We start from the raw sequence: 57671 nt of genomic DNA, 5'->3' as shown, positions 1-57671 counted from the left end.
CAAACGGGACCAATTAAAATTGACATCGCTGGAATCTTTACGATGATTCTCGGTGTTGTAAGTTTATTACTTGCGTTAACGTTTGGCGGAAAAGATTACGCGTGGGATTCTTGGCAAATTATCGGGTTATTTGCACTATCTGTAATTGGTATCGTTAGCTTTATTATTGTGGAAAAGAAAGCGGAAGAGCCAATCTTACCGATGCATTTCTTTAAAAATCGCACATTTACATTATTAAATGCGATTGGATTCTTTATGAGTATCGGAATGTTCGGTGCGATTATGTTCGTACCATTCTTCATGCAAGGTATTGTAGGAGTAAGTGCTGCTGAATCAGGGACGATTATGACGCCGATGATGATTACAATGATTGTGATGAGTATTCTTGGTGGTCAACTTGTATTAAAAGTTGGTGTGAAACCACAAATTATTACAGGTATGCTTATTATGGCTGGTGGATTCTGGTTATTAACAACGATGGATATGCACACAACGAAGCTAACTGCTACTTCTTACATGATGGTTATCGGTTTAGGAATGGGTCTTGTAATGCCGACATTAACATTAGCGCTACAAGAAAGCTTCCCGAAAAAAGATCTTGGTGTCGTAACATCATCAAGTCAATTTTTCCGTCAAATCGGTGGAACATTTGGTATTACAATTTTAGGATCAATTATGAATAACACTTCAGGTACAACATTAACAAATAAATTAGTGCCTGTATTAGATACGTTCCCGAAAGAAGCGGGAGAAATGGTAACAAAATTGAAAGATATGATTCATACAGATCCACAAGGTTTATATTCGATGCTATTTAATCCGGAGGCATTAAAGCAAATGCCAGAAGCATTCTCTAATAGCATCGTGCCAATTTTAAAAAATTCTTTAGTAGACTCACTTCATACTGTATTCTTAACAGGATTAGTATTTATCATAGTAGGTGCCATCTTTACGATTTTCTTACAAAAGATTAAACTGTCTGATCGTAAAAAAGGTGCTGAAGAGCCTGTTATAGAAGAGAAAGAACGAACTGCATCATCTTCATAATGAAAAAGCATCGCCATATGGCGATGCTTTTTTGAGTATAACCTTAAAAGCTTTTTAGTGAGAAATGATTGACGTATTTTTAGAAATACGTTATATTATTTTCTGTAAACGGTTACATGAAATGGAGAGGGAAGAAAATGAGTACGATTAAAGACGTTGCAAAATTAGCGGGAGTATCTGTTGCGACCGTTTCCAGGGTGTTAAATAAAAATGGATATGTTCACGAAGATACGTTAAAAAAAGTAGAGCGTGCAATTGAGATGTTAGATTATAAGCCCAGTACAGTAGCGCGTTCACTGTATAATAAAAAATCTCGTTTAATAGGTTTAGTTGTTCCGAATATCGTGAATCCATTCTTTCCAGAAGTTGCACGTGCCGTAGAAGATGTAGCACATAAGCAAGGATACACAGTTGTACTTTGTAACTCTGATGAGAGTTTAGAAAAAGAAAAGCAATATATTGATGTACTTAGGCAAAATAATGTGGATGGATTTATTGTAGCAACGAATCCACAAAACAGTATTAATTACATGAATTTGCCAGTTCCAGTTGTTGCGATTGACCGTATGTTTAATGAACGTATACCTACTGTGTATGCAGATAACTATGCGGGAAGTCAGGCCGCTACAAAGTTATTGTTAGATAAGGGGTGCAAACATATTGCACATATTCGTGGACCTCGTGATGTAAGTACAGCGAATGAACGTTTTGAAGGTTTTGTAGATGTTATTACGCAAAATAATCTTTCATATATGATCGCAGAAAGTACATTTGATCCAGCTAATAGTGAGCGTGTAGCGATGGAATTATTAGAAGAATACCCGCATATTGATGGAATTGTTGCTGGGAACGACTTAATTGCAATTGGTATCGTCAAAGCAGCAATGCAAAAAAGAATTTCTATCCCAGATGATTTACAAATTATCGGATTTGATGGAATTTCTTTAACAGAAATGATGTATCCATCTATTACAACGGTTGCACAACCCATTTATGAGATGGGGAAAATTGCGACAGAATTACTGTTAAAGCAGATGGAAGGTAGTCCGCTAGAAGAGAAACACTATCGTTTACCGATTGAAATTATAGAACGAAATACAACGAAGTAGGGAGATGAAACAGATGCCAAATATTGCAGTAGTAGGCAGCATTTCAATGGATTTAGTGGCTGTTTCAAAAAAACGGCCGAAAGCAGGAGAAACAGTAATTGGTGAAGCGTTTCATACAATTCCAGGGGGAAAAGGAGCGAATCAAGCAGTTGCAGCAGCAAGATTAGGAGCCAATGTAGCGATGGTTGGTGCGGTAGGAAATGATGATTACGGAACAGTTGTTAGAAGAAATTTAGAAAACGAACGCGTTTTTATCGACTATGTGGTACCGGTTACAGATGGAACGACAGGAATCGCTCATATCGTTTTAGCAGAAGAGGATAATAGTATTGTTGTCGTACAAGGGGCAAATGCTCTTGTAAATGAGTCGGTTGTAGATCGTTCAAAAGATCTTCTTGTAAAAGCAGATATGGTTGTTCTCCAACTAGAGATCCCGCTGGAAACAGTAAAATATGTATTGGCTATTTGTGAGGAGCATAATATTCCAGTTATGTTAAATCCAGCGCCAGCACAAGTGTTATCAGAAGATATTTTAGAAAAGGCAACTTATATTACGCCAAATGAACATGAGTGCCGCATCGTATTAGATGATTTCACATCACCAATTGAAGATTTACTGGCGAAATATCCAAATAAACTATTGATGACAGAAGGTTCTAACGGTGTTTGTTTCCATAATGGAACGGAGATTGTACATGTTCCTAGCATTGCTGTCGATGTAGTAGATACGACTGGAGCTGGTGATACATTTAATGGTGCGCTAGCAGTTGCACTTTCTGAAGGAGAAGCACTTCAAAAAGCAATTCATTTTGCGAACATTGCTGGAGGTCTTTCTGTAACAAAGCTTGGGGCACAAGGCGGTATGCCAACGAGAGACAGGGTACGTGAAGTGCAGGTGATTGTTGGATGAAGAAGCACGGTGTATTAAACAGTGAGATTGCAGCAGTCCTTGCTTCACTCGGGCATACAGATACGCTTGTAATTGCAGACTGCGGGTTACCTATTCCTGATGGAGTAAAACGAATTGATTTAGCGGTTGAAATCGGAAAACCAAGTTTTTTAGACGTATTACAAGTTGTAGCTGATGATATGGCAATTGAAAAAGTGACGTTAGCTGAAGAAATTATTATAAATAATGCGGAAGTAAATAAAGGAATCGAAATGAAATTAATGGATCCAGCATTTGAATATGTATCCCATGAACAATTTAAAGAGTATACGAAGAATGCGAAGGCAATTATTCGTACAGGTGAGGCTACACCTTATGCCAATGTAATTTTACATGCAGGCGTGATTTTTTAATAAAGGGAAGTGATGAGAATGCGTATTGAAATGAAAAACATTTCAAAGGCGTTCAATGGCAATCCTGTTTTAAAGAATGCACAGTTTATGATTGAAACAGGAGAAGTCCATGCATTGATGGGGGAAAATGGAGCGGGTAAATCAACGCTTATGAAGATTTTGACAGGTGTATATACAAAAGATGGTGGAACAGTCACAATTGATGGACAAGAACGTACTTTTAAAAATGCGAAAGAAGCAGAAGCCTATGGTATTGCATTTATACATCAAGAACTGAACATATTGCCGAATTTAACAGTAGCTGAAAATATGTTTCTTGGTAAAGAGTTAATGTACGGTAAAACAGGTATTTTACGCACACGCCAAATGAATGCAATGGCCCAGCAACAATTGGCGGAGCTAGGGTTGAATGTAAAAGGCGCTATGTTAGCGGGAGAGTTATCGGTTGGACAACAGCAAATTATCGAAATTGCGAAAGCCTTAATGACAAACGCGAGCGTTATTATTATGGATGAACCTACTGCGGCACTGACGGATCGTGAAATCGAAACGCTCTTTACAGTTATAAATAAGTTGCGTAAAGAAGGTGTTTCATTCGTTTATATTTCACACCGTATGGAAGAGATTTTTTCAATATGTGATGCCATTACGATTTTACGTGATGGAGAATACGTAGGAAAGAGGTTAATTTCAGAAACGTCATTTGATGAAGTGGTGAGTATGATGGTGGGGCGCAGCATTGGTGAACGTTACCCAGAGCGTAATAGTCAAATTGGCGAAGTGATTTTTGAAATGCGTAATGGAACGAAAAAGGGGAAATTTGAAAATGTTTCGTTTCAAGTGAGAAAAGGTGAAATCCTTGGTGTAGCTGGTTTGATGGGAGCTGGTCGTACAGATATTATGAAAGCGATATTTGGATATGAACCGTTAGATTCTGGAAAAATATTTATAAATGGGCAAGAAGTAAAGATTGATAGTCCGATAGATGCAATTAGGCAAAGAATTGCTTTCATTACAGAAGATAGAAAATCTGAAGGGTTAGTGTTAGATTTCTCAATTCGTGAAAATTTAGCTTTACCAAATTTAGAAAGTCTTTCAAAGGGAAGTGTCCTTAGTAACGAACTAGAACAACAATTTACAGGGGACATGATGAAACTGCTTAATGTGAAAGCATCTAGTGGAGAGCAAGCAGTGAAATCTCTTTCTGGTGGAAACCAGCAAAAGGTTGTAATCGCAAAATGGCTAGGTATTCATCCGCAACTACTCATTTTAGATGAGCCAACGAGAGGTGTCGATGTTGGAGCGAAAAAAGAAATTTACTCTATTATGAATAAGCTTACCGAGCAAGGAGATGCCGTTATTATGGTATCATCTGAGCTTCCAGAAGTTTTAGGAATGAGTGATCGCGTTCTCGTTATTCATGAAGGGAAAATCGGCGGTATTTTAGAGAAAGATGAGGCATCACAAGAGTCTATTATGGCACTAGCTACAGGGGGAGAGTAAGGATGGCTAAGAAGGGGAATGTATTACAACAACTTGGTTCTTTAATTGGACTAGTACTAATTATTGTAGTAATTACAGCTTTAAATCCAGCATTTATTGAAATTCCAAATTTATTTAATATACTGCGTCAAGTATCGATTAATGCGCTTATTGCATTCGGAATGACCTTCGTAATTTTAACAGGGGGTATTGACTTATCGGTAGGTTCTATTTTAGCATTATCAAGTGCACTTGTTGCTGGAATGATGGCAAGTGGCATGGATCCGTTCCTTGCAATGGCAGTTGGATTGTTAGCAGGTCTTGTAATGGGAATTATAAACGGTATCATCATAGCAAAGGGAAAAGTAGCTCCATTTATTGCAACTTTAGCAACAATGACTATTTTTCGTGGGTTGACGCTTGTTTATATGGACGGACGTCCGATCACTGGTCTTGGTGATCATTTAATGTTCCAAATGTTTGGCCGCGGTTATTTTCTTGGTATTCCGGTACCAGCTGTTACTATGATGATCGCTTTCGCAGTACTGTACTTCATTTTGAAGAAAACGACATTTGGTCGTCGTACATTTGCAATTGGTGGAAATGAAGAAGCAGCAGCATTATCAGGTATTAATGTTACGAGAATTAAAGTAATGATTTACGGTCTTTCCGGAATTTTGGCAGCGCTTGCAGGTATTGTCTTAACATCACGACTAGATTCTGCACAGCCGACTGCAGGTACTTCTTACGAATTAGATGCAATTGCAGCAGTTGTATTAGGTGGAACAAGCCTTTCAGGAGGAAGAGGATGGATTGTTGGTACATTCATCGGTGTACTTATTATCGGTGTACTAAATAACGGTTTAAATTTATTAGGTGTATCTTCTTTCTTCCAGCAAGTTGTAAAAGGGCTTGTAATCTTACTAGCTGTATTAATTGATCGCCGAAAAGAAGCGTAATGGAGGGACAGTTCATGAAGAAATGGTTACTTATACTCGTTGCATGTATTATGGTCATTACTGCTGGTTGTTCAATGGAACCACCAGAATGGGCAAAGGATTCTAGCGAGAAAGGTCGAAATAAAACTATTAAAGTTGGATTCTCTGTTTCAACTTTAAATAATCCCTTCTTCGTAACTTTGAAAAAGGGTGCAGAAAAGAAAGCGAAAGAAAGCGGCATCGAATTGATTGCTGTTGATGCGCAAAATGATGCAGCAAAGCAAACAAATGATGTTGAAGATTTAATTCAAAAAGGTGTCGATGTAGTTGTTATTAATCCGACCGATTCAGATGCTGTTGCTTCAGCAGTTAGTGCGGCAAATGCAGCGAATGTTCCTGTTATTACAGTAGACCGCGTTGCAAATGCAGGTAAAGTTGTTTCTCACATTGCATCTAATAATATCGAAGGTGGTCAAATGGCTAGTGATTACATTCGTGAATTAGTCGGCGAGGGAGCAAACGTTGCTGAGTTAGAAGGAATCCCTGGCTCTTCTGCTGCTCGTGAGCGTGGGAAAGGATTCCATAACGTAGCTGATAAGTCTTTAAAAGTAGTTGCCAAACAAGCAGCTGATTTTGATAGAGCAAAAGGATTATCTGTTATGGAAAACATTTTGCAAGCAAATGGTGATATTAAAGCCGTGTTTGCGCATAACGATGAGATGGCACTAGGCGCGCTTGAAGCATTGAAGTCTGCTGGAAAAACAGATGTAGTCGTTGTTGGATTTGATGCAACAGAAGATGCTGTAAAAGCGGTTAAAGACGGGCGTATGGCTGCAACAGTTGCTCAAAAACCGGAATTAATCGGAGAGAAGGCGATGCAAACAGCAAAAGAGATAACGCAAGGTAAAAAAGTGGACAAATCTATTCCGATTGAATTAGAGCTTATTAAGAAAAATAAATAAATATAAAATGGAAATTAGGAAGGACGAATAACAAATGAAATTCTTTATTGATACAGCAAACATTAACGAAATTAAAGAGGCAAATGCATTAGGTGTATTAGCTGGAGTAACGACAAATCCATCACTTGTAGCAAAAGAAGGCGTAGATTTCCATGCGCGTATTCGTGAAATTTGCAGCGTTGTAGAAGGCCCTGTAAGTGCAGAAGTAATTAGCTTAGAAGCTGATAAAATGATCGAAGAAGGAAAAGAACTAGCGAAAATCGCTCCAAACGTTGTTGTAAAAGTTCCAATGACAACAGAAGGTTTAAAAGCAGTAAAAGCATTCTCTGATTTAGGAATTCGTACAAACGTTACACTAGTATTCTCAGCGGTTCAAGCATTACTTGCAGCTCGCGCTGGTGCGACATATGTTTCACCATTCTTAGGTCGCCTAGATGATATCGGTCATAACGGTATGGACTTAATTCGCCAAATCGCAGAAATCTTTGCAATTCACGGCATTGAAACAGAAATCATTGCAGCATCTGTACGTCACAGCGTTCACGTAACTGACGCAGCATTAAACGGTGCACATATTGCAACAATCCCGGCAAACGTAATTGCTTCATTAGTGAAGCACCCATTAACAGATCAAGGAATTGAGAAGTTCTTAGCTGATTGGGAAAAAACACAAGAGAAATAATATGAAATCGAGAATCCTAGTTTAATTGACTAGGGTTCTTTTTTTTATTTAAAAGAATTTTCATGCAATTTTGCATATTGTCTTTTAAATTTGTTATATAAGCTATTTAATATATATCAAATCACTTTTTATTTTTCATATTTCGACATAAAAAGGTAGGAGTCTGACCAGAAAACTGGAGGGCATGATTCTAGAACAGAAAGCTTAACGTTTATAGAATTATGCCTTTTTATATAGGGAGGATAGTAAATAGAGATTTCGACTAAAATGCACTTATTTATCTGAATTTTAAGTTTTATAAAAGGAGAGACAGAGGATGAAAAGAAAAGCTCCATTTAAAGTATTATCAACGTTAGCAATTACGGCAATTATCGGATGTACATCTGTAATGAGTGCTCCGTTCGTATATGCGGAAACGCCGGCGAAAGAGAAAGACAATGTATCCACAACACCAATTGATTACAATTTAATTCAAGAAGATCGTTTAGCGGAAGCGTTGAAAGAAAGAGGAACAATTAATCCAGCATCTTCTAAAGAAGAGACGAAAAAAGCTGTAGAAAAATATATTGAAAGGAAACAAGGGGATCAGGCAAATAAAGAAATTCTTCCAGCGGATACTGCTAAAGAAGCATCTGATTTCGTGAAAAAAGTAAAAGAGAAAAAAATGGAAGAAAAGGAGAAAGTAAAGAAAACTGAAAAAAATATTAGCCCCGAGCAAAGGCCGGAGCCAAATACAAAAAAATTGAATGGGCAAGTTCCAACTTCTAGGGCAAAGCAAGCTCCATATAAGGGATCTGTTCGAACTGATAAAGTACTAGTGTTACTCGTTGAATTTAGTGATTATAAACATAATAATATTGATCAAACACCAGGTTATATGTATTCGAAAGACTTTAGTAGAGAGCATTATCAAAAGATGTTATTTGGTAATGAACCATACACATTATTTGATGGTTCGAAAGTAAAAACGTTTAAACAATATTACGAAGAGCAGTCTGGCGGTAGTTATACAACAGACGGATATGTAACGGAGTGGCTAACTGTTCCGGGAAAAGCATCTGATTATGGAGCTGATGGTAGCAGTGGTCATGATAATAAAGGTCCAAAAGGTGCACGTGATTTAGTGAAAGAAGCTTTACATGCAGCTGCTGAGAAAGGGTTAGATTTATCTCAATTTGATCAATTCGATAGATATGACACAAACGGAGATGGAAATCAAAATGAACCTGACGGTGTAGTTGATCATTTAATGGTAATCCATGCTGGTGTTGGTCAAGAAGCTGGTGGCGGTAAATTAGGTGATGATGCAATTTGGTCACATCGTTCAAAATTAGCAATAGATCCAGTAGCGATTGAAGGGACAAAATCAAAGGTAGATTACTTTGGTGGAAAAGTAGCAGCACATGACTATACAATTGAACCAGAAGATGGAGCTGTAGGTGTGTTTGCACATGAATTTGGACATGATCTTGGTTTACCGGATGAATATGACACGAAATATACTGGAGCTGGATCACCTGTTGAAGCTTGGTCGTTAATGAGTGGAGGTAGTTGGACCGGAAAAATTGCAGGAACAGAGCCGACTAGCTTTTCACCACAAAATAAAGACTTCTTACAAAAGAATATGGGTGGCAACTGGGCAAAGATTTTAGAAGTAGATTACGATAAAATTAAGCGTGGTGTAGGAGTTCCTACATATATTGATCAAAGTGTTACGAAATCAAATCGTCCAGGTGTTGTACGTGTTAACTTACCAAGTAAGAGTGTTGAAACGATTAAACCGGAATTTGGAAAGCATGCATATTATAGTACAAGAGGCGATGATATGCATACAACATTAGAGACACCGTACTTTGATTTAACAAAAGGAACAAATGCAAAATTTGATTATAAAGCAAATTATGAATTGGAAGCAGAGTGCGATTTCATCGAGGTACATGCTATAACAGAAGATGGAACGAAAACATTGATTGATAGATTAGGAGAACAGATAGTACAAGATGATAAAGATACAACAGATGGAAAATGGATTGATAAGTCATATGATTTAAGTCAATTTAAAGGGAAGAAAGTGAAATTGCAATTCGATTATATTACAGATCCAGCTTTAACATATAAAGGTTTCGCAATGGATAATGTAAATGTAACGGTTGATGGACAAGTAGTATTTTCTGATGATGTAGAAGGGCAAGCTAAAATGAAGGTAAATGGATTCGTTGTTTCTGATGGGACAGAGAAGAAACCTCATTATTATTATTTAGAATGGAGAAACTATGCTGGGTCGGATAATGGATTAAAAGCAGGAAAAGGTCCAGTGTATAATACAGGTCTTGTTGTTTGGTATGCAGATGATAGTTTCAAAGATAACTGGGTTGGAGTGCATCCAGGTGAAGGGTTCCTTGGTGTTGTGGACTCTCATCCAGAAGCGTTTGTTGGTAATTTGAACGGAAAACCAACGTACGGTAATACAGGCATGCAAATTGCGGATGCTGCATTTTCATTTGATCAAACGCCAGCATGGAGTGTAAATTCGTTAACACGCGGGCAGTTTAATTATTCTGGATTACAAGGTGTGACAACTTTTGATGATTCAAAAGTATACAGCAATAAACAAATTGCGGATGCAGGACGAAAAGTTCCAAACCTTGGACTTAAATTCCAAGTTGTTGGACAAGCAGAGGATAAGTCAGCTGGAGCTGTTTGGATTAAGCGTTAATAATATAAAAGCACATTCTTCATATGAAGAATGTGCTTTTTAAATTTGTACAGTAAGTTATGATTTTAGCACATGTACTACAACTATTAGTTCATGTGTAATGTATCAAATTATGTGGGGAAAGGAAATATTTCCGAGGAAATTGTCGAAGTATCGTCGGTATTTATTCAGTTGCTTTTTTAAAGGAAGAAGGTAGTATTGCTTTTATACATAAGCTTATTTACAGGTATTACTTGGTTATATACGGAAAATTAGTGAAAAAAGACAATGATGGAATTATCCCATCATTGTCTTTTTTACTTTGCTTCTTACATAAATCATCCCAGCAAATGTTACTAAGAAGGCAGTTCCGATAACGAAGCTGATGCTAGGCGATGCTCCGATTGCTCCGACTGTAAAGGATCCAGCCACAACTCCTAACGAGAAGAATGCATAAAACAATCCGAATGCTTTCCCGCGGTTACTGTCTGTCGTATTTTCAACAAGTAAAGCATTGATTGACGGGAAGAGGATAGCGAATCCAATTCCATAAATCATCATAACGATAAAGAGCATGCCTTTTGTTGTAAATAATCCGAGTAAAGATAACGCTAATGCCATAACTGCAATGCCAACCAACATTAGTTTTGAACGATTAAATCGATCGTAAATACGATTTGTTGGTAGCAAGAAGAAGAGGATAGCGGTAATGCCGAATACACTTAACATCATACCAGTTGTAGATGCTTTCAGTGCCAACGCTTCAACTTTTACTGGTAACATATATGTGACAATTCCTTGTGAAAACATTAATGTGAAAGCGCCGATGTATGCTTGTAATAACGGTTCTGACTTTAACAGTTCAATCATATCTTCTTTGTTCATCATTTGCGTTCTTGATGTATCTTTTCTTGATACGTTATTTGGTAAGAAGAATAGAGATACGATTGTACCAAGAACCATTAATATAGAGATGGTAATGAAAACCCACTCTATGCCAGCGGTTGCTTTCATAATACCACTGAAAGCCGGTCCTACAATTGCCGCTGTTCCAACAGCAGCACCAGATAGAGCCATTGCTTTACCTTGCCTTGCTGAATGTGTTTGTTTTGATAAAAACGTAAAGGCAGCTGGAATTAAAAATCCGTCACTAAAACCGTGCATAAAGCGCACAACTAATAGTTGTTCACCACTTTGAACAACGGTGTATAACAAGACTATGAAACTCGTAAATCCCATGCTTATATAAAGTATTTTTTTTGCACCAAATTTATCGACGGCAGCGCCAGCAATAATATTACCAATCATATTAGCAAATGAGTACATACCGACAACTAGACCAATAATAAGAGGGGTTCCTCCAAGACTTTGGGCGAACGTACTCATAATAGGTAATTGTGAAAATGTATCTAAAAACGCTACGATAACAATAAAGTAAATAAAATATTTCAAGTGATACTCACCTCTCCTATGCTATTATGGCATAATGCCAATTTCAACTGCAATGAAATTGAATTAACAGATGTGGAAAAAAGTACAAAGTGACAAAATATTGAACATTATTTGTTAAATATTAGCAGAATTGAGATTGTTTTTTTGAAATATATGGATGGAGGTATTATAATAGAATTGTAAACTTCACCAGGTTAAGTATATACATAGAGAGGGATGTTTAAAATGAAAGCATTACTTTGGCATAATCAACGTGATGTACGAGTAGAAGAAGTACCAGAACCAACTGTAAGACCAGGAGCAGTTAAGATTAAAGTTAAATGGTGTGGTATTTGCGGAACAGACTTGCATGAATATTTAGCAGGACCAATTTTTATTCCGACAGAAGAGCATCCATTAACACATGTAAAAGCACCAGTTATTTTAGGTCATGAGTTTAGTGGTGAGGTAGTTGAAATCGGTGAAGGCGTTACATCTCATAAAGTGGGAGACCGCGTCGTTGTAGAACCAATTTATTCTTGTGGTAAATGTGAAGCTTGTAAACATGGACATTACAATGTATGTGAACAACTTGTTTTCCATGGTCTTGGTGGAGATGGCGGTGGTTTCTCTGAATATACAGTAGTACCAGAAAATATGGTTCATCATATTCCAGATGAAATGACGTATGAACAAGGCGCTCTTGTAGAACCAGCAGCAGTAGCAGTCCATGCAGTACGTCAAAGTAAATTAAAAGAAGGGGAAGCAGTAGCAGTATTTGGTTGTGGCCCAATTGGACTTCTTGTCATTCAAGCAGCTAAAGCAGCGGGCGCAACTCCTGTTATTGCAGTTGAACTTTCTAAAGAACGTCAAGAATTAGCGAAATTAGCAGGTGCGGATTACGTATTAAATCCAGCTACTCAAGATGTATTAGCAGAAATTCGTAACTTAACAAATGGTTTAGGTGTAAATGTTAGCTTTGAAGTAACAGGTGTTGAAGTTGTGCTACGTCAAGCAATTGAAAGCACAAGCTTTGAAGGACAAACTGTAATTGTTAGTGTATGGGAAAAAGATGCAACAATTACTCCGAATAACCTTGTATTAAAAGAAAAAGAGGTTATCGGTATTCTTGGATACCGTCACATCTTCCCAGCTGTTATTAAATTAATTAGCTCTGGTCAAATTCAAGCAGAGAAATTAATTACGAAAAAAATTACAGTGGATCAAGTTGTTGAAGAAGGATTTGAAGCACTTGTAAAAGATAAAACACAAGTGAAAATTCTTGTTTCACCTAAATAAAATAGAATAATAGAAAGTAGCCCTTTTCTTGAAATAGAAGAGGGTTACTTTTTTTCTATACTGAAAGATGATAGACTTTCCCTTAACTAAAGGTATTTTGTTTGGAAGGGGAAGTCTAATGCTTTCATTTATGTTGACATTGAAACGGATGCTAAAAGCTTGTTTACGAGCGTGGAAAGATAAAGAATTTCAAGTTTTATTCGTATTAACAATTTTGACTTTACTATCTGGTACGATCTTTTATAGCACAGTGGAGGGATTACGTCCTCTTGATGCTTTATATTTTAGCGTCGTGACGCTAACTACTGTTGGTGATGGGGATTTCAGTCCTCAAACTGATTTTGGGAAGATATTTACGATACTATACATATTTATCGGAATCGGATTAGTTTTTGGGTTTATACATAAGTTGGCAGTTAACGTGCAATTGCCGAGTATACTATCGAAGAGAAAAAAAGAGTAAAGCATTAATTGCTTTACTCTTTTTTTACATTATTTTAGACGGGCATTTGCAGTAGCTTAATAATACTTTATTACAATGTAAGTGCATTCATTACATTCACTATGTATAAAGTTAAAGTGATATGAACATTTTCATATTTTGATTAAATGATAGAAATTCGATGAAAGGTGGGATATTCTAGTCATAAGTTAACTGAAAGACATCGTAGGATCCTAACGAAATATTTACCATAACTTAATTATAAAATGGAGGATTTCAGATGAAAAAGAAAGTTCTTGCTTTAGCAGCAGCAATTACGTTAGTAGCTCCGTTACAAAGTGTGGCATTTGCACATGAAAATGATGGAGGAAATAGAGCGGAAATTATTCAGTATTGGTCTGCTGAAGATAAGCATTCAGAAGGTGTAAACTCTCATTTATGGATTGTAAATCGTGCAATTGATATTATGTCTCGTAATACGACACTTGTAAGACAAGATGAAGTTGCGTTATTAAATGAATGGCGTACAGATTTAGAAAACGGTATTTATTCTGCTGACTATGAAAATCCATATTATGATAATAGTACATTTGCATCGCATTTCTATGATCCAGATGATGGAAGTACATATATTCCATTTGCAAAACAAGCAAAGGAAACGGGAGCAAAGTATTTCAAACTAGCTGGTGAGTCTTACAAAAATAAAGATATGAAACAAGCATTCTTCTATTTAGGACTATCTCTTCATTATTTAGGAGATGTAAATCAGCCGATGCATGCGGCAAACTTTACGAATCTTTCGTATCCGCAAGGGTTCCACTCTAAATATGAAAACTTTGTAGATACAATTAAAGATAATTATAAAGTAACGGACGGAAATGGATATTGGAATTGGAAAGGTATGAATTCAGAAGATTGGATTCATGGAGCAGCAGCTGCTGCGAAGCAAGATTACTCTGGTATCGTAAATAGTAATACAAAGAGTTGGTTTGTGAAAGCGGCTGTATCACAAAGTTATGCGGACAAATGGCGTGCTGAAGTTACACCAACGACTGGTAAGCGATTAATGGAAGCGCAACGTGTAACAGCTGGATATATTCAGCTTTGGTTTGATACGTACGGAAATCGTTAAATCTTTGAAGTAGTCCTAAAAAAGTTTCTTCTTAATTATGAAGAAACTTTTTTATTTTGTAAGAGGAAATTTAAACTTTCTTTCCAATATGTATAAGACATATATAGAAGAGGAGAGAAAAATGTGGATAGAGGAATTTTTAAGGAGGTTCCATTACCGTGTGCATTTTTAGATGAAGTGGCTTTAGAGAGGAATATTCAATCGATTATAGAGTTAAGTGGAAATAAGAAGATTCGTATAGCGAGTAAATCGTTACGCTCTGTTCCAATTATGAAAAAGATTTTAGCTGCAAATCATCGGTTTCAAGGTATTATGTGCTTTTCACCTAGAGAAGCCTTGTTCTTAATAGAACAAGGGTTTAATGATTTGTTGTTAGGGTACCCTGCGTATGATGAACAAGCTTTATATGAAATTAGTTTACTAACAAAGCAAGGGCTCTCTATAACTTGTATGGTGGATTGTGAAGAACATATTGTTTATTTAGAAAAAATTGCTGAGAAGTCTAAAGGGTGTTTTCGTGTTTGTTTGGATATTGATATGAGTAGTCGTTTTTTACAATTTCATTTTGGTGTAAAAAGATCCCCGGTAAAAGATGTGCAAGGTGCTTTGAAAATAGCTAGGAGGGTGAGGGATTCATCCTATTTACTACTAGATGGTGCAATGGGGTACGAAGCGCAAATTGCTGGGGTGGGAGATCGTATACCGAATCAATGGATGAAAAGTAAAGTGATTTCGTATTTAAAGAAGAAATCAGTGATAGAAGTTACAGAAAAAAGAGGACGTATCGTAAACGAAATACAAAACCTTGGTATTGAACTAAGGTTTGTAAATGGGGGAGGAACAGGAAGTATAAAAACAACTGAGCAAGATAGCTCAGTTACAGAGATTACGGTAGGTTCTGCTTTTTATTCACCGAAACTGTTTGATTACTATAAAGAAGTGAGATTTCGGCCAGCTGTCGGATTTGCTTTACCAGTTGTGCGTAAACCAGCCACGTCTATTTATACTTGCCTCGGTGGTGGATATATTGCTTCAGGGGCGGTTGGAAAAGATAAAGAACCTGAGGTTTGGAGACCGGGTGGTGCAAAACTATTACCTTTAGAAGGTGCTGGTGAGGTACAAACACCAATTTTTTATAACGGTGAGGAACGGGTAGATGTAGGTGATTCCATCTTGTTTCGCCATAGTAAAGCTGGAGAGTTATGTGAGCGGTTTCCTTTTTTATATCGTGTCAAAAAAGGAGAGATTGTTGGGGAGTATTTAACATATCGGGGGGATGGCCGATGCTTTCTATAAAGGGACAAAAATGGAGAAATTGGACAGGGAATGTAGAAGGAACGCCGCATTATACGATGTACCCAGAAAGTATACAAGATGTAGTAGAAGTTGTGGGGCTTGCACGAAAAAAAGGAAAGAAAATTCGTGTCGTTGGTTCAGGGCATTCGTTTACACCTCTTGTGCAAACGGAAGAGATTTTAGTTTCTTTAGATGAATTGAAAGGGATTATGGATGTTGATATAGAGAATATGACTGTCGAAGTATGGGCAGGAACAAAACTACATGATTTAGGGAAATTACTTGAAGAGAAAGGTTATGCACAAGAAAACTTAGGAGATATTGATTCTCAATCTATTGCGGGAGCGATTAGTACGGGAACCCATGGGACAGGTGTTACCTTTGGGAGTTTATCAACACAAGTTATAGAGATTACGGCAGTTTTATCTACAGGCGAGAGTATAGTGTGTTCGGAAACCGAAAACATCGAATATTGGAAAGCATTTCAGTTGTCGCTTGGAATGCTAGGTATAATTGTGAAGATAAAATTGAAGGTTATTCCCGCGTATTCGCTCGTTTATGAAAGTGAAAAACAGTCATTATCTACTGTAATGAACAGGTTAGAAGAATATAAGAAGAATCGCCACTTCGAATTTTTTGTTTTTCCTTATTCAGAGGAGGTACAAGTAAAGTTTATAAATGAAACGATGAGTAAAGAAAGTGATTTGAAATGGCATAAACTAAAGGTGGAGTTACTAGAAAATAGGATGTTCTCTTTGTTATCTAAAGGGTGTAGATGGTTTCCTTCTATAAGTAAGGGAGTAAGTCGATTATCAGCTAGGGCTGTACCAAACACAAAAATAATAGGGCAAAGCTATGAAGTATTTGCTACATCACGTACGGTTCCATTTTATGAAATGGAGTATAGTGTCCCATCGAATTATATGAGGGATGCTGTAGAGGAGATTTCAAATCTTATTGAAAAGAAAAAGTATAAGGTACATTTTCCAATCGAATGTCGCTATGTGAAAGGTGATGATATATGGCTGAGTCCAGCGTACGGAAGAGATTCAGCTTATATTGCTGTTCATATGTATAAAGGTATGAAATATGCAGCTTATTTTGGTGAAGTGGAAAAGATTTTTCTGAAGTATGAAGGGCGCCCACATTGGGGGAAAATGCACACTTTATCGTATGAGCAATTACAACATATATATCCAGAATTTCATTCGTTTTTACAGGTAAGGAAGTCACTAGATGAAATGGGAATGTTTTTAAATCCTTATGCAGAAAAATTATTTATGAGTATGAAAAAGGCTGACAAATAATTATTTGTCAGCCTTTTTAAGTATAATTGCATTCCTTGTTTGACTAATACGCTCATAAAATAGTAACTTATCATGGCTAAATACATGTAATAAAACATGGATAATAAATAGGCCGTTAATTACGAATTGGAATAATAATATAACTAGTAATATTAAAGGCTCTGTAAGATTTAAGATAGAGCTACTAGAAAGAATATAATTGATTCCACCTAAAATGAAATAGAATATACCGTAACGGATGAATAATTCCTTCATTGTAATGTGACCTGACTTTCCTTTCACGTAAATGCGAAGCAATGCTTTCCCGATTGTTTTTCCATTCGTAAAGTATGGAATGATAATAAAGTAAATAAAAATCGAACACGTAATGAAAATGAGTTCGTACATATTGGTGTAAGATTGAATATTAGAAAGGAAGACAGAATCCCCTTTGTTTTTAATTACAGGTACAACGATAGATAAGAAAATCCAATCAATTTGCATCGCAATCAGGCGACGAACGAATCCAACGGGTTTCGTTTCCAAATCAATATGGCTATCTAATTCGCTCGCTTTCGGAAGGAAGTACGTAAATATCGGTGCAATGATAAAACCAATTACGCCACCTAGTGTGTTTAAAAACAAATCATCGATATCAAATAAGCGATAGGCACAATTATAAATACCATATAGCCCAGTCACTTGTGTTAGTTCGAAAAATAGTGAAAGACAAAAAGAAATGCAAATGGTCTGTAAGAAACTACGTCGGAAATAATAACGTAAGTAAATACCGAATGGAACGGTTAATAGAACATTAAATGCAACTTGTAAAGATGCAGATTCTTTTAATAAGTAGAAATAAGTAGCTGGTTTCGTTAAAATTGCCGATGTATGATTGCTAATCTCTTGTATGAAATAAAATGGTGAGAGTTGCATGTGCTGTGTATTAGCTGGTTGTAGGCTACAAGTATCGTATGTTTGTGGTAATGGCAAAATAACAAGGAAATAGGCATTTAATAAGTAGAGTAATAATGAGTATAAAATAAATGAGCGCCATTTATTTAAATAACCGTATTTTCGATAATTAAATATTAAAAAAGGGATTAAGAGAAACATTGCTAAAATAGGAAATAAAATAAAAGCTGTTTTTACTGGAAATAAATATGCAGTCAAAATGAAGCTCCTTTCAATGAAATTCCGTTTATCATTATAGCGCTAAAAAGAATGTAAAACAAAGTTATAATAGTTTGAAATAGAAAAAATTACAAATTTTAGAAGGTTTAAGTTATAATAAATTTAATATAAAGATATTGTGATTATATAAATTGAGAGAGGGTACAAGTGATGCAATATGAGCTGTTTTCTGTAAGCGGAGGTCATATTACGACTTTTGAAAGTGCGTGGCATTTTCAGGAGGGGGAACAGATTTTTGTTCATGACAATCAAGTAAAAAGAAACTTTATTATTATTCGCCTAACACATGATGTATTTCAACAAAATAAGCATGTTATTCGTTTGTATTGTCAAGAAAAGAAAGTTTATGTATAAGAAACCCCTCTTACTCTATGATAAAGGTAAGAGGGGAAATACTAGATGAACTCTCTTATAATGATAGGTTTTATTTTAATCGGAGTATACAAAAGCGAGTCATTCTATATTAATAGAATGACTCGCTTCAAATTTGTAAGTTCATTTTATCCCGCTATTTGCGGGCAGTAAGACCCTATCTCAACATTCAGCGAAAACAAAAAAGTTGGGTGGGGGGCTACCCGCAAAAGTCTTCACCTTATAAGAAAATAATAGTAAGTACACCTACGATAATACAATAGAAGGAGAAATATTTTAAATTTCCTTTTGCCATAATGTTCATAAACCATTTTAATGAAATATATGTCATGATAAATGTTGCGACGAAAGCAACGATATATGGTACGAATAAAGTGTCTAGATTTGGATCATTTGCAATGTCTGTAATACTTAGCAATAAACCACCTAAACTAACAGGAATGTATAGTAAGAATGAGAAGCGAAGAGCTGTTTCTTGCTTCATACCAAGTAACATCGCTGCTACGATTGTAGCACCAGATCGGCTTATTCCAGGAATGAGTGCGCAAGCTTGAGCTAATCCGACAATGATTGCATCTTTCATAGAAAGATCACCATCATTTTTACGTCCACGTAAGTTTCTAATAATCCAAAGGCCGATAGCAGTAATGAGAAGGGAAATCCCAACCATTTTCACACCTTTTAAGTACTGATCGATATAATCTTTAAATAAAACACCAATGACACCTGCTGGAATCGTTGCAATTACAAGGTAAATAATAAAGAAGAAATCTGATTTTGCGTCTTCTGCTCTTGTAAATATATAAGATATACCATTTTTCGTTAGACGAATTAAGTCATTTCTATAAATAAGTAATACAGCTAATAATGAAGCTGAATTAACAAGTAGTTCAAAGCTAAACCCTTCTATTTTTAGTCCTAGCAAATGTTGTGCTAAAACGAGGTGACCACTTGAAGAAATCGGAATTGGTTCTGTTAGTCCTTGGAACAAACCAAGAATTAAATATTTTAAAATGTAGTAAAATTGTTCCATAACATCCTCCTTGTTAATTAGTATAAAGAAACAACTTTTCCATTATAACAAAGATATGGATGAATATTGAGAAGAAAGAAATATTCGGAATACAATAAAAAAATCCCCTATAACGCTATAAGGGATTTTTATCATTAATGAGAAGCTGCCGTTTCTTGAAGACCTTTAGTCAGTTGAACATCGACTTTTTCAGCATCATGAATATGGTTCATAATGGTAGTATTTAATTTTTGGAACATTTGTTGAGTGTTGGCAAATTCTCGTAATATATCATCATTACAAGATTTCTGATTTTCGATCGCTTGAATAACGTTTGTAGCGCCATTTTGTAACGTTTGAATCATAATTAAAATATTTTCGATTCTAGCGTTTGTATCGGCACTCATTTCTACACCTTCATCGACCAAATGTAAATTATCTTTTGTATTTTCGTACGCTTTTTCAATTTCTTCTTGAATTTTTTTCGTTAAGTTACCAATATTTTTTGTACTCTCTGCAGTACTTTCTGCTAGTTTTCTTACTTCATTGGCAACAACAGCGAACCCTTTACCATGCTCTCCAGCACGTGCAGCTTCAATACTTGCATTTAACGCCAGTAGATTTGTTTGCGCTGCGATGTTTTGAATGACTTCTACAATTTGCTCAATTTCTTTTGAGCGTTCACTTAAATGATTCATGCTGTTAGATGTGCGTTGAGATTGTTCACCTAATTTATTAATTACAATAAGTAAGCGGTGAACAGATTCTTTTCCTTCATTAGAGCAGTCAATAATTTCTTCAATAGACTGAATTAAGCTTTGTTCTTTTTGTAACATTTCACTGTTTAATTCATTGGAATGTGTCGTACGTGTTGAAACATTTTCAAAACATGAGTTTAATTGTTGAACTAAATTTTGAAGTATATGGTGTTGGTTATTTACAAGTTGATGCTCTTGAACGACGCTTTGTACACGATCGTGGATAGTGGAGATTATTTCTCGTTTTTCAATATCTTTTTGTTTTAATTCAGCTTCTAATTCGTGTATACGATTTTCTAATTGATCAATTTTATGTTGGAGTGTTTTTTTTTGAGTAAACATTGTATTTATTTCAACCGCCTTCAGAATTTGTATTTTCTCTATATTTGGATTTTAGCATTTTTTATAATTTATAAATATAGGAATTGTTAAATATTTAAGAATCTATTACATTTTGTTCGTGATTCCCTTTTTTTGTCATGAAAAATAAACTGTATTTAATAGTATTGTAAACAAACTGTAAAATAAATCATGTATAACTGTATATGAAGGGAGTCGGATTATGAACTATTTTAAGCGAATCAGTAGTCTAGTATTAGCAGGAATCATCGGTCTTTCTAGTACAGTCGCTGTAAAAGCAGAGTCAAACGACGAGAAACTTAACAACATGCAACAGCAATTGCAGCAAAACGATGCAGATATGCAGAAGAAAGAGCAAGAGAAGCAAGCTGTTACTAAAGAAATTCAAGGTATCGAAAACGAACTACATAATTTAAATAATACAATTGCAAAAAATAAAGAGGATCAAGCTGCTATTCAACGTAAAATTGATGAAACACATAAGCAGATTGAACAAAAAAAAGCAGATATTATCGTTTTAGAAGATAAAGTCCTTGCTCGTAAGGATATTATGAAAAAACGTATGGTTTCTGTTCAAAATAGCTCAAATACGAGTTTAGTAGTAGAAGTTGTTGTAGAATCAAAAAACTTTGCTGATTTCATACAACGTATGAATGCAGTGTCTACAATTTTAGATGCAGATAAAGAAATTTTACGTCTACAAGAACAAGATCTTCGTCAAATTGAAGAAGATAAAAAAGCGATTGACGAAAAAGAAGCATCTTTAGTAGTGGATAAGCAAAAATTGGCAAAAGCACAAGCTGATTTGCAAGATAACTTGAAAAAACGTCAAGATAACTTACAAACAGTTCAAGCGAAATATAATCAGCTTGCAAGCGAAATCAATTTAGCAGCAGAAGAGAAAGCTAAAATTGAATCAAATATGAAGGCAGTACAAGAAACGATTGCTCGTGAACAAGAAGCAGCAAGAATTGCAGCAGAAGAGCGTGCAAAAGCAGAAGCAGCTGCAAAGGCTGAGCAAGAAGCTTTAGCGAAAGCGAAAGCAGAAGTAGCTAAGCCAGCAGAGCCTGCAGCAAAAAATACGGCGTCAGAGTCTAAGCCTGACACGAAACCAGCTCAAGGTGGAAAAGAATTTTATGTAACAGCAACTGCTTATACAGCTGATCCATCTGAAAATGGCTATAAACCAGGTGAAACTGTAAAATCTAAGTTAGGGCATGATTTAACTGCAAATCCAAACATGAAATTAATTGCTGTAGATCCAGCTGTTATACCGTTAGGTTCTACTGTATATGTAGAAGGATATGGAACAGCGATTGCTGGAGATACTGGTAGTGCAATTAAAGGTCATATTATTGATTTATTAATGCCGGATTCAGCGACAGCTAATGCTTGGGGTAGAAGAACAGTTAAAGTTACAATCTTAAACTAAAACGTGATCCAACTTTACAATACGTAAAGTTGGATTTTTTTATAAAAATAATGTTAAGTTGAGTTTACATTTTGTTAAGGATAGCATACAATGAGGGTGAGAGGTGGTAAATTTGACCATTTTAAACAGGGTAAAAGAATTAAGAGCACGCTTTAATTTTTCGCAAAGTGTATTAGCGGAAAAGGTTGGAGTGACGAGACAAACAATTGCTGCAATTGAAAAAGGGGATTACGTTCCTTCTTTGTTATTAGCACTTACGATTTGTGATGTATTCCAGTTAAAGATGGAAGATGTGTTTGTTTTAAATAAGGAGGGGGAAGAGGATGAATAGAATTGCTTTTTCTTATATTGTAAACGTGCTTTATACTGCGTTAGCATGCTGGACATTTGTTGAACTGTATGGTGTTACTACAGAGCTAGCAGATATAATTAAAAACGAGAAGTTCCCATTTGAAGTATGGTTTAATGGAGTACCATTCATTTTATTATTTATTGGAGCAACTATAGTTACAATTTTTTATAGAATTCAAAAGAAAAAATACAAAAATTTATCCTTCTGGATGTATCCATTATTATTTCCGCTAGAAGATGAGCGTGAAAAAGCAATTACGGAGAAAGCTTGTCGAACAACTTTTGTTTCATTATGGTACGTGTTACCTTGTGCAGTTGGATTTTTAACTCTTTCTCCTATTACCAATGAATATCTTCCAGGCTATCCGTTGTATATTATATTTTCTATATTCTTTATTCAAATGACAGTATTCCACGTATCACTATACAGAAATAAATTAGCTTAAAAAGAAACCTTCTTGCACCGGCAAGAAGGTTTCTTTTTAGCTTATACTTGTACATATAGCGATATTATCTTATCATTTTATATAGAGTAAGATTTTGTAACGGAAAGGAATTGTATATGAATAAGCAAAGAATTTATAGTATAGTAGCAATCCTTCTATTTGTTGTAGGTGGTTTTTTAATCGGGAAGCCATTTTATGACGGATATCAGGCTGAAAAGAAACAGACTGAAAATGTACAGGCTGTTCAAAAGATGGATTATGAAAAGCATGAGACGGAATTTGTAGATGCTTCAAAAATTAATCAGCCAGACTTGGCAGAAGTAGCGAATGCATCATTAGATAGGAAACAAGTGATCGGCCGTATTTCGATTCCAAGTGTTTCATTAGAACTTCCTATTTTAAAAGTTTCTACTGAGAAAAACCTATTATCAGGTGCAGCGACAGTAAAAGAAAATCAAGTAATGGGAAAAGGCAATTACGCACTAGCAGGACATAATATGTCTAAAAAAGGTGTTTTATTTAGCGATATAGCATCTTTGAAAAAGGGCGATAAAATTTATTTGTATGATAATGAAAATGAATATGAGTATGCAGTTACGGGTATATCTGAAGTAACTCCTGATAAGTGGGAAGTTGTAGAGGATCATGGAAAAGATGAGATAACGCTTATTACATGTGTATCTGTGAAGGACAATTCTAAGCGTTATGTTGTTGCTGGTGATTTAGTAGGAACGAAGGCGAAGAAATAAAAAAGATGAGGAGAAATTCCTCATCTTTTTTATTCCATCCATTTCACTAATTTCTTAGAAATTAATAATAAAACACACCCTAAGACAATTGCGGCAGCTCCGATTACTGTAAATACTTCAGAATATCCAAGTGAAGTTGTGAAGCTAGCAAGTTGTCCGCCTAAAATGTTGGCGATTCCTGAGCTTGCTAGCCATACTCCCATTAATAAAGAAGCAAGTTTTACTGGAGCGAGTGAACTAACCATTGATAGTCCAACAGGTGATAAGAATAGTTCACCTAACGTATGGAAAAGATACGTAAAGACGATAAATAGTAAGTTTGCTTTTTCTGTAATGTTATGTTCATCACTACCTGTTTTTAATGTAGCGATAACGAGGATGATATAACCAATACCGAGTAGGATCATACCAAGTCCCATTTTTGTTGGGATTTTTAAGTCCCCTTTTTTTCTAGTTGCAAGTTTTGCCCATAATGCTGAAATGATTGGAGCAAGTAAAATAATAAATAACGGGTTGACCGATTGGAACCAAGACGTTGGAACTTCCCATCCGAACACAGAGCGGTCTACAAAGTTGTTTGTATATAATGTTAACGAACTACCAGCTTGTTCAAAGCCAGCCCAGAAGAAGACAACGAAGCATGTTAAAATGACGATCACTGCGGTACGTTGTTTTTCTTTTTTTGTTAACGGTGTATCGCCTACTGTTGGTTGTCCAGCAGCCGTTTGTAAATCGCGAGTTGGTTTTTTACCAATATCACCAAGGAAGCGATTAGATAGTGTTGTAAATAAAATTTGTCCAATGATCATTCCGATTGAAGCCGCTAAGAAACCGTAACGGAATCCGTAATGAACAACGCCATCTACTGTTGTTTTGAATAAATTTTCTGACAAAAACCCGCAAACGAGTGGAGCTAAAAATGAACCGACGTTAATACCCATATAGAAAATGGTAAATGCACTATCACGTTTTGGATCATGCTCTTCATATAATTCTCCAACAAGTGTAGATATATTTGGTTTGAAGAATCCATTACCAATAATAATAAGCGCTAATCCGAGGTATAGGCCTAATTGGTTTTGCAAGGCAAATAGTGTAAGGTTACCGATTGCCATTGTTATACCACCAATTGTGATGGCTTTTCGTTTACCTAGAAAACGGTCTGTTAAGTATCCACCAATCATTGGTGTGAAATAACAGGCTCCAGTATAAAATCCGTAAATAGAGAGTGCCCATGCTGGACTAAACCCAAGACCACCGCTTACTAAAGCTGTCGTTAAATATAATGTTAATAATCCTCTTAATCCATAGTAACTAAATCTTTCCCACATTTCTGTAAAGAAGAGTAAGTATAAACCTGGAGGATGTTTCTTTTTTCTTTGTTGTTCTTTTTCTAGTTGTATCGCTGATTCCATGTAATTTTCCTCCTGACACAAACAAAAACAAAGTGAATAGTTTTGTATATTTAATAGTTTACTTTATTAACTATTAAAAGTCAATAAAGGTCGATTTTTCAGAAGAAATTGGAAAAGGGGTATAGCTATAGAATGGGTGATTCTTTTGTGATAGACTATGGACTATGTTTTCTTTGTAAGGAAGCGGATTATCGCGTTTTTCCTATGTGTGGAATAGATTTCATGCGTGATGAAATTGACGAAGGAGAAAGAAATGAAATTGTTACAGAAAAAAGAAATTTTACTTATTAGTCTTATGTTATTCTCTATGTTCTTTGGAGCAGGGAATCTTATATTTCCGCCTTTCCTTGGATATGAAGCAGGAGAACATGTATGGATTGCACTGTTAGGTTTTATTATATCAGCAACAGGACTTCCAATATTAGGTGTTATTGCTATTGCGAAAGCGGGAAGTTTTCAAACGTTAGCGGGGAGAGTTCATCCTTCATTTGCAATTATTTTTCCGTGTATTGTGTACTTGTTTATTGGACCTGGTCTTGGTATACCACGTGCAGGAAGTTTAGCATTTGAAATGGGTCCAGGGCAGTTGCTCCCAGAAGCGGGAGGCATTGTATTATTGTTTTACACGGTTATTTTCTTTAGTATTGTTTATTGGTTAAGTTTATCCCCATCTAAATTAATGGGCTTGTTTGGAAAGGTTTTAACACCTTTATTATTATGTATGATTGCCATTATATTTATAAAAAGTATGTTTACATCAGTAGGCAGTTTGAAAGAGCCTGCTGGAAACTATGGACAAGCGCCTATGTTCCAAGGGTTTTTAGATGGATATTTAACGATGGATGCGCTAGCAGCTTTAATTTTTGGGATTGTGATTGCAAATGCTCTACGTGCAAAAGGTGTTGAAGATGATAAAGGTTTAGCGAAATATATGAGTATTGCTGGAATCGGGGCAGGACTATTACTATCTATTATTTATGTCGTCCTCGGATATGTTGGTTCAATTAGTGGCTCGTTAGGTACATTTGATAACGGTGCGCAAGTGTTAGCACAAGTTATGACGGCATTATTTGGACAAGGCGGGGTAGTTTTATTAGGTCTTATTTTTACTATTGCGTGTTTATGTGTTTCGATCGGACTCGTTACGTCCTGTAGTCAATTTTTCGCTAGTGTATTTCCGAAAGTATCTTATAAAGTTTGGGCGTTTATATTAAGTTTTATTAGTATGGTTTTAGCTAACTTAGGATTAACGCAAATTTTAAAAGTATCAGTACCAATTCTCGGATTTATTTATCCGGTTGCACTAACCCTTATTATTTTAGGGTTATTCCATAAGTATATCGGAAAGTATGTATATGTATATTCGGTAACCATTGGAATCGTAGCGTTATTTAGTGCGATTGATATTTTAAATAAAAATGTACTGATGGATCAGTGGACGTCAGTATTGAAATACATTCCGTTTTATACAGAAGGTGTTGGGTGGATTGTTCCAGCTATTATAGGTGCTTGTATTGGCAGCATCGTTAGTATTGCTCTAAATAAGAAGAAATAAGTAAAAGGTGTTTTCCTATTTCGGAAAACACCTTTCTTTTTTTGGAAAAATACTTTTGAAAATGAATAGACTAATAGTATGATGAAGGTAATTGGTAATATATAGGTTTTAAATGGGAGATGAGGGGGGAGCGTATGAAGGAAGATCTGGATAAGAAAATAGAAGCACTCGAAACTGCAATAGACACGATTCAAGAAGCACTTTCTGAATTGAAAGCGAAACGAAGAGAAATAGAAATAGAAAACGCTCAGCAACATGTTCGTAAGGAAAAGAAAGCGTATATTGAACCGATAGTGGATGAAAAATCACAAGAAAATGTAGTTACAATTAAAGAGCCCATGCAAGAAATTGAGGAAAAACAAGTAAATATATCTGCTTTTAAACCGGAACCATTCAATATTATTAAGTTTTGCCAAACGTGGTTGCCGCGCATATTTGTCGGTATTATGTTACTCGGGGTTATTTGGTTATTTAAAGCAGGGGTAGATGCTGGTTTATTAACACCAGCGATACGAATTGTGTTTGGTATCGCCCTATCTATCGGTTTGTATTATATAGGGGATGTTCAAATTAAACGAGAGCGGCAAGCTTTAGGGCTAGTATTAGCTGGAGGGAGTATTACGGGTATTGTTTTAACAACGTTTGCGGCACATTATTTATATGGATTCATTCCAGCAAGTGTCGCATTTATTTGTAATATTGCATGGGTCATTTTAGGCATTTATTTAGCGAAAAGATATCAATCGGAATATCTCACTATTTTCGTAGCGGTCGGGGCGTTCTTTGTGCCATTCTTGTTAAATAGTACGACTCCTAATCCTTACATTTTCTTTGGATATGAGACGATATTAACGCTTAGTTTATTATGGTATGCGTTAAAAAATCATTATAAGTATTTATATATGATTTCTTATGCTGTTGCTGCGATTGTCCTTTTTGTTTTCTTTGCGGTTATGTCAATGTTAGTAGAGAATTTGCAAATACAATTAACGTTTGTTTATGGCTTAATTCATTTACTATTATTTTGGCATATGTTTACGGAGAGAAGTTTTATATTAGAACCACGCTTGGCGATATTTAGTGCGAATGTCGTTTTCTTTGTATTAACCATTGCAAAAATTCCAGAATTCACAACATGGGGATTAATCATTAGTGCACTCGTGCATGCTATTATGTTCGTATTTGAATATAGGAAGAATAGACACTCTACATTTACAAATCTGTTATTTGGTTTCGCAATGGGAGCATTTAGTTTAGCAATTTTATATGAATACAGTTTAGTGAATGCAGCAATCGTATTATTGTTACAAGGTTTCCTCGGTATGATTACTGCTATTAAAGTAAAACAACAGATAAAATTGTATGTGAGTGCAACGATTTACGCGATTGGAATGATACAGACGATTTTTAGCCCATTTGATCAATTCCTCTCATCTGGATTTGTTGCTCACCTTATTTTAATAGGTACATTTTATTATTGCATGAAACAAGCGAAAGATGTGTTAATAAGCTTTGGAAAATATGTTTATTCTATAGCACTCTATTCGTTTATGGTCATTGTATTCGTTGCAATTACGAGAGTCGGTGAAGTTCTTTCTACAGATGGAAGTATAATAAGCGTACCTGTATCGTTATTATGGATGGTATATGCATTATTTGCAGTTTGGCTTGGAAGAAATAGAAACATGAATGAAATATTGTATGCTGGTTTAGTCGTGTTAGTCGTAACGATAGGGAAGCTATTCCTTCTGGACTTACCAGAAGTATCAATGATGATTAGGGCAGTGTTATTTTTAATTGTAGGTAGTATAGGTATCGTTATTTCAAGAATGTTTTTCTCAAAGGAAGAAAAGTAAAAAGAAGGCAATCCATATGCGGATTGCCTTTTTCATTATTTTTTGTTAATCGTTACAGCCTCATTATATTTCGTTGTTGTATTTTGGCGTAGACGAAGCGTTGCTTGTCCAGTTGTATTTGGATTGATTTGCACATTTGCAATTTTTTCAGCAGAGCCTAAGCTGTTTGTTGTGAAAGAGAATACATTGCTATATCCGAAAGTAGATGGCCAAGTACCGTTTGCATTTTGAACTTTTGCTACTTGTGTACCGCCAGTAGTGAATATACCTAAAGAATAGTTGTTATAAGTTGTATTTGGTAGTAAGTTATTCACTTGAATCTTTATTTGGAATACTTCATTGTTTGGTAATGTGCTAGGATGTGTAACTACGTAGTCGTTTGCTGTTACTGCACCGTTATAACCGTATGATCCTGATTTAAAAGTATTTGTATTAAACCATTGATAACCTGCGTTTGGTGCACTCCAAGGCTCTGGTTGTGGTTCTGTTGATAAACTTGGTTGTTCAAATGTTTGTAGAGCTGTAGGTGCATCAAGCTGTAAACCGTTAACTTGGTCTAAACTTGTAAATGTTTCTTTCTTCGATAGCCAATTTACGATGTTTTCTAGCAAAATAGCATCGTTTTCTTCTTTATATCCATCATAAGTTTTCTTTGCTTGGCCAGAATCTTCACGAACGTATTTTGGCGATGCATCTTCAACAGGAGAAGAGTCCCCAATGAAGGCCGCTTTTCCAAGTCCTACTTTTGCGATTGCAGCGTAAGGACCTTCTGCAACACCACCGCCATTATAAACACCACTATCAACAGCGTTATTCCATTTTGATGGGTTTTCTGGAAGGTAAACAAGTCCTTTTGCTAGTTTTGGGTTTGTAATTGCTAGAGTTGAACCAGCATGCATTGCTACAGATGAAACCCCCTCTGTAATTCCGAATGATTGTTCAGGTGACACAATATTTTTAGCTGCAACATCACCAATTGCATTGTAGCGGAAACGAATACCGAAGTTGTCAGCTAGCCAATCAGAGCTTTCTACTCCTTGCATAGCTTGTGAAGTTACTTCCTCGTTTGACATTCCTTTTGCCGGAGTATCCCAAGCACCGCGTCTATATCCATTGAATACTTCAGAAGAGTCCCAACGATTTTTATTACGATCCGCATTATAATGATCGGCAATAAAGAAGATACTACCGCCATTTTTCACGTATTGTAACATTGCGTCTTGTTCAGATTTCTTGTAAGGAATATTAGCTTCTGGAACGATAAATACATTGTAATCTTTTAAATCTTCGTACGTAATAGGTGTTGATTTACGGAGTTCCTTTACATGATATCCGTTTTGGGCAATGCCGTTTCCAAAGTCAGAAAAGCCGCCATCAATAACCCAGTCAGCGGTGCCGGCAGTTTGACCGTGTGTATTATCGAATAATACTTTCTTCCCATTGTTTTGATTTACAACTTTTGCGGCAATTTCAGGAGCCGGATTTGCTGAGCTTTCGGCATAAGTAGCCGGAATGTACGAACTTCCTATACTAAGTGTAATTGCTGCTGCTAAAGAAAATGTAATCCATTTTTTATTCTTCATAGAAGAATCCCCCTAATAATAAATATATGTGCTTTCATAATGTAATCTATTTTGTTCAGGAAAGAAAGACAGAAAATATTAAATAGTGTAAAGATAGCGTTAATTTGATTGATAAATATTTGTGTGAATAATGAAAAATCTCTTCCGGTAAATAGGAAGAGATCACAGGTTTAACTTATTTTTGAATTAGGTGTTTCATCACTCTTATGAAACCCTTTCATGTAATATACGATCGCTAAGCCGATAAGCCAAATTGGGCCAACAATCAATGCGATTCGTGTATCTTCCGAATAGGCCATTATACCTAGTACAAGTCCGAGGAAACCGAGTGAGAAATATGAACTGAATGGATGTAAAGGCATTTTATATGTTAGGTTGTCCCTTTTATCAGTTTGCAATCCTTTTCGGAATTTAATTTGAGCGACTAAAATAATGCCCCAAGTCCAAATTGCCCCGAAAGTTGAAATGCTAGTAAGCCATGTAAATACTTTAGCAGGAACAAGATAGTTTAATATAACGCCGACGAGTAAAACGATTGCTGTTGCTACAATTCCTTGACTTGGGATACCGTTTTTATTTAAACGACCGAATCGTTCAGGGGCTTTCTTTTGTTGTGCTAATGTATATAGCATACGGCCTGTACTAAATAAACCGCCGTTACAAGAAGAAAGTGCAGCTGTTAAAACAACAAAGTTTATAATACCCGCTGCCTTTGCGATACCGATTTGTTGGAATGTTAATACGAATGGACTTCCTTTCTCACCAAGTTCGTTCCATGGATAAATTGCCATCATAACGAATAATGCCCCAACGTAGAAGATTAAGATTCTCCAAAATACGTTATCAATTGCTTTTGCGATTGTTTTCTTCGGATTTTGAGCTTCACCAGCAGTAACACCGATTAGTTCAACTCCCAAATAAGCGAATAGTACCATTTGCAAGGAGAGTAGTAATCCAGAAAAGCCATTAGGGAACCAGCCACCATGTGACCAAAGGTTTGAAATGCCAGTAGCGATGCCACCATTTCCAAATCCGAATAAAATAATGCCAGTTCCAACTACTATCATACAGATAATTGTGACAATTTTAATGAGAGCAAACCAAAACTCAAGTTCTCCAAAGACTTTTACGGATAAGAAGTTGAAAGCACTCATTAATAATAGAGCTAAGAGTGCCCAAGTCCAGCGTGGAATATCTGGGAACCAGTACTGCATATAAATCCCTGCCGCCGTAATTTCAGCCATACAAGTAACAACCCATAAGAACCAATAGTTCCAACCGGTAATATAGCCAGCTAGTGGTCCAATATAATCATTTGCATATTTACTAAAAGAACCAGCAACAGGCTGTTCAATTGCCATTTCTCCAAGTGCTCGCATAATGAAAAAAATAACGAGTCCGGCAATCATATAGCCTAGTAAAATAGAAGGGCCAGCTAGTTTAATAGCAGAAGCGGATCCTAAAAATAGGCCAACGCCAATAGCTGAACCAAGTGACATTAAAGTAATATGTCGTTCTTTTAAACCACGGTTTAAAGTTCCAGATTTGTTTGAGTGCTGCATAAGAAGAATCCCCCTTGTAGAATGACCGATATTTGAATGTTTGTACTAAATATTTAACTATTTCAAATTATAAAACATTTCTATCTGTTATGCTACAAAAATAATCATAAAGAACTGTACTATATCTGAACTTGTCAGACTTAAACTTAAAATTCTCACTATTAGAGAATATATTGACTCTTCTTTTTATTGATTGTTAAGATTAAGTATTATATTTTCTCACATACTAGTAAGAAAAGAATATGTAATAATAATTCAGATGTAGGAAGGGTACATAAGCATGTTTCAATTACAAAAATATAACACTTCTGTGAAGCAAGAGCTTTTAGCTGGCATCACAACTTTTTTTACATTTGCGTATATTCTTGTCATCAATCCGAAAATATTATCTGATGCAGGTGTACCATTTGATCAAGCTTTTACGGCAACTATTATTGCGACAGTTATTGGGACGCTATGTATGTCGTTTTTAGCTAACTATCCAATCGTTATTGCTCCAGCTATGGGAATGAATGCATATTTTGCTTATTCTGTTGTTCAACAGGCAGAGGGGATTACATATGTCATTGCGTTTTCAGCAGTATTTGTAACAGGTATCATTTTTCTTTTATTATCTTTCACTTCATTTAGGCAAAAGCTAATTGTTGCAATTCCTGATAGTTTAAAGCATGCAATTGCAGGTGGAATTGGGCTATTTATTGCGTTCATTGGATTACGCCTTTCTGGAATTATCGTGGATCATCCATCTAATTTAGTGACGATTGGTGATTTTCATTCTCCAGCCGTTATATTAACTTTAATTGGTTTAATTTTAGCGGCGGTATTAATGACATTACGTGTGAGTGGTGCATTATTTATTAGTATGCTTGTGACAGGAGTTATCGCCTTCTTTACAGGGCAACTGAAGTTTGCTGATAAAATTGTTGCGATGCCTCATTTACCAGAAGGAATTATCGTTTCAAATCCAATCAATGCATTTTCAGATGTAGTTGAATACGGATTGTATGGTGTTGTATTTTCATTTTTACTTGTGCTTTTATTTGATACGACAGGTGCATTACTCGGTTTAATTAAACAAGCAGGTTTAATTACAGATAATACGGAGAAGCGTTTTGGTAAAGCATTTATCGCAGATGCGATTGGCGGAACGACAGGCTCTATCTTTGGAACAAGCCCAACAGCAGCGACGATTGAATCATCAGCGGGTATTGCTGCAGGTGGTAAAACTGGATTAACAGGTATTGTGGTTGTTGGACTAACAATTATAACGGCATTTTTCAGTCCTGTTATTGCGTCTTTATCAAGTGTAGCTGCTATTACAGCTCCTTCATTAATTATTGTAGGTAGTTTAATGGCGCAAAGTATACGTGATATTAATTGGAATGAGTTTGAAGATGCATTACCAGCATTTTTAATCTTCGTAGGTATTCCGTTAACGTCTAGTATTGCGAATGGAATTGCAATTGGATTTTTAGTGTATCCAGTCTTAAAGATTGTGAAAGGGAAAGGGATGGAAGTACATCCGTTACTATACTTATTTACAATTTTATTTGGATGTCATTTATTCTTATAGTATAGATATAGGAGAGGGGGCTTCTTATGAGAGGCCCTTTTTTGTGTATAATAAGGTGAAACTTAAATCATTACGCAAATTATAAATTACTTAATGGAATATATATGTTACAATTAATGTAGAGGAGGAGCATGAATGGCTGTAAGTAAAATAAAAGTCGCGCGTGTTCAGTTAGATTTAACACAGCAACAGTTAGCAGAAAAAGTAGGCGTTACAAGGCAAACGATTAGTTTAATTGAAAAGGGGAAATACAATCCGTCTTTAGATTTATGTTTGAAAATTTGTTATGCGGTAGACAAAACATTGAATGATTTATTTTGGGAGGAACAGGGGGGATAGGGTGAAAATCGTGAAAGATGAACGTTTAATGATTGAGGGATTAAAACATATTAGATTAGCTTTCGTCTTACAAAATATTGTCATACTAGGTATTGTTTTTTATCGCTATGTCTTGCAAGGAGCGGGATATGAAAGTGTTTCGGATTTATTAATGGTATTTATGGGCGGGATAGTAGTTATTAACTTTTTAAATTTAAAAAATTCAGTGGAAGTGTATGAGCATACAGGAGGAGTATCGCGTCGTTATTTCATGAAGTTATTATTCATTCCGGTAGGTGTTGTGATTGGGATTTTAGCTATTTGTATCATTGTAACACCAGATATTTCAATAAAGGAAATTAGTATAACAGCACTTATTATGTTTGCTTGTTTTTCAGTTCCTAGTTTGTTTATATACATATATATGAAAAGGATAAAAAGTGAAGATTGAAATATAAGCAAAGCTTTCCTGCATTGAGGAAAGCTTTGCTTATATTTTTTTATACAGAACTTTATGAAGGCCAATCGGTTCAATTTCAAAGATTTCACCATGTTCGTGGAAACCTAATCGTTTGTAATAGTCAGCTACAGTAATTCGGCCATTACACCATAAAATGTTTGCGTTACGCTCTTGTAAGATTTGCTCAGCTTTCTGGATTAAGGAGCTTCCAGCGTATTTGTTTCGAAATTTTGGTAATGTAGCCATTCCACGTAGTCGATAATGGCTACCAGCTGGTAAGGAAGGATATATTTCTTTTGAGAAGGAAGCAATACTAATCAGTTCATCGTTTACAAAAGCGCCTAAGTGGAAAGTGTTTACTTCGAAGTCAGAAGAATATTTACAATCTGCTAATGTTTGACTCGGTCGCAAAATTTTTTGACGTAATACGTAAGTTTCAGACCCATCAATATTTTTCACGGTAATCATATTAACATCCTTTCTTATAAGCTTTTTTCGGTTAGTTGTATAAAGAAGTAGGCTGGTGCAGCGAAAAGTCCGAGTATGCTAGCGGTTCCAAGAAGGAGGGAAAGGAAGAGACAAGTGTATTTGACTCCATTTGATTTCTTCCAGCCGTAACTACAAATTTCAATACTAATACCGATGAGAATAATGGCGACGAGTACTTCCGCTAATAATAATAGAGCTAAAGTTGCAATAGACATAATGTGATCCATCCCCATAATATATGATAGTAACATTTTACCATATGGAACTTTAAAAAATGCCCCTCAATTATATGAGGGGCATTTTTTTATTCTAATATGCTTTTCAATGTATCGATATGTTCTTTTGAACCTGTTACAAGTAAAGTATCACCGTGTTGGAGTCTCGTATCACCGTGCGGTATTAATGCTTTATTGCCGCGATAAATTTGAATGACGAGTACATCACCTAAAAACGGAAGGCGACGTAGTGCAACACCGTTATATGTATTGCTACGCAGTTCAACTTCACGTACTGTTTCATTCGCTGTTGTAATTAAACGAACGAGACTTGGCTTATCAATAAGGGCACGTAATAAAATACGTGTAGAGTTAATTGTTGAGAATACTGCAATATGTTCTTGCGTTGCTTTTTCTTGTAGAAGTGGATCTTCTACGCTTGCAATGACATGTTCAACACCTAGCTCTTTTGCATGTTCTGCTAATAATAAGTTTTGCCCATCATCGCTTGTTGCAACAACAACACGATCTGCATCAAAGGCTGTTTGTTCAGTTAATGATTCAATTGTCATTTCATCAAGTTTAACGATAGGGAAGTCATGGGATGTCGCTTCCTCATCATTTAGTTTATTTTGGCGTATCATATATAGCGTTACGTCATAGTCTTCTCGTTTTAAATCAAGCGATAGCGGAAGGGTAATTCTGCTCGCACCAATAATAGATACTTTTGGTTTTGGTGTTTCTACTTTTGGGAACATCTTTTTAAATAATATAGGTGCAAAAATACAAGTAATAACTGCACTTAAAATAAGAGAAGCTGATAAACTTGGACTAATGATCTCTAATTTTTCACCGATTTGTGCAGCCGCAATAACTAAAGAAAGTGTTGATGTTAATAGGATGGCACTTCCGAGTACGATATTACGTGGATACCATTTTCGTAAAACGAGTGATGGTAATAGTTTTGAGATAAATAGTCCTACAATTAATATTGGAATCATTAGCATACTTGAAGGTTCTTTGAAAATAGACCAAACTTCTAGATTTACACCAACCATTACGAAGAAAATGGGGATGAAGAAACCATATCCGATGGAATCAAGTTTTTCTACCATATCTTCATTTGGTGATAATAACGATACGAGTACACCTGCTAAGAAGGCACCTAAAATATTTTCTGCCCCAACAGATTCAGATAAACCAACTAATATTAAAATGAGTGCAAAAACAGCTCGTGTATCAATTTGTACACTACCGGCTTTTAAGTTTTCTAGGTATGGAATGTTTTTGAAGCGTCTTGCGACAAAGTAAATGACAATACCAGCGCCGAATAGAAGAAGTAGAAGCCACATGCTTTGACCGCTTTCGGAATGTAATCCGACGAATACAGCGAGTAAAATCATTGTAACTAAGTCAGCAATAACAGCGACTAATAAAATGATTTGTCCGATTGCCGTTTTTCCTAAGTTATTTTCTTTTAATGTTGGCACGACAACACCTAAAGAAATAGTTGAAATAATTAAAGTCATGAACATTGCATTGTCTACAAATCCTAGCCATACGAATAATAATGATAGGGCGTAAGATAAGATGAAAATAAATAAGAAGATCATGCTAGCTGCTTGGAATGTATTTGGTTCGTTTGTCGTATTCTTTTTCCCTTTTTGCTTAAAGATCGAAAAGTCAATTTCTAAACCACTTAAGAACATTAGGAAGATAAATCCTAGTGTTGATAAGACTTGAAGCCACATATCTGGCTCAATGATGTTAAATCCACTTTTACCTACAAAGATTCCTGCGATAATTTCTGCAACAACGACAGGAAGTGCTTTTAATTTAAAGCGTTGTAACAAAAGGGGAACGAAAAACGCGATTGCAACGACAACCATAAGTGATAGAACAGAAGTGTGATGTTCCATTGCGTTCTCTCCCTTCAAATAAATATAGTACCTATTTAGCCATATAATAGGAAGAAAAGCAACGCATATGGATTCGATTTCATAAAGAAAGAGTTTTCTTAACATTTGTCATAATAAGTATATATTTCATGATTCTGTTGAAAATTCCGTAATGTGGATGTAATAGGAGAGGGGATAAAAAAAGACTGCTGAGATTCCTCAGCAGTCTTTTTCATGCAAATTACATTGAGAAGAAAATCCATACAGTTAAACCAACTGTTGCTGCTGCAACGAAGAAACTGTATATCATTGTAAGAACTTGAATTCTTCCTTCTCCTTCTTTTAAGTGCATGAACATAATTAATTGTAACAACGCTTGCGCAACTGCCATTATGATGATAGTTGTTAAAATCGTTGAAAGTGGCAGGGTTGTGTAAAGTGCCACGTATAACGCTAGAAACGTTAGTGCAAGCGATAAAATAAATCCGAAAACGTGTGACCATGGGAATCCGCTATGCGCATGACTGTTTGCTTGATTGTTATGTTGACTCATTTATGCCACCATCCCGTTCAAGTAAACTAGTGTGTAAATAAAGACCCAAACAAGATCAAGGAAATGCCAGTATAAGCTGATAATAAATACTTTACGAGCTGTAACTGGTGTTAAACCTCGTTTTAAAATTTGGATAATAACACAAGTCGCCCAGATGATACCACCTGTTACGTGGGCACCGTGCGTTCCAAGAAGAACGAAGAATCCAGATAAGAAAGCACTTGTTTGAATTGTTGCGCCTTCACCAACGTACAAAATAAATTCTTCAATTTCGAAGAATAGGAAGCCTGCGCCTAAAAGTAATGTAAGGATGAACCATCCAAGCATTGCTTTTTGGTTATGCTTACGCATTTCGTGAATTACGATACCACATGTGAAACTACTTGTTAAAAGTAGTATTGTTTGAATTAAAAGTGTTTTAAGTTCAAACAGTTGCGCTGGTGTTGGGCCATCTGCCGTACGACCAGCAAGGACTAGATAAGAGGCGAAAAGTGTTGCGAACAGCATAATTTCAGCCCCAAGAAAAATCCAGAATCCTAGGATGTTCAATCTGCTTTGTTCGGATTGATATTCCAAAGGTAAGCTTTTATCTAAAGCCGCCATGTCATTTCACCTCTCATGCTATATGTTCTGTTTCTTTAATTTCATCAACACTTACGTAGTAACCATCGTCATAATCGAATGAACGATAGATTAAGCAAGCTAAAATACCAACGCCGCCGATTGCTGCAATCCAGAACCAGCTAAATACTAATGCAAAACCTGCAAGACCGAAGAATAAAGACGCAATAATAGGCACGCCAGAGTTACTTGGCATGTGAATTGGTTTTAATTCTTCTGCTGTTGGTGTAACTGTTTCTCCGCGTTTTTTCATGAACCAGAAAGCATCAGCTTCTTTAATTTCAGGAAGTTTCGCGAAGTTGTAATGTTGTACAGGAGATTGAGTTGCCCATTCAAGCGTACGGCCATCCCATGGATCTCCAGTTGTGTCACGCTCACCGTGGCGTGCACTCCAAATTACGTTGTAACAAAGAAGTACGAATCCGATACCCATCATTACTGCGCCGACAGATGCGATTTGGTTCAACCAACCCCATCCAAGGCTTTCAGAGTAAGTGTACATACGACGAGTCATACCGTCTAAACCTAAGAAGTACATTGGGAAGAAACAGATGTTAAATCCGCTCATAAAGATCCAGAATGTCCATTTACCTAGGCGTTCATTTAACATATGACCTGTCATTTTTGGATACCAGAATGTGAATCCAGCAAGCATAGCGAATACTGTACCTGCGATTAATACGTAGTGGAAGTGAGCGATTAGGAAGTAGCTGTTATGGTACTGATAATCAGCTGCTGCCATACCAAGCATAACCCCTGTAACCCCACCGACTACGAAGTTTGGAATAAATGCCAATGACCAAAGCATTGGAACTGTAAAACGAATACGTCCTTTATACAGTGTAAACAACCAGTTAAAGATCTTAACCCCGGTTGGAATCGAAATCGCCATTGTCGAAATCGAGAAGAATGAGTTAACCGCTGGACCTGCACCCATCGTAAAGAAGTGGTGAAGCCATACGACGAAACTTAGTAAAGAAATTGCAACCATTGAGTATACCATCGCACTGTAACCGAATAGACGTTTACGTGAGAATGTACTAATGATTTCAGAGAAAATACCGAATGCCGGTAAAATAACGATATATACTTCAGGGTGACCCCATACCCAGAATAGGTTGGCCCATAACATTGGCATACCGCCGCTCGCCATCGTAAAGAAGTGAGCATCGAATAGACGGTCAAATGTCATTAATGCAAGAGCAACTGTTAATACTGGGAAAGCGAAAATAATGATGACTGTTGTAATTAAGATTGACCAAGTAAACATTGGCATTCTCATTAAAGTCATACCAGGTGTACGCATTTTTAAGATCGTAACTAGGAAGTTAATACCTGTCATTAACGTACCGAGACCGGATATCTGTAATGCAATTGCGTAGAAGTTATTTCCTACACCAGAAGTAAACTCTGTACCTGCCATTGGGAAGTAAGAAGTCCACCCAGCGTCTGGAGAACCACCGATTACGAAAGCGATGTTGAATAACATTGCTCCGACAAAGAATAACCAGAAACTTAAAGCATTTAAGAACGGATATGCAACGTCACGAGCACCAATTTGTAACGGTACTACAAGGTTCATTAATCCCATAACGAATGGCATTGCCATGAAAAGAATCATAACTGTACCATGTGTTGTAAAGATTCCGTTATAGTGTTCAGCGTTTAAATAAGTTGTTTCCGGGAATGTTAATTGAGCACGGATCATTAAACCGTCCATACCACCACGGAATAACATGATAACCGCAGAAATAATATACATGGCTCCGATTTTTTTATGATCAACAGTTGTTAACCATTCGTCCCAAAGCCATTTCCATTTTTTATACTTTGTTAGTACGAAAATGATTGCTAATGTCACAAGGACGATAGAAGCGTCTGCACCGTAAATAATCGGGTCACCTGTGACAAAGAATTCATCAAGCTTCACTGTGTTCACTCCAATCTGTTGGAATAATAGCTATTATTTTTTGTTTTTGTAGTAGTTGTAATCACAATATTCAAGTGATTTTGGATCTACATAACTTAAGTGATGACTAGAGAACGTCATACGACCAACTACACCAGGTTTAACAATTTCGTTGTACTTATCTTCTGTTAGTTTAGGAGCAGTTTCTTGTACTTCTTTAACCCACTTGTCATACTTTTCTTTTGTTTTTGCTTCAACTTCGAACTCCATGTGAGTGAATCCTTCACCAGAGAAGTTCGCACTACGGCCTAGGTAAGAGCCAGGCTTATCAGCTTGTAAATATAAATCCATAATCATGCCGTCCATAGTGTACTTCATACCACCAAGTTCTGGAACCCAGAAAGCATTCATTGGACCTACAGAAGTAAGCTTAAATTGAATTGGTACACCAGCTGGGATGTTTAAATAGTTAACGGTTTCAATTTTTTCCTCCGGGTAACTAAATAACCATTTCCAGTTTGCAGATGTAACATAAATTTCAACTGGTTTAATATGTTTGGACTCTTCCGGAACCTCTTCCGAAGCATAAGTTGCTTTAACTGTTGGAATCGATAATGCGATAACGATAATAACAGGAACAAGCGTCCAAATGATTTCTAATAATGTGTTACCGTGTTGATCAGGTGGCTCATAGTCCATATTCTCTGGTTTTTCACGATAACGGATCAAGATGACTGTAAACAAGATGAATACAATTGCGATAATTAACGACATAAGCACGAATGACCAAATAATTAAATCATATTGTGCTTTTGCAACAGGTCCTTGCGGATTTAATACTGCGAGTTTCTTATCACAGCCACCGAGGAACAGAAGTAATGATAACGGAAGAAGCGAAGCCAACTTCCAAAACGCTTTCTTTAGTTGCACGATTGAAAATCTCCTTTCTCCTTGGATTGAAACTATGCCAATAAAACAATATAAACCTATTAATTTATAGAAGGCAATAGTTTTTGTGATATTGTTAAAAAATAGACACAAATGCACACTTTTTAAGGTGAATATCATTTGTAACTTGATTACATTGTAAACTATTTTCCAGAGAAAAGCGTGATTGTGAAAATTTTAAGATAAATAAAGTTATACCAAGATATCCAAGAAATAGAAAAAAGCTATCTTATCATAAGGAAGATAGCTGAATATTTTGTATATTTAGTTTATTTCGCGTGTGATAGTTCGTTGCTGTTCAAATGTGACAACTTTTTTATATTTAACTTAGTATAAAATGTAAAAAATAATCAGAAATGGAATGCCGCAATAAAGAGCGATTCTCTAATCTGGAATGAAAGTTGAACTAACAAATGTAATGAAAGAAGTATGCAAAAAAGAACTATGACTAAATACAATAAGAATGTGTATTAACAAGGTGATATCGTCACTACGTTAATAATTTTGATTTTAGCAAAAAATTACGAAAAAACACATCATTTTTCTTTTTGTTAAAAATAATTGGAATTTTATAACGATATAGATATGAATGATAATTTACATAATCTTTCTAGCAAACTAGTGAGAAGAAAGGTACAATGAGAGAAGTTACGTCTTAAAAATAATTGATATAATGGAGTTTGGTTAATGGTGAAAAAGTTAAAATATATTTTTGTTCTCGGTATAATATTATGCGTAGCTTTTTTTGTAGGGAAAGATAAAATTATGCAAAAAGTGCAACAAATACGATTAGATTTCATGTCTGAAATGAAAGAAGCGGCAATGATTGAAAATGTACCATTCATAAAACAGTTACCAGAATTACCTCGAGGATGCGAAGTGACAAGTTTAGCTATGTTATTACAATATAACGGTATTCAAATAGATAAGATGCAACTTGCTAGTGAGATCCATCGCGTCCCATTCGAACAGAATGGATTGAAAGGCAACCCTTATGAAGGATTTGTTGGTAACATTTATACGAAATCTGAACCTGGATATGGCGTATATAATCAACCGATTTTTAATTTAGCAGAAAAATATATTCCTGAAAAAGTACTTAATTTAACGGGTAGAGACGTGCAAGATTTATATAAAGTAATTAGTTCTGGTTCACCAGTGTGGGTCATTATTAATACGACGTTTAAGCCGCTAGCTGAAAGTAGTTTTGAAACATGGAATACGGGTTCAGGAGAAGTGAAAATTACATATTATGAGCACAGTGTAGTAGTGGTTGGATATGATCAAAACTTTGTATATGTAAATGATCCTCTAAAAAACAATCCGCGTTTCGCTGTTCCACGAGCAGAATTTGAGAAAGCTTGGGAGCAAATGGGGAAACAAGCAATTACTATATTATAAAAAATAAAAAGTCATCTAAGGATGCCTTTTTATTTTATAATATCATTACTGAAAATTCGGAATATTCTTTTAAGTGAAAGTGATTCACGCTATAATAACATTTAACTTGGTGAAGAAGGGGAGATGAGAAATGGATGTTGCAAAGGAACTTGTTTTGTCAAAGAATCAGTTGATTGAGTGGAGAAGGCATTTTCATAAGTATCCAGAGTTATCTTTTCAAGAAGAAAAAACATCTCAATTTGTATTCGATATACTTCGGAATGTCCCGCATTTAGAAGTATCAAGGCCTACTAAATATAGTGTAATGGCAAAGTTAATCGGTAAGAAACCTGGTAAAACAATTGCGGTTCGTGCCGATATGGATGCTCTTCCTATTCATGAAGAAAATGAGTTTGATTTTATTTCTACATATTCAGGTGTGATGCATGCGTGCGGCCACGATGGACATATGGCGATATTACTTGGGGTCGTACATAAGTTAGTAGAAGAAAGAGAGAAGGTTAAAGGGGAGATTCGTTTTCTATTCCAACATGCTGAAGAAAATTTTCCAGGTGGTGCAGAGGAGATGGTCACAGCAGGTGTAATGGAGGGGGTAGATTATATTATTGGTGCTCACCTTTGGGCGTCGTTAGAGGTTGGGAAAGTAGGTGTAATTTATGGCCCTGCAATGGCTGCACCAGATGTTTTTAAAATTACGATAGAAGGAAAAGGTGGACATGCTGGAATCCCTCATGAAACGGTTGATAGTATTGCAATCGGTGCACAAGTCGTTTCGCAACTTCAGCAAATTGTATCTCGTCTCACGAATCCGTTAGATTCTCTCGTAGTATCTGTTACGCAATTTCATGCTGGGACAACCCATAATGTGATTCCAGAACAAGCGGAGATTGAAGGGACAGTACGGAGTTTAAGGCATGAGTTGCGAGAAGAAACAGAGAAAAGGATCGAACGGATTGTGAAGCATGTGACGGAGGCTTACGGAGCGAAATATACGTTTTCGTATGAATATGGATATCGACCAGTAGTAAATGATTATGAAGTTACAGAGCTTATAGAGCAAACAGCATTACAGCTTTATGGAAGGGAACGAGTTACTCGTTTACAGCCGACGATGGCTGGGGAAGATTTTTCCGCGTTTTTACAAAAGGCACCAGGGACATTCTTTTTTATCGGAGCAGGAAATAAAGAGAAAGGAATTATATATCCTCACCATCATCCTCGTTTTACGATTGATGAAGACGCATTGCCAATTGGAGTGGAAGTCTTTGTATCATCCATTATGAATTTCATAAATAAATGAGATGAAGACACTACACGTGCTAGCGCTTATTCCAGTTCTTTGTTTAGTAGTTGGACCAGTATTTGCAAATTCGGTCACTCCTTACGTACTCGGGATGGCATTTTTATTATTTTGGGTATTATTATCGGTATTCATTACCTCTCTTTGTATGGGACTTGTGTACGTATTCGATTCTGCTAATAAGGGGATATAAAATGACAGCACTACTTATCATTATTTTATTTTTATTTGTGGTACTCTTTTTAGGGATTCGGGCGCAGCATGGAAAAGATATGAATTTAGAACAATGGTCAGTTGGAGGAAGAGGGTTTGGAACAATCTTCGTCTTTCTTCTTATGGCAGGAGAAATTTATACGACATTCACATTTTTAGGAGGAAGTGGCTGGGCATATAGTCGCATTGTTAATTAATCTTGTTGTGATATTTGTAGTTAGTGAATTTACGAAAAGTGTATCTATAAAGAGAGAATATAATAGTAGAAAAATAATTCATGTATGAGAGCTATCTTTGAAAAGAGATAGCTCTTTTTTGTATATATTTGCTTCTATTAGTGGAATCTAACTAAAAACTTGTTGAAAAGGAAGTTAGGTGGGGGAATTGTTAGAGTTAAAAGGTAACTTGTTTGAAGTTATGAAAGAAATTAGGGATGAGTTAGGTTCACCTAATGATTTAACAATTAGAGAAGTCGCTCTTGCTGGTAGTTTTACACGTTGTGCAGTTGTTTTTTTATGTGGATTAACAGACAAGGATAATGTTTATAAATATGTAATTCGTACACTGCAATACGAAGAAATTCCAAATGAAGCAGCTGTTGTTCAAACGTTATTGGATCGTTTTATTTCTATCGCGGAAGTGAGTGTAAAGACAACATTTCCAGATATTATGAATGCAATTTTAGCAGGAGATACGGTTATTTTAATCGATAATAATCAGACTGCTATCGTTGTTAATAGTAGGGCTTGGGAGAAAAGAAGTCTAGAACCTCCAGTGACAGAAGATTTAATCCGTGGACCGAGAGTTGGATTAAATGAAGATATTAATGTGAATAAAATGCTAATTCGCCGTAGTTTACGTGATCCGAAGTTGCGGTTTCAATCTTATATTATGGGGAAGCGATCACAGAAAGAAGTAACCCTAGTATATATAGAAGATATTATTAACCCTTATATTGTAAAAGAACTAGATCGGCGCCTTCAATCAATAGTGACAGATGTTATTTTTGAGACGGGTACGATTGAACAATTAATTCAAGACAATAACCTATCGCCATTTCCGCAGTTTTTGAATACAGAAAGGCCTGACAATATTGTGGCCTCATTAGCGAAAGGAAAGGCGGCTATTTTAGTAGACGGATCACCGTTTGCTCTTATTGCACCGCTCGTATTTGTTGATATTTTTCAATCGGTAGAAGACCATTACGAGCGCTGGGTGATTGGGACGTTATTGAGAGTTTTACGAATGATTTCTGGCATAATGGCAGTTTTGTTGCCAGCAACATATGTAGCGCTCGTTTCATATCACCAAGGGCTGATTCCATCTAAATTAGCCTATTCAATTGCTGGAGCAAGAGAAGGTGTTCCGTTTCCAGCCTATATTGAAACGTTAATGATGGCATTAACGATGGAGTTAATACGGGAGGCTGGAATTAGATTACCAAAGCCGATGGGACAAACGATTGGTATCGTGGGGGGGCTTGTAATTGGAGAAGCTGCGGTGAATGCCGGGATTGTAAATCCATTTTTAGTCATTATTATTGCAGTTACTGCAATTGCTACGTTCTCACTGCCTGTATATAGTATTACGATTACGTTTCGGATTTTGCTGTTCGTCTTCGTATTAGCTGCAACGGCTTTTGGATTGTATGGAATTATTCTAGCTCTTATCGCACTTGGTGTTCATATTACGAATTTAACAAGCGTTGGTGTACCGTATACAACTCCGATTGCTCCTGCGTTTTATAAAGATTGGAAAGAAGAAATTGTTCGTTTGCCAAAATCAATGTTGAAAGAGAGACCAGAGTACTTGCAAACGAAGGATTCTACAATACGTCCAAAGGAGCGAGAATAATTGAAACCATTTGAGTATGGCGATGAAGAAATTGGATCTCGGGAAATTGGATTTGCAGTATCGTCGACGATTATTGGAATAGGTGCATTGTCTATGCCAAGGGATATTGCCAATCAAACTTTATTTTCGGACGGTTGGATTATTTTGCTTTTGGGTGGATTGATATGTGCGGTTTTAGGTTGGTTTGTAACGAGGGTGGCTATTTTATTCCCAAAGCAAAACTTTGTTCAATATACAAGTACACATTTGACGAAGCCTGTTGCATACACAATTAGTAGCATTTTAGTATTAACGTTTGCTGCTTTGACAGCGTATGAATCGCGAATGATTGCAATTATTTCACAAACATATTTATTTAGTGATACGCCCGTACAGCTACTGTCTTTCTTTTTCTTATTAGTTGTTATTTATGGAATAGCAGGATCGAGAGCAGCTTTCTTACGGTTAAATGTTATGTTCTTACCTATTGTTTTAATTGCGATAGTACTTCTTTCTTTATTGAATATAAATTTAATGGAAATAAATAATTTATTTCCAGCTTTTCAAACGGGCGTCACTCAATATGCTGTAGGAGTTAAAAATTCTATTTTTACGTTTATTGGATTTGAGGTAGCTCTGTTTTATGCTGTGATGTTGAACGATAAGACAGCGAAAAAAGCACCAATGGCAGTTGCAAAAGCAGTGATGGTAAACGTGCTGTCGTACATTTTAATTTATGTAACTTGTATTAGTGTCTTTACATATATGACAACCCGTGGATTAACGTATCCAACAATTGAATTAGGAAAAGAAATTGAAATTGGAGGAGGTTTTTTAGAAAGATTTGATGCGATTTTTTTTACGACTTGGATTATTACTATTTATAACACTACTGCAATGTATTATGACGTAGCTTCTTTGTTGTTTTGTGCTATGTTTCCGAAAGTGAAGAAGCATATTTTCATTTTCGTGAGTGCTCCTATGATTTTTATGGTGAATATGTTGCCGGGTAATTTAAATACGTTGTCAAATTACGGAACTTATTTAGCTTGGATAGATATGGGTTTTGTTGTGTTAGCGCCTTTGTTAGTTTTTATTGTATATAAAATAAAAAGAAGGAATGGTAGAAATGAAAAACCTTCTTAAAATTATAATGGTTATGGTTTTAGCTGGATGTATAAGTGGGTGCTCTGAACTAGAAGAAATAGAAGAAAGAGGATTTGTAGTAGGTGCGGCCTACGATATTGTGAAGGAGAAGAAATCGAATCCGATTATGAAAGGGACGTATCAAATGGTACTCCCGAGTAAATTGTCGCAACAAGGTGGACAAGGGGGGGGAGATAGTAAAAATTATATTAACGTAAGTGCGAAAGCAGATAGTGTCTTTGAGCAAATAAGAATTATTGCTACAAAAATTAGTCGAACATTATTTTTTCCGCATATACAAGTGATTATTTTTTCGGAAGAATTACTGGCGAATCCACATGTTTTGCAAAATACATTAGATGTATACATTCGCGATCATGAAATGAGAAGAAATATTCGTTTGTTTGTTTCTGAGAAAAAGGCAGAAGCTCTTTTAAAGCAGAGTGCAAAACCTGAAAATTTACCGGCTCAGTATATTGATATGTTAGCTGAACATCCTCCGAAAAATGCGGAAATGATTGAGGCTGCAAGAATTGGTGTAGTACAGGGGAAAATGATCGCAAACCGAAGCTTCGCATTACCTCTTTTAGGGCTAACGAAACAAGGGGTGCAAATGGAAGGAGCAGCATTGTTCCGTGGAAAGGATAATAAATGTGTTGGAACTTTGAGTGGGGAACAAACATTAGGGATGAACTATATAATAGGTAAAAAAATTGGAGGTTTCTTTACTGTTCGTAAAAAAGATCAGCTAATTACATATGAAATTCATAAGTTGCGCCGAAAGATTAAGGTGTCTACGACAAATGCTACAAAACCGAAGTTTGATATTTATCTATCTACAGAAGGGACATTAGCTGAGTTGCATTTTAATGAACCGAAACAAGTGATGAATGAAAACCTTTTAGCGAAAGAGATTTCAAAGGAAATGAAGAAGCGTATTGAAAAGTCAATACGACTTGTTCAAAAAAAATATAAGGTGGATGTTTTAGAACTAGGAGAGGTATATAAACGGCATAACTATAAAGAGTGGAAAAAAATAAGTAAGAATTGGGATCAAGGCGAAAATTATTTTAGTAATGCTGAAATTACTGTTCATGTTCATCCAACAATTGAACATTCAGGTTCGGCGTTACCGAAGAGAGTGAAATAAGGTGATGTAAGTTGTTTACTGGATTAGGAATTAGTTGCACGATATTAATGGCGGTTCTTCCAGGAGCTATATACTTCATTCATAAAAAAATTACAACGTATGGAGCACAGCCTTGGAATACTGATGTGCAAAAAAAGAAACCTGAATAATTTCAGGTTTCTTTTACGCAAAGCATATGTGAAGGGGGATACCTTCACATATGCTTTGTTTATACAAGCCCTAACCAATGTACCAATTGTGTAGTGAGGAATGTAACAACAATGGCGATTACGGTAGGGATTGCAAACGATAAGAATGTCCATTTCGCACTTTTTGTTTCTTTATATATGTTAACTAGTGTTGTTCCGCATGGGAAATGAAGAAGTGAGAACAACATTGTGTTTAATGCTGTTAACCAAGTCCAACCATTTTCTAAGAATAGATTTTTGATCTGATTAAAATCATCTATTTCAGTTAAAGCTCCAGTTGATAAGTAGGACATTAATAAAATCGGGATAACAATTTCATTAGCGGGTAACCCAAGAATGAATGCAGCTAGAATAAAGCCGTCAAGTCCTAGCATTTTAGCGAATGGATCTAGGAAGTTTACGAAATACATAAGTAGGCTTGTGTCACCGACGAAAATATTAGCAAGTAACCAAGTTAATGCAGCTGCAGGGGCAGCTACAACTATAGCTCGCTTTAAAACATAGACTGATTTATCGAGTGTTGCACGAACTATGGTATTCCAAACTTTTGGCTTACGGTATGGTGGTAATTCAAGTGTGTAGTGAGTTGGAACGCCTTTTAAAGCTGTTTTTGATAGTACCCAAGAGACGGTTAATGTCATAATAACACCAATTACAACCATTCCAACTACAACGCCGGCAGTAACAAGTGTTTGCATGCTACCTGTATATCCAGCAGCCATAAATAATGAAGCCATTAAAATTAATGTAGGCCAGCGTCCATTACATGGAACAAAGTTGTTTGTTAAGATAGCAAGCATACGCTCACGTGGTGATTCAATAATACGTGTTGACATAATAGCTGCGGCGTTACAACCAAATCCCATTGCCATCGTTAAAGATTGTTTACCATGTGCGCCAGATCGTTTAAACAAGCGGTCCATATTAAACGCGACACGTGGTAAGTATCCGTAGTTTTCTAATAGTGCGAACATGGGGAAAAAGATTGCCATAGGTGGTAACATAACGCTAATGACAGCACCGATACCACGGAATAAACCAAGTATTAAAATGCCATGTAACCATTCAGGTGCATGCATTGCTTGGAACCAAGATGTTAAATATCCTTCTGCCCATCCAAAGAACTCAGCAATCATATCAGAAGGTACGTTAGCACCTGCAATTGTAAGATAAAAAATAATAGATAAAATACCTAGCATGATTGGGAATCCCCAGATTGGAGATGTAAAAATTTTATCTAGTTTCTCAGAACGATACAATTTATCAGTATTTGTATATTGAACAGATTCTTTACAGATACTCGCAGATGTTCGATAAATATCTCCGACAATATCATCTCGTATATCTTCTTTTGAAAGTGTTTGAGCGTGTTGAATAATATAGTCTAATGGAAGAGCTTTACTGGCTGAGTGAGATTCCATTGATTATGACCTCCCTTACAAGTGGTTCGTTATGGTGTTTTTGAAGTGCAGTTAAGAAATTTTTATCTCCATCTAATATACGTAATGCAATCCAACGTGCTGGATACGTATCACCGAATACTTTATAAATTTGTGGTTCTAATTCTCGAATCATATTTTCGATTTTTTCACTATAAGTAACTTTAATTGGTGTTGGAATTAGCTTTCTATTTGCCACTTTAGCGATGACGTTTAGCAAATGACCAATACCTACTCGGTTACGAGCTGAAATTTTAACTACAGGTACACCGAGTGATTTTGCTAATTTCTTTTCATCAATAACGATACCTTTTTTCTCGGCTTCATCAATTAAGTTAATACAAATGACTACGTTGCTTGTCATTTCCATCACTTGGAGTGCTAAATTTAAGTTTCTTTCCATAGCAGTTGCGTCTACAACGACTACAGTTACTTCTGGCTTTTCAAATATAATATAATCCCTTGCTACTTCTTCATCTGCAGAATTTGAATACAGTGAGTAAGTTCCGGGTAAATCTATTAATGTATAATTACTTCCGTTATGTTCATATTCCCCTTCAGCTTTTAAAACAGTTTTTCCCGTCCAGTTTCCAGTATGTTGTTTTAAGCCTGTTAAAGTATTAAATAATGTACTTTTCCCGGTATTCGGGTTACCAGCTAAAGCAATACGATGTTTGCTCATCTGAAATCATCTCCTATTAATATCCCGAAAATAAGGGAGCTCTCTTCCTTACGCAGTGCGATCGTTGTGTTACTTACTTGATAAGCGACTGGATCGCCAAGTGGACTGCGCTGTAATACTTTAATCGTTGCCCCAGGAATAAATCCTAAATCCAATAAACGTCGTTTCATAGTTCCTTCTAATTGTATCTTCTCAATTTGTACAAATTCCCCTGTTTTAAAATCGGAAAGAGGTTTAGTATTAGCCGATACCATAAAAGTTACCTCATCTCTATATTTTTAGTGTTAGTTTAAAAAGTTTCCTTAGGTAAACTTTTTGTTAGTAATATAGTAGACCACATTGAATAATGCTGTCAATTAGTACTTTAAAAATATTCAATTATTTTTAGAATTGTTCCAATTTATTTAGTTGTACTAAAAAATATTACTGAAATTCTTTTTAATGTAAATAAAGTAAGGGTGTAAAAATGAAAAAGAGAGCGAAATTGTAAATATATTTTTAAGCTAAAGGGCAAAATATAGAAAGTTATTTACATTAGATTTACATTGTTAAGATTAAATTTACAATACTTCATGTTTAATGTGGGTTTTGTTGGCTTTTTTAACTATAAATGTTGGAATGTCTAGCTTTTACGGACTGTTACCTCTATTTACTTAAACTTAAAAATTGCTTAACACTCACATAATATTGTTGTCCTACAATGAATTTAGGTTCGAAAGAAAATGAATTCGAAAAGCGATAATCCAAATGGGGGTACAAGACATGGTTATGAAAAAAGGTATTAAATTTTCTTTAGCAGCTTTAGTTGTGGCAGGTGCATTAGTTGGATGTGGAAAAGCAGAAAGTACGGATAAAGAGGCTGCTAAAGGAAGCGATAGTGCAAAACAAGAATTATCAGGTACGATTGCAGCGGCTGGTTCTACAGCTCTTCTGCCTCTTGCGGAGGAAGCTGGAAAGAAATTCATGGAGGAAAATTCAAAAGTTTCTATTCAAGTTCAAGGTGGCGGTAGTGGAACTGGGATTAACCAAGTAGCATCTGGTGCAGTTCAAATTGGTAACTCAGATGTTCCGTCTTCGGATAAAATAAAAGATGCTGAAAAGGCGAAAGAACTAGTAGATAACAAGGTAGCGGGTATTGCATTCGCTCTTGTCGTAAATAAAGATGTAAAAGTTGATAACTTAACAGTACAACAAGTACAAGATATCTTTACTGGAAAAGTAACAAACTGGAAAGAAGTAGGCGGGAAAGATGAAAAAATCAACGTAATTAATCGTCCGGCTTCATCTGGTACGCGTGCTACATTTGAAAAGACAGTTATGAAAGATGCGAAAATCAATGATGGAACTGGTACAACACAAGATTCTAACGGTGCAGTAGAGCAAGCGATTAATTCTACGCCAGGCTCAATAAGTTATTTAGCAATGTCTTACATGGTTGGTGAGAAAAAAGGTGCGCTACAAACAGTGAAAATTGATGGTGCTGAACCGAAAGTTGAAAATATTTCGTCTGGTAAATATCCATTCTGGTCTTACGAATACATGGTAACAAAAGGTGAAGCGAAAGAAGCAACAAAAGCTTACATTGATTATGTAAAAGGTAAAGACTTTGAGAAACAACTAGAAGATATGGGTTACATTCCAATGTCTAAATTAAATAAGTAATCAAATTTATGGGGCTGGCTGCAAGGCCAGTCCTGTTCATTTCAATCTGTGAAGTGGGGTCTGTCCTGTGATGAAGGGGAAAAAACAAATTAATTACGTGAAAAGTGAATATATAGGAAGAACACTTGTTACGTTTTGTGGTATTTTAATTGTCTTAATTACATTAGCTATTATTGCATTTATTTGCGGTAAAGGAATCCAATCTTTTACGCAAAGTGGTATCTCATTTACTGAGATGTTAACATCGACAAAATGGAATCCAAATGCTGACGAAGGAAGCTTTGGGGCTTTGATTTTTATTGTAGGTTCAACAGTGGTTTCATTAGGTGCGGTTATTATTAGTGCGCCGATTGCTATAGCTCTTGCTATATTCATGAATTTAATTTCGCCAAAGTTTGGAAACAAAGTATTGAAGCCTGTTTTAGAATTATTAGTCGGTATTCCTTCAGTTGTATACGGATTATTAGGGGTTACGATTTTAGTTCCGTTATTACGTGATTCATTTGGGGGAGTAGGATTTAGTTTAATTGCAGGTATTATTGTACTAAGTATTATGATTTTACCTACTATTGCTAGTATCGCTTCTGATGCAATCCGCTCTGTTCCGTTTGAATATTTAGAAGCTTCTTATGGTCTAGGATCAACGAAATGGCAAGCGGTTAGCCGTGTAATTGTTCCGGCTGCTAAAAAAGGGATTTTGACAGGTATTGTTTTAGGTTTAGCGCGTGCTTTTGGTGAAGCGTTAGCGGTTCAAATGGTAATCGGAAATACGATTAAATTACCAGAAGGAATATATAGTCCGACAGCAACGTTAACAGGTATTTTGACAATGGATATGACAAATACATTGAACGGAACTGCTTGGAACAATGCGCTATGGACTTTAGCGATGATTTTACTTGTTATTTCATTCCTGTTTATTTTAGTAATTCGAGCGATTGGACAAAGAGGTGAGCGATAATAATGAATGCAAGAACGGTAAATAAAATTTGGACGGGTATCTTTTACGCAGTTGCGGCTTTAGTTGTAGCTCTGCTAGTATTCTTGATGTTTGAAATTTTACAAAAGGGATGGGGATTTTGGGATCCTGATTTCTTGTTTGGAGAACCAAGCAATACAAGAGCTGGTGGTGGAATTGGTCCGCAGTTATTCAATTCCTTCTACATGCTTGTTATAACGCTTGTTATATCTATTCCTCTTGGATTAGGAGCTGGAATATATTTAGCCGAGTATGCAAAACAAGGACGTTTTTTAGGTTTTGTTCGTTTGTGTATTGAGACGATGGCGTCTTTACCTTCTATTGTTGTTGGTTTATTCGGTTTGTTAGTGTTTGTTACAATGACAGGTTGGGGATACACGGTAATGGGTGGTGCTCTTGCTTTAACTATTTTAAACTTACCAGGTTTAACTCGTGTTTGTGAAAATGCGATTTCAGAAGTTCCTCCTAATGTAAAAGAGGCAAGTCTTGGATTAGGTGCAACAAAGTGGCAAACGATCGCTCGTATTATTATTCCGTCATCATTACCACAAATTATTACAGGGATTATTTTAGCAGCGGGTCGTATATTCGGGGAAGCGGCAGCATTAATTTACACAGCGGGTTTAACATCTCCAATTTTAAATTCAGCAGCGGATTTATCGAGCCCTTCGCACCCTTTAAATCCATTTAGACCGGCTGAAACGTTAGCGGTTCACATTTGGAAGTTAAATTCTGAAGGGGTTATCCCAGATGCGAAGTTAATTGCGACAAAATCTGCCGCTGTATTAATTATTATGGTATTACTATTCAATATCATTTCACGTTTTGTAGCATCTGTATTACACAAACGTTTTACAGGAACGAAAAGAAAAAGTAAAGCGGCGAAGAAGGTAAAAGCAGCATAAGTTACAAAGGAGAACTCTCTATTTATAAGTAGGGAGTTTTTTGTATTTTAATAATAGAAGGAACGAATGTAATGAGTGTTGCATTGTAATTAATTATATAGCTGAATAGGTGCGAATGAGGGATTGTTTTTTCTGCAAATGTCAGGTCTTCCTGGGGCGGGAAAGTCGACAGTTTCTAAGTGTATAACGAAGTTAACAGGTGCTATAAATGATATAGAAGAGATTAATAATTATGATTAGTCAAATTGAAAAAGTGGTTATATGGTAGCAAAAGACAGTTAAATAGTGAATATCTTATTGTGGATTCTAGTGAATCCCTAGAGCAGTATGCGGAAAAAATGATGGATTACACCAGGAGGTAGAGAAAAGGCGTTATCTTCATTCGTGAAGATAACGCCTTTAGCTTTTAAATATCCGGTGTTTCTGTAGAAGTGCTTATTTTTCTACGAGAGCGCCTTTTTCTCCCAATTTTATCTAATAGTTCATACATAACGGGAACGACTACTAATGTAAGAACAGTTGAGACTGCCAAACCACCGATGACGACGACGGCTAGACTTTTTGATACCATACTTCCTGCTTGTGATTGACCGAACAGGAGTGGTAGCATTGCAACGATTGTTGTAATAGCTGTCATAATAATTGGGCGTAGTCTAGTAGAACCAGCTTCGAGTAAGGCTTCTCTTGTTTCCATGCCGTGTTCCCGATTTTGTTGCACTCTTTCTATTAATACAATAGCGTTTGTAACGACGATTCCAATTAACATTAATGCACCAATCAAGGAGTTTATATCAACAGGTGTTCGTGAAACGATTAATCCTAAAATGCCACCGACAGCAGCTAATGGCAAGGAGAATAAGATTGCAAAAGGGGCGCGCGCTTGCCCGAAGGTGATAACCATAATTAAATATACAATCCCAATTGCAATCCCCATAATTTTAAATAAATCTGTAAAGTTTTCTTGCATAGATTCAGTAGCGCCTGCGATATTTACTTTTGCGCCGCTAGGTAAATCTATGTCGGCTATCGCTTTGTTTACTTCTGCGCTTACTTTACTTAAATCTTCATTTGAAGCTTCTGCGGTAATTTGAATCGTTTCTTTTCCGTCTTTATGGAAAATTTCTGTTTGAGTTTGTTTTTCTGAAATAGTCGCGATGTTTTTTAAAGGAATTGGTCCGTTAATAGGTGATAGTATGTTTGTATTTAAAATATCTTCTTGTTTATTAATGTTTTCCTTTTTGTGTTCTATCATAATAGTAGTTTTTTCGTTATTGATTGAAATTTCACCAATAGGTGATTTCTTCATAAGGAAGGATACTTGTTGAGCAGCTAATTCTGGTGTTAAACCTAGTTGTTCAGCCTTTGTTTGATCAATGTGAATTTGCCATTCTTTTTTAGAGTCTTCTAAATTCGTTTTTACTTTCGAAAGAGTATCCATACTCTTTAATTTCGTTTCGACGATGTTAGCAGCCTTTTTTAAATTCGTGTCGTTAGTAGCTGTTACGTTAAATTGGAGATTGTTGCCACCGCCAGAGCTTGAATAACTCGTTTTTATATACTCGAGTTCGGCGGGCTCAAAAGCTTTTTGTTCTTTTTTTAATTCTTTAATATATTGATCGATGTCAGAACCTTTTTTGAAGACTACAAATATACTAGCAAGATTATTTTTAGTCGTTTGTCCCCATTGTGCATCTTCTGCGCTTGATCCCATTCGTAAAATAACATCTGTGACAGCGGAATTAGAGAGTAGTTTCTTCTCGAAATCAAAGGCTTTTTGTTTTTGAGATTCAGAATCATAATCGGCTGGAAATGTCATATTAACGGATAGCATTGTATCGTCTTCAGACTTTATGTTCGCTTTCGGTAGTACTATGTAGGCGGCGATTGATCCTGCAAATAATAAAAAAGAAGTAAGTAGAATGATAAATTTATGAGAAAGAGCCCATTTTAATGTAGCGACATATCGTGGTGAAGAAATCGTCTTGCGATGCTTTGTTTTTGTGAGTAGTAAAAAGGCCATAAGTGGAACAACTGTTAATGCAACGATTAAAGAAGAAAGGATAGAATATACAACTGCTAATACCATAGGTAACATTAATTTTCCGATTACTCCTGATACGAGGCCGATCGGTAAAAAAACAGCGACCGTTGTTAAAGTAGAAGAAGTAATTGCGACGGCGACCTCTTTTGTTGCATCGAGAATAATATCTTTAGAGAAAGATTCTTTTTGTAAACGGCGGAAAATATTTTCAATGACAACGATACTATCATCGACAAGACGTCCAACTGCAACAGCTAAACCACCAAGAGTTAAAATGTTAAGTGTGATGTTAGATTGATGTAGTAAAAAGAGTGTTAATAAAATAGATAAAGGAATACTGACGACAGCGATGAGTGTCGTTCGGAAGCTGCGTAAAAAAATTAAGATAATAAGAGTTGCGGCAATTGCCCCCAGGATTACTTCTTTTCCCATACTAGTAACAGCATTTTCGACTTGCTCGTGAGTTGAGGCTAGAAGTTTAATAGAAAACTGACCTTTATATTCTTTGCTTAAATCCTTAACTTTTTTATCAATTTCCTTTCCGATTGCCACCGCATTTTTACTTGGTTCTTTCATGATGACTAATCCTGTGCCTTCTTCTCCGTTTATGTGTGAGATTGTATCATAGTGTTGTTTGAGTTCAATTTGAGCAACATCTTGCAATTTTACTTGAGGTGCAACGGTAATATTTTTAATGTCATCTACATTTTTTATATCTCCGATTACACGAAGGTTGTATTCTTCTTTATTAACGGTAATTGCTCCAGCTGGAGTGGAGGTTTCTTTTCCTTGTAAAACTTTTAATGCTTGCTCTGATGTTACGCTTTTATCTTTTAGTTTGTTAGGATCAAGTACAATGGATAATTCGGAAGTTGATTTTCCGAAAAACATGACATTAGCAACACCATCAATGTTTTCGAGTTGTGGCACGATTTCTTTCTCGATTTGTTTTTCGTCAGCTTTTGAAAATCCGTTTTGCTTCTGAATGGTAATTTGAGCGAGTGGAATCATAGAAGTATTTAATTGGCTAACTACAGGCTTGGATACATCTTTAGGTAATTTAATCATATTAATTGCTTTTTCGACTTCGCGTGCCGCGTCTTTCATATTTGCCTTGGATGTATATGCAATGTCGATACGTGATAATCCCTCGTGTGTGGAAGAAGTGATGCCATCAATATGTTCTAAGTTACGAAATTGTTTTTCAAGGGGATCAGTTACTTCCTTGGTCATCGTTTCAGCATCGAGCCCTTGAGATAATGTCGTGACAGTTATTGCAGGGTTATCGATGCTGGGTAAAAATTCCATAGGCAATTTAGAGCCGGAATAAACGCCGAGTACGGAAATGAGAAAAACCATGATAATAATAGCGGCTCGGTTTTTTAATGAAAACTTTGTTAACCTATCCATAAGATAATTCCTCCATTAATATTTATAGTTTTGTGGGCACGTTCTTACTATATAACAAAAAATGGATATTTTTCATTAATTAAATGTAAAAAAATTCTAACAATAATCTTAAGTTAATGTTTTTGTGGAGATTTTAGTATTTGTAGAAAGTGAAATGGTGGGTTGGAGAAGAAAGTGTTCATTCGAGTTGCTTTTTAATGTGTGAGGGATTCGTTATTTATATCGTTATTCTATAGAGAGGTAAATGATTATGAACTTTAATATAGAAGGGAATGAAAATATGAGAAGTTATTGTGGAATACAATTTGGTTAATCAGGGTCTGTTGGTATACAATTGAAATACTCGTTTTTAGTAGAAAAGATAATAGTTCTTTCTATAGAAGGAAGTAGAGTGGATAATTTTTTTGTATTTTTTATAAAAAATACTTGTTATTTCAAAATCATAATGGTATATTAATAAACGTCGCTGATGCGGAAACGCAGAAAACGATAAAAAAGAAATTAAAAAACATAGTTGACATCGAAAAATGAAGATGTTAATATGATGAAGTCGCTTCTGAAGCGGCGGACAAGTTCTTTGAAAACTGAAC

General features: G+C 35.9%; 52 protein-coding genes and 3 pseudogenes (1 of these 55 running past the window's edge). 36 read left to right on the top strand and 19 right to left on the bottom strand.

Annotated elements, in window-relative coordinates:
• The 9 genes from COE49_RS00275 to inhA2 form a co-directional block, all read left to right on the top strand.
• Positions 1-1047: the 3' portion of an MDR family MFS transporter gene (locus COE49_RS00275; protein WP_098253304.1), read on the top strand. It extends 567 nt beyond the left edge of the window; only the last 1047 of its 1614 coding nucleotides appear in the window; its start codon lies off the left edge, out of view; its stop codon occupies positions 1045-1047.
• A 137-nt stretch (positions 1048-1184) separates the two neighbouring features.
• Entirely contained in the window at positions 1185-2156 is a 972-nt protein-coding gene (gene rbsR, locus COE49_RS00270; RefSeq protein WP_088232548.1) for a ribose operon transcriptional repressor RbsR, read from the top strand.
• 13 nt (positions 2157-2169) lie between these two features.
• Positions 2170-3066, top strand: a complete 897-nt coding sequence (gene rbsK, locus COE49_RS00265) for a ribokinase (RefSeq protein WP_098945639.1) — start codon at positions 2170-2172, stop codon at positions 3064-3066.
• On the top strand, positions 3063-3458 hold the full coding sequence (gene rbsD / locus COE49_RS00260; RefSeq protein ID WP_088232550.1) for a D-ribose pyranase: 396 nt from the start codon (positions 3063-3065) through the stop codon (positions 3456-3458). Before rbsK ends, rbsD begins: the two co-directional genes overlap by 4 nt.
• Positions 3459-3476: 18 nt before the next feature.
• A complete protein-coding gene (gene rbsA, locus COE49_RS00255; RefSeq protein WP_098882393.1) occupies positions 3477-4961 on the top strand; it encodes a ribose ABC transporter ATP-binding protein RbsA in 1485 nt (494 codons plus the stop codon).
• Positions 4962-4963: 2 nt separating this feature from the next.
• The gene (locus tag COE49_RS00250) at positions 4964-5899 is read left to right on the top strand and encodes an ABC transporter permease subunit (protein WP_071717581.1); all 936 of its coding nucleotides are present in this window, start codon (positions 4964-4966) and stop codon (positions 5897-5899) included.
• Between the two features lie 14 nt (positions 5900-5913).
• Positions 5914-6840, top strand: coding sequence for a ribose ABC transporter substrate-binding protein RbsB (gene rbsB / locus COE49_RS00245; protein WP_098945638.1), 927 nt, complete (start codon positions 5914-5916; stop codon positions 6838-6840).
• A gap of 34 nt (positions 6841-6874) precedes the next feature.
• Positions 6875-7522, top strand: coding sequence for a fructose-6-phosphate aldolase (gene fsa / locus COE49_RS00240; protein WP_088232553.1), 648 nt, complete (start codon positions 6875-6877; stop codon positions 7520-7522).
• A 316-nt stretch (positions 7523-7838) separates the two neighbouring features.
• The gene (gene inhA2 / locus COE49_RS00235) at positions 7839-10238 is read left to right on the top strand and encodes a M6 family metalloprotease immune inhibitor InhA2 (RefSeq protein WP_088232554.1); all 2400 of its coding nucleotides are present in this window, start codon (positions 7839-7841) and stop codon (positions 10236-10238) included.
• A gap of 276 nt (positions 10239-10514) precedes the next feature.
• Here the strand turns inward: inhA2 and COE49_RS00230 are convergent, their stop codons facing one another.
• Positions 10515-11669: an MFS transporter gene (locus COE49_RS00230; RefSeq protein WP_088232555.1), complete on the bottom strand. Its 1155-nt coding sequence runs from the start codon at positions 11667-11669 to the stop codon at positions 10515-10517.
• A 225-nt stretch (positions 11670-11894) separates the two neighbouring features.
• Here COE49_RS00230 and bdhA point away from each other — a divergent pair, with 225 nt between their 5' ends.
• The 5 genes from bdhA (at position 11895) to COE49_RS00205 (ending at position 17124) form a co-directional block, all read left to right on the top strand.
• Positions 11895-12947, top strand: coding sequence for a (R,R)-butanediol dehydrogenase (gene bdhA, locus COE49_RS00225; RefSeq protein ID WP_088232556.1), 1053 nt, complete (start codon positions 11895-11897; stop codon positions 12945-12947).
• 118 nt (positions 12948-13065) lie between these two features.
• Positions 13066-13410, top strand: a complete 345-nt coding sequence (locus COE49_RS00220; protein ID WP_088232557.1) for a potassium channel family protein — start codon at positions 13066-13068, stop codon at positions 13408-13410.
• Between the two features lie 259 nt (positions 13411-13669).
• Positions 13670-14521, top strand: coding sequence for a phospholipase CerA (gene cerA, locus COE49_RS00215; protein WP_088232558.1), 852 nt, complete (start codon positions 13670-13672; stop codon positions 14519-14521).
• 123 nt (positions 14522-14644) lie between these two features.
• Positions 14645-15817 (top strand): amino acid deaminase/aldolase, encoded by a 1173-nt coding sequence (locus COE49_RS00210; RefSeq protein WP_088232559.1) that lies wholly within the window; start codon positions 14645-14647, stop codon positions 15815-15817.
• Positions 15805-17124: a D-arabinono-1,4-lactone oxidase gene (locus COE49_RS00205; protein ID WP_088232560.1), complete on the top strand. Its 1320-nt coding sequence runs from the start codon at positions 15805-15807 to the stop codon at positions 17122-17124. The genes COE49_RS00210 and COE49_RS00205 overlap by 13 nt, the downstream gene beginning before the upstream one ends.
• On the opposite strand, the gene COE49_RS00200 is transcribed toward COE49_RS00205, so the two are convergent.
• Positions 17125-18276: a VanZ family protein gene (locus COE49_RS00200; protein ID WP_088232561.1), complete on the bottom strand. Its 1152-nt coding sequence runs from the start codon at positions 18274-18276 to the stop codon at positions 17125-17127.
• 171 nt (positions 18277-18447) lie between these two features.
• Here COE49_RS00200 and COE49_RS00195 point away from each other — a divergent pair, with 171 nt between their 5' ends.
• Positions 18448-18651: a hypothetical protein gene (locus COE49_RS00195; protein WP_088232562.1), complete on the top strand. Its 204-nt coding sequence runs from the start codon at positions 18448-18450 to the stop codon at positions 18649-18651.
• A 238-nt stretch (positions 18652-18889) separates the two neighbouring features.
• Here COE49_RS00195 and COE49_RS00190 read toward each other — a convergent pair whose 3' ends face one another.
• Both COE49_RS00190 and COE49_RS00185 read right to left on the bottom strand, forming a co-directional pair.
• Positions 18890-19702 (bottom strand): undecaprenyl-diphosphate phosphatase, encoded by an 813-nt coding sequence (locus COE49_RS00190; protein ID WP_088232563.1) that lies wholly within the window; start codon positions 19700-19702, stop codon positions 18890-18892.
• A gap of 134 nt (positions 19703-19836) precedes the next feature.
• Complete coding sequence (locus tag COE49_RS00185; protein ID WP_373605065.1) at positions 19837-20517, bottom strand: methyl-accepting chemotaxis protein; 681 nt, start codon at positions 20515-20517, stop codon at positions 19837-19839.
• A 484-nt stretch (positions 20518-21001) separates the two neighbouring features.
• Here COE49_RS00185 and COE49_RS00180 point away from each other — a divergent pair, with 484 nt between their 5' ends.
• From COE49_RS00180 to COE49_RS00165, 4 genes are all read left to right on the top strand, one after another.
• On the top strand, positions 21002-22231 hold the full coding sequence (locus COE49_RS00180) for a 3D domain-containing protein (RefSeq protein WP_088232565.1): 1230 nt from the start codon (positions 21002-21004) through the stop codon (positions 22229-22231).
• A gap of 112 nt (positions 22232-22343) precedes the next feature.
• Positions 22344-22562 (top strand): helix-turn-helix transcriptional regulator, encoded by a 219-nt coding sequence (locus tag COE49_RS00175; RefSeq protein WP_000154011.1) that lies wholly within the window; start codon positions 22344-22346, stop codon positions 22560-22562.
• Positions 22555-23028, top strand: coding sequence for a DUF2178 domain-containing protein (locus COE49_RS00170; protein WP_088232566.1), 474 nt, complete (start codon positions 22555-22557; stop codon positions 23026-23028). Before COE49_RS00175 ends, COE49_RS00170 begins: the two co-directional genes overlap by 8 nt.
• Positions 23029-23144: 116 nt before the next feature.
• Positions 23145-23777 carry a class A sortase gene (locus COE49_RS00165; protein WP_088232567.1) on the top strand — a complete coding sequence of 211 codons (633 nt, stop codon included), beginning with the start codon at positions 23145-23147 and terminating at the stop codon, positions 23775-23777.
• A gap of 29 nt (positions 23778-23806) precedes the next feature.
• Here the strand turns inward: COE49_RS00165 and COE49_RS00160 are convergent, their stop codons facing one another.
• Positions 23807-25192: a peptide MFS transporter gene (locus tag COE49_RS00160; protein WP_088232568.1), complete on the bottom strand. Its 1386-nt coding sequence runs from the start codon at positions 25190-25192 to the stop codon at positions 23807-23809.
• 253 nt (positions 25193-25445) lie between these two features.
• Here COE49_RS00160 and brnQ1 point away from each other — a divergent pair, with 253 nt between their 5' ends.
• A complete protein-coding gene (gene brnQ1, locus COE49_RS00155) occupies positions 25446-26747 on the top strand; it encodes a branched-chain amino acid transport system II carrier protein BrnQ1 (protein WP_088232569.1) in 1302 nt (433 codons plus the stop codon).
• A 134-nt stretch (positions 26748-26881) separates the two neighbouring features.
• The gene (locus COE49_RS00150) at positions 26882-28603 is read left to right on the top strand and encodes a DUF2339 domain-containing protein (RefSeq protein ID WP_098945637.1); all 1722 of its coding nucleotides are present in this window, start codon (positions 26882-26884) and stop codon (positions 28601-28603) included.
• A gap of 35 nt (positions 28604-28638) precedes the next feature.
• Here the strand turns inward: COE49_RS00150 and COE49_RS00145 are convergent, their stop codons facing one another.
• On the bottom strand, positions 28639-30186 hold the full coding sequence (locus COE49_RS00145; RefSeq protein ID WP_098945636.1) for a DNA-binding protein: 1548 nt from the start codon (positions 30184-30186) through the stop codon (positions 28639-28641).
• 170 nt (positions 30187-30356) lie between these two features.
• A complete protein-coding gene (locus COE49_RS00140) occupies positions 30357-31748 on the bottom strand; it encodes an amino acid permease (protein ID WP_088232572.1) in 1392 nt (463 codons plus the stop codon).
• A 280-nt stretch (positions 31749-32028) separates the two neighbouring features.
• On the opposite strand from COE49_RS00140, the gene COE49_RS00135 reads away from it, so the two are divergent.
• The 3 genes from COE49_RS00135 to COE49_RS00125 all read left to right on the top strand — a co-directional run bounded on the left by COE49_RS00135 (position 32029) and on the right by COE49_RS00125 (position 34090).
• A complete protein-coding gene (locus COE49_RS00135; RefSeq protein ID WP_088232573.1) occupies positions 32029-33321 on the top strand; it encodes an NCS2 family permease in 1293 nt (430 codons plus the stop codon).
• A 135-nt stretch (positions 33322-33456) separates the two neighbouring features.
• Entirely contained in the window at positions 33457-33660 is a 204-nt protein-coding gene (locus tag COE49_RS00130; protein ID WP_088232574.1) for a helix-turn-helix transcriptional regulator, read from the top strand.
• A 1-nt stretch (position 33661) separates the two neighbouring features.
• Positions 33662-34090: a hypothetical protein gene (locus COE49_RS00125; RefSeq protein WP_088232575.1), complete on the top strand. Its 429-nt coding sequence runs from the start codon at positions 33662-33664 to the stop codon at positions 34088-34090.
• A gap of 39 nt (positions 34091-34129) precedes the next feature.
• Here the strand turns inward: COE49_RS00125 and COE49_RS00120 are convergent, their stop codons facing one another.
• The 8 genes and pseudogenes from COE49_RS00120 to COE49_RS27850 all read right to left on the bottom strand — a co-directional run.
• On the bottom strand, positions 34130-34567 hold the full coding sequence (locus COE49_RS00120) for a GNAT family N-acetyltransferase (RefSeq protein ID WP_088232576.1): 438 nt from the start codon (positions 34565-34567) through the stop codon (positions 34130-34132).
• Positions 34568-34581: 14 nt separating this feature from the next.
• Positions 34582-34839: a DUF4022 family protein gene (locus COE49_RS00115; protein WP_140417487.1), complete on the bottom strand. Its 258-nt coding sequence runs from the start codon at positions 34837-34839 to the stop codon at positions 34582-34584.
• A 53-nt stretch (positions 34840-34892) separates the two neighbouring features.
• The gene (locus COE49_RS00110) at positions 34893-36722 is read right to left on the bottom strand and encodes a monovalent cation:proton antiporter family protein (RefSeq protein ID WP_088232577.1); all 1830 of its coding nucleotides are present in this window, start codon (positions 36720-36722) and stop codon (positions 34893-34895) included.
• Between the two features lie 220 nt (positions 36723-36942).
• Positions 36943-37254: a cytochrome aa3 quinol oxidase subunit IV gene (qoxD, locus tag COE49_RS00105; RefSeq protein WP_088232578.1), complete on the bottom strand. Its 312-nt coding sequence runs from the start codon at positions 37252-37254 to the stop codon at positions 36943-36945.
• Entirely contained in the window at positions 37255-37857 is a 603-nt protein-coding gene (gene qoxC, locus COE49_RS00100; RefSeq protein WP_088232579.1) for a cytochrome aa3 quinol oxidase subunit III, read from the bottom strand.
• A 13-nt stretch (positions 37858-37870) separates the two neighbouring features.
• Positions 37871-39805 carry a cytochrome aa3 quinol oxidase subunit I gene (gene qoxB, locus COE49_RS00095; protein WP_140417488.1) on the bottom strand — a complete coding sequence of 645 codons (1935 nt, stop codon included), beginning with the start codon at positions 39803-39805 and terminating at the stop codon, positions 37871-37873.
• Between the two features lie 33 nt (positions 39806-39838).
• Positions 39839-40714: a cytochrome aa3 quinol oxidase subunit II gene (locus tag COE49_RS00090; RefSeq protein WP_088232581.1), complete on the bottom strand. Its 876-nt coding sequence runs from the start codon at positions 40712-40714 to the stop codon at positions 39839-39841.
• Between the two features lie 282 nt (positions 40715-40996).
• A pseudogene (locus tag COE49_RS27850) lies at positions 40997-41158 on the bottom strand (amino acid permease); the annotation flags it as partial.
• A gap of 261 nt (positions 41159-41419) precedes the next feature.
• Here COE49_RS27850 and COE49_RS00085 point away from each other — a divergent pair.
• The 8 genes and pseudogenes from COE49_RS00085 (at position 41420) to COE49_RS27465 (ending at position 47924) form a co-directional block, all read left to right on the top strand.
• Complete coding sequence (locus COE49_RS00085; protein ID WP_170952784.1) at positions 41420-42133, top strand: C39 family peptidase; 714 nt, start codon at positions 41420-41422, stop codon at positions 42131-42133.
• 130 nt (positions 42134-42263) lie between these two features.
• On the top strand, positions 42264-43433 hold the full coding sequence (locus tag COE49_RS00080) for an amidohydrolase (protein ID WP_088232582.1): 1170 nt from the start codon (positions 42264-42266) through the stop codon (positions 43431-43433).
• A 1-nt stretch (position 43434) separates the two neighbouring features.
• Entirely contained in the window at positions 43435-43626 is a 192-nt protein-coding gene (locus COE49_RS00075) for a DUF3311 domain-containing protein (protein ID WP_088232583.1), read from the top strand.
• 1 nt (position 43627) lies between these two features.
• A pseudogene (locus COE49_RS00070) lies at positions 43628-43831 on the top strand (sodium:solute symporter family protein); the annotation flags it as partial.
• Between the two features lie 190 nt (positions 43832-44021).
• A complete protein-coding gene (gene gerLA / locus COE49_RS00065; protein WP_098253309.1) occupies positions 44022-45500 on the top strand; it encodes a spore germination protein GerLA in 1479 nt (492 codons plus the stop codon).
• The gene (gerLB, locus tag COE49_RS00060) at positions 45501-46625 is read left to right on the top strand and encodes a spore germination protein GerLB (protein ID WP_088232584.1); all 1125 of its coding nucleotides are present in this window, start codon (positions 45501-45503) and stop codon (positions 46623-46625) included.
• The gene (locus tag COE49_RS00055; protein ID WP_140417489.1) at positions 46609-47775 is read left to right on the top strand and encodes a Ger(x)C family spore germination protein; all 1167 of its coding nucleotides are present in this window, start codon (positions 46609-46611) and stop codon (positions 47773-47775) included. Before gerLB ends, COE49_RS00055 begins: the two co-directional genes overlap by 17 nt.
• Before the next feature lie 11 nt (positions 47776-47786).
• Positions 47787-47924, top strand: a complete 138-nt coding sequence (locus COE49_RS27465) for a hypothetical protein (protein ID WP_000493986.1) — start codon at positions 47787-47789, stop codon at positions 47922-47924.
• A 59-nt stretch (positions 47925-47983) separates the two neighbouring features.
• On the opposite strand, the gene COE49_RS00045 is transcribed toward COE49_RS27465, so the two are convergent.
• From COE49_RS00045 to COE49_RS00035, 3 genes are read right to left on the bottom strand one after another with little or no spacing between them, the layout of a single operon-like run.
• Positions 47984-49384 carry a nucleoside recognition domain-containing protein gene (locus tag COE49_RS00045; protein ID WP_088232586.1) on the bottom strand — a complete coding sequence of 467 codons (1401 nt, stop codon included), beginning with the start codon at positions 49382-49384 and terminating at the stop codon, positions 47984-47986.
• On the bottom strand, positions 49362-50084 hold the full coding sequence (locus COE49_RS00040; RefSeq protein WP_088232587.1) for a FeoB small GTPase domain-containing protein: 723 nt from the start codon (positions 50082-50084) through the stop codon (positions 49362-49364). The genes COE49_RS00045 and COE49_RS00040 overlap by 23 nt, the downstream gene beginning before the upstream one ends.
• The gene (locus COE49_RS00035) at positions 50081-50338 is read right to left on the bottom strand and encodes a FeoA family protein (RefSeq protein ID WP_088232588.1); all 258 of its coding nucleotides are present in this window, start codon (positions 50336-50338) and stop codon (positions 50081-50083) included. Before COE49_RS00035 ends, COE49_RS00040 begins: the two co-directional genes overlap by 4 nt.
• 508 nt (positions 50339-50846) lie before the next feature.
• Between COE49_RS00035 and COE49_RS00030 the strand changes: the two genes are divergently transcribed.
• The 4 genes and pseudogenes from COE49_RS00030 (at position 50847) to COE49_RS00015 (ending at position 53992) form a co-directional block, all read left to right on the top strand.
• Positions 50847-51746: a phosphate ABC transporter substrate-binding protein PstS family protein gene (locus COE49_RS00030; RefSeq protein ID WP_141556599.1), complete on the top strand. Its 900-nt coding sequence runs from the start codon at positions 50847-50849 to the stop codon at positions 51744-51746.
• A 70-nt stretch (positions 51747-51816) separates the two neighbouring features.
• Complete coding sequence (gene pstC, locus COE49_RS00025; protein WP_140417490.1) at positions 51817-52707, top strand: phosphate ABC transporter permease subunit PstC; 891 nt, start codon at positions 51817-51819, stop codon at positions 52705-52707.
• A gap of 2 nt (positions 52708-52709) precedes the next feature.
• Positions 52710-53630 (top strand): phosphate ABC transporter permease PstA, encoded by a 921-nt coding sequence (gene pstA, locus COE49_RS00020; RefSeq protein WP_098945634.1) that lies wholly within the window; start codon positions 52710-52712, stop codon positions 53628-53630.
• Positions 53631-53753: 123 nt separating this feature from the next.
• A pseudogene (locus COE49_RS00015) lies at positions 53754-53992 on the top strand (hypothetical protein).
• Positions 53993-54036: 44 nt separating this feature from the next.
• On the opposite strand, the gene COE49_RS00010 reads toward COE49_RS00015, so the two are convergent.
• On the bottom strand, positions 54037-57081 hold the full coding sequence (locus COE49_RS00010) for an efflux RND transporter permease subunit (RefSeq protein WP_098945633.1): 3045 nt from the start codon (positions 57079-57081) through the stop codon (positions 54037-54039).
• Positions 57082-57671 lie beyond the last annotated feature (590 nt).

The organism is Bacillus sp. AFS029637, from assembly GCF_002584985.1.
Taxonomy (GTDB): domain Bacteria; phylum Bacillota; class Bacilli; order Bacillales; family Bacillaceae_G; genus Bacillus_A.
The sequence above is the reverse complement of the archived record's forward strand: the minus strand, read 5'-3'. Positions and strand labels throughout refer to the sequence as shown.

Coding starts and splice junctions, on each gene's coding strand:
- rbsR (WP_088232548.1), top strand. CDS start 1,185: ATGAGTACGATTAAAGACGTTGCAAAATTAGCGGGAGTATCTGTTGCG.
- rbsK (WP_098945639.1), top strand. CDS start 2,170: ATGCCAAATATTGCAGTAGTAGGCAGCATTTCAATGGATTTAGTGGCT.
- rbsD (WP_088232550.1), top strand. CDS start 3,063: ATGAAGAAGCACGGTGTATTAAACAGTGAGATTGCAGCAGTCCTTGCT.
- rbsA (WP_098882393.1), top strand. CDS start 3,477: ATGCGTATTGAAATGAAAAACATTTCAAAGGCGTTCAATGGCAATCCT.
- COE49_RS00250 (WP_071717581.1), top strand. CDS start 4,964: ATGGCTAAGAAGGGGAATGTATTACAACAACTTGGTTCTTTAATTGGA.
- rbsB (WP_098945638.1), top strand. CDS start 5,914: ATGAAGAAATGGTTACTTATACTCGTTGCATGTATTATGGTCATTACT.
- fsa (WP_088232553.1), top strand. CDS start 6,875: ATGAAATTCTTTATTGATACAGCAAACATTAACGAAATTAAAGAGGCA.
- inhA2 (WP_088232554.1), top strand. CDS start 7,839: ATGAAAAGAAAAGCTCCATTTAAAGTATTATCAACGTTAGCAATTACG.
- bdhA (WP_088232556.1), top strand. CDS start 11,895: ATGAAAGCATTACTTTGGCATAATCAACGTGATGTACGAGTAGAAGAA.
- COE49_RS00220 (WP_088232557.1), top strand. CDS start 13,066: ATGCTTTCATTTATGTTGACATTGAAACGGATGCTAAAAGCTTGTTTA.
- cerA (WP_088232558.1), top strand. CDS start 13,670: ATGAAAAAGAAAGTTCTTGCTTTAGCAGCAGCAATTACGTTAGTAGCT.
- COE49_RS00205 (WP_088232560.1), top strand. CDS start 15,805: ATGCTTTCTATAAAGGGACAAAAATGGAGAAATTGGACAGGGAATGTA.
- COE49_RS00195 (WP_088232562.1), top strand. CDS start 18,448: ATGCAATATGAGCTGTTTTCTGTAAGCGGAGGTCATATTACGACTTTT.
- COE49_RS00190 (WP_088232563.1), bottom strand. CDS start 19,702: ATGGAACAATTTTACTACATTTTAAAATATTTAATTCTTGGTTTGTTC.
- COE49_RS00185 (WP_373605065.1), bottom strand. CDS start 20,517: ATGTTACAAAAAGAACAAAGCTTAATTCAGTCTATTGAAGAAATTATT.
- COE49_RS00180 (WP_088232565.1), top strand. CDS start 21,002: ATGAACTATTTTAAGCGAATCAGTAGTCTAGTATTAGCAGGAATCATC.
- COE49_RS00170 (WP_088232566.1), top strand. CDS start 22,555: ATGAATAGAATTGCTTTTTCTTATATTGTAAACGTGCTTTATACTGCG.
- COE49_RS00165 (WP_088232567.1), top strand. CDS start 23,145: ATGAATAAGCAAAGAATTTATAGTATAGTAGCAATCCTTCTATTTGTT.
- COE49_RS00160 (WP_088232568.1), bottom strand. CDS start 25,192: ATGGAATCAGCGATACAACTAGAAAAAGAACAACAAAGAAAAAAGAAA.
- brnQ1 (WP_088232569.1), top strand. CDS start 25,446: ATGAAATTGTTACAGAAAAAAGAAATTTTACTTATTAGTCTTATGTTA.
- COE49_RS00150 (WP_098945637.1), top strand. CDS start 26,882: ATGAAGGAAGATCTGGATAAGAAAATAGAAGCACTCGAAACTGCAATA.
- COE49_RS00145 (WP_098945636.1), bottom strand. CDS start 30,186: ATGAAGAATAAAAAATGGATTACATTTTCTTTAGCAGCAGCAATTACA.
- COE49_RS00140 (WP_088232572.1), bottom strand. CDS start 31,748: ATGCAGCACTCAAACAAATCTGGAACTTTAAACCGTGGTTTAAAAGAA.
- COE49_RS00135 (WP_088232573.1), top strand. CDS start 32,029: ATGTTTCAATTACAAAAATATAACACTTCTGTGAAGCAAGAGCTTTTA.
- COE49_RS00130 (WP_088232574.1), top strand. CDS start 33,457: ATGGCTGTAAGTAAAATAAAAGTCGCGCGTGTTCAGTTAGATTTAACA.
- COE49_RS00120 (WP_088232576.1), bottom strand. CDS start 34,567: ATGATTACCGTGAAAAATATTGATGGGTCTGAAACTTACGTATTACGT.
- COE49_RS00115 (WP_140417487.1), bottom strand. CDS start 34,839: ATGTTACTATCATATATTATGGGGATGGATCACATTATGTCTATTGCA.
- COE49_RS00110 (WP_088232577.1), bottom strand. CDS start 36,722: ATGGAACATCACACTTCTGTTCTATCACTTATGGTTGTCGTTGCAATC.
- qoxD (WP_088232578.1), bottom strand. CDS start 37,254: ATGAGTCAACATAACAATCAAGCAAACAGTCATGCGCATAGCGGATTC.
- qoxC (WP_088232579.1), bottom strand. CDS start 37,857: ATGGCGGCTTTAGATAAAAGCTTACCTTTGGAATATCAATCCGAACAA.
- COE49_RS00085 (WP_170952784.1), top strand. CDS start 41,420: ATGGTGAAAAAGTTAAAATATATTTTTGTTCTCGGTATAATATTATGC.
- COE49_RS00080 (WP_088232582.1), top strand. CDS start 42,264: ATGGATGTTGCAAAGGAACTTGTTTTGTCAAAGAATCAGTTGATTGAG.
- COE49_RS00075 (WP_088232583.1), top strand. CDS start 43,435: ATGAAGACACTACACGTGCTAGCGCTTATTCCAGTTCTTTGTTTAGTA.
- COE49_RS00055 (WP_140417489.1), top strand. CDS start 46,609: ATGAAAAACCTTCTTAAAATTATAATGGTTATGGTTTTAGCTGGATGT.
- COE49_RS00045 (WP_088232586.1), bottom strand. CDS start 49,384: ATGGAATCTCACTCAGCCAGTAAAGCTCTTCCATTAGACTATATTATT.
- COE49_RS00040 (WP_088232587.1), bottom strand. CDS start 50,084: ATGAGCAAACATCGTATTGCTTTAGCTGGTAACCCGAATACCGGGAAA.
- COE49_RS00035 (WP_088232588.1), bottom strand. CDS start 50,338: ATGGTATCGGCTAATACTAAACCTCTTTCCGATTTTAAAACAGGGGAA.
- COE49_RS00030 (WP_141556599.1), top strand. CDS start 50,847: ATGGTTATGAAAAAAGGTATTAAATTTTCTTTAGCAGCTTTAGTTGTG.
- pstC (WP_140417490.1), top strand. CDS start 51,817: ATGAAGGGGAAAAAACAAATTAATTACGTGAAAAGTGAATATATAGGA.
- pstA (WP_098945634.1), top strand. CDS start 52,710: ATGAATGCAAGAACGGTAAATAAAATTTGGACGGGTATCTTTTACGCA.
- COE49_RS00010 (WP_098945633.1), bottom strand. CDS start 57,081: ATGGATAGGTTAACAAAGTTTTCATTAAAAAACCGAGCCGCTATTATT.